Here is a 57671-nt window from a genome sequence, read left to right as displayed (position 1 = left end):
AGGAAGACCGCACCCGTCCGCGTGTGGACGTACTGGCCGTCACGAAATGCCGCCGAACTGACGCCGTTCTGTCTGAAGAAGTAGTCCGTCTCGCCGTAGTACCACATCGAGAGTTCGGGTCGCGTTGAGGCGATGGCGTCGTCCTCGTCGGCGTGCTCTCTCACCCACTCGCTGGCTTTCTCCCAGTCGGAACGCTCGGGATGAGCGGGGGGATCGTACAGCGAAGCGGTCACGCCGTAGGCGGCGATGGGCGAGGCCACCACGAGGACGACGAGTATCGGTGCGAGGTAACACAGCCCTGATTCGAACAGTGACAGCGACCCGTCGGCAGTCACCGACCGCCACGCCCGCCGCAGGACGAGCGTTATCGAGTAGAGGCCAAAGAACGCCAACAGGGGAAAGAGATGGTAGATGTATCGCGGAGCCTTCTTCGGGACCAACGTGGCGACGGCCAGCGGCAGGAGAAACGCCAGGACGAGCAGTCGCCCGGTCTCGTGTTTTCGCCAGACGTACGCCATCCCCGGCCACGAGAGCGCGCCGAGTATCGGGTAGTGGACGACGACGACCTTGCCGTAATACAGCGGTCCTCTGTCCGGCCACGTCTCGCTGATGGTGTGGAGCAGAACGCCCGGAACGCCCCGAAGCGCGATGAACACGCCTGCGGTGAGCGTCGCCCCCGCCGCGAGGACCAACAGGCGCGCTGTCTTCGCGTCCATCGCGTCGAGCGTGTACTCGTCGATCGCGCGCAGTCGCGGGACGAGTTGAATGACGAAAAAGGTCAGAACGCTCGCACCCAGCGCGAGGTAGCTCTGGTGTGTGTAATAGCCAAGTACCACGAACACCGCGAGAAGGTAGGGATAGACGCTGGTGAGTCGCAACTCGGCTTCGCCGTACCACCGCACTAAGATGTACACCGAACAGAGGTAGACGAACAGAAGCGGGGCGTACATTCGCGCCTCGCGCGACCAGACGAGGATGACAGGGTCGAATGCGAGAAATGCGGCGAGCAGAAAGCCGAGTAATCGGTCGTACCGGCGGCCGAGCAGATAGCCGACACCGATGGAGAGCGTCCCGTAGACGACGCTCGGGAGCCGCGCGGCGAACTCCGTTCGGCCCAGCCAGTCGAACGCCACTGACATCGGCAGTGACGTGGTCAGCCACGCCCGGCGATACGGCGAGGACGGACCGATAGGGTCCGAGAAGCCGTTTCCATTGAGGTAGTTCCACGCCGCCCAGCTGTTGTACGCCTCGTCGATCCAGAGCGGGGCAACGCCGAGACGACGGAGTCGGAAGGAGACACCCAGCAGAACGATCGCCGCGAGAACGAGCGCGTAAAAGAGCGTCTGCCTGTTCCAGTCGCGCCCGAACTCGTCGAGACGCGACCGAGTTCTCCCGGAGAGCCGGGCGAGTGTCGAGCCGTCCATGCTGCTGTTAGTGGGGTGAGGTAGCTACCGGATAAAAAGGGTTTCATGGACTGAGCAGTCGTGGCCGCGCTTCGATAGCTATACGTCTACGTCTCGATGGCCTGCACGCTCCAGTCGAGATACGCCGAGACGGGGGCCGGAAGTCGGTCGATGACGGGTCGAAGCTCTTCGCCAGTGACGACGCCTGTTCGGAGTGCAGTGACGCCGTAGACGAGGCCGCCAAGCGGGGGGACGACTACCAGAGCGAGAATCCCGTCGCCGAGCAGTATCGGGAGTCCGAAGACGACCGGTGCCGTCAGGAGTCCCGCCGCTGCGATACCACCAGCCCGGAGGTCACCGAGCGGGTCGAAGCCGACTCGTCGGGCGCTCAGGACGTGTAAGAGAAGCATCGAGCCGTAGCTCACGCTCGTCGCCGCGGCGGCTCCGTACATGCCGTAGCGCGGGATCAGTAGCAGGTTCAGACAGATGTTCAGCGCGGCCGCGACGGCGGTGGCGACGACGAGTATCCGTAGATCTCCTTTCCCCTGTCCAATGGCGAAGATGGGGCGGGCAACGGCGAAGCCAAACGCGCCGGGGAGCAAGAGGAGAATCGCGTCGCTGGCGACGGCGAACTCCCTGCCGAAGTACAGCGGGACGAACGCGTCGACGAGGCCGGCAATACCGAGCGCCACCAAGAGCGCGAGCGCGGCCGTATAGCGAGTTGCCCGCGAAGCGACCCGAGAGATAGCCTCGTGTTTGTCGTCGGCCCATAGCTCCGCCGTCGACTGTAAGAGGACCATCTGCAAGGCGAAGGGGACGAACCAGACGAACTCCGCGATGAGTAACGCCGCCCGGTAGTAGCCGGTCGCCTGATTCCCGCTGAAGGGCTGGAGCAACAGGATGTCGACGTGGTACAGCGATGTCATCAGCAGCGTCAGCACGACGCTCAGTACGTTGAACGAGAGCAGTTCGTTACGAGGCACCGGTTCGGCGGCTCGTCGCCACAATGCGGCGACATCGAGTTCCCGAGCGACCAGGAGGAACGCCACCGTCGCTACGGTGAACGTCGCCGCGATATGGCCAGCCAGTACCCCAGCGACGCCCAACCCGCTCGCGGCCAGCGCGACGCCGACGACGCCGAACAGTGCCTTCTGGACGACGAACAGCGGTTCGCTGTAGTGTTCGAGACCGAGTCCCATCAGCGTACTCCGCGCCGTCAGGAACAGTTGTCTGCCGACGAGCAACAGCGCCAAGAGGTAGATGTACGGTTCGAACTGCGTTCCGAGCGTTTTGGCGACGACACCGACCTCGACGGCGAGGACGAGACTACCCGCGACGACGAACGCGGTGGCGAGCGAGAGTCGCGTGTAGAAGCCGAAGACGGACGCGGGCCACTTCTCCGAGCGCTTCTCGGCGATGAACTTCCGGACACCGTCACTGATACCAGCGTTGCTCACGACGACGAGAATACCCAGTAAGGAGAGGACGACCGAATACGCGCCGTAGCCTCCGCTCCCGAGAAGTCGAACGACGACGGGCGTAATGAGCAATCCCAACAGCAACGCGCCCACCTCGCCGGAGAGAATCGAGAGGAAGCCACGGGCGATACGCCGGTCGTTCTCGGCCATCGACTGCGTGGTTGCGAGGCGACTGGCATATAGCAACCGTCTCGTCGATACATCGGTCTCGTCAGTGACTGCCTTCGAGAAGAAGGAAAGTATGCGACCTAGGATGCTCGACGCGTAGCTGAATCACTGTCTGTTTCTACTGGGCTCTCTGGTGATGCAGGACGCGGCTCGGTGGTCCGAGATAGCGCGTCACTATCCTTACGACTGGCATTACTGAGAACGTCCACCTCGTACTCACTCGCCCGCACTCGAAGTGGGAACCAGCCTTCTTCGTCGATACCGAGCAACCCTTCCGAATAGCCGTCTTCGTCGTTGCCTGCCTTCGCCGAGCGGACCCAGTTCACCTCGCGCTCGCTCAACCCGAACCACTTGGCTAACTGCTCGGCCGCTTCGTCGACACGATGGATAAGTCTCATCGAGCAGAGATTCGCGATCGTCCGGGCCTCGGGCGTGAGCGAGAATTCGCCGCCCGTCTGCGTGATGAACTGCAAAGAGAGGTCGTAGTGTCGGCTGTGTCGCACGGCGGTCTCCAGAAAGCCCAGTGAAGTCGAATCGCTCATCAGGTAGTGGGCTTCATCGATGACGAAGACGACGCGCTTGTCGGTCTGTTTGGCGCGTTCGTACACCGCGTTGAACAACACCTGCATCATCAGACTCGTCTCGGTCCGACCGCGGGTTCCCTCCTCTTGATGGAGATCGAGGTAGATGACGTCGTTGTCGAGGTCGAACTCCGTGGGACGTGCGAGGTTCGCCAAGTCGCCACCCTCACGGAACGACGGCCGAAGGTCGATGAGCAGGGACTGGACGTCCTCTCGGACTCGCTCTCGTTCGCCGTCGGTGACGTAGCCGAATGCACTGGGGTCCTCCAACAGATCTTCGAGGACGACGATAACGTCGCGAACCGTCGGCGAGGGATTCCCGTGGGTCTGTGGGTCCTGTGTGATTCCCTGTCGCTCGTAGGCTTCCTGCACTGCTCTCCGAAGCGTCTGTTTGCGGTCGTCGAGCGGGCTGCTGGCGACGTGGGTAAAGAACGTCTCGAAGAAGGTGAGCACCCACGCGATCTGCTCGGACCACGGGTCGATATCTGGAACGGCATCCAGAACTTCGCGTGGCGTCGGCTGCAACTCTAGTGGATTGAAGCCGCGAGAGCCGCCGACAGTGACGCGCTCGCCGCCCAGCGCCTCGTTGACGGTGGCGAAGCCTTCCAGTGGGTCAAGCATCACCAGCATGGTATCCTCGTCGTACATCGCGCGGCGAACCAGCTGCAGTTTCGTCGAGAACGACTTCCCGGCACCGAGCTTCCCGATGACCATCATGCAGTAGCCCGTTTCCCGGGAGAACCGGTCGAGGATGAGCGGGCTCTCGTTCAGCGCGTAGGTCCCATACTCGATACCGGGTTCAGCGAGCGCTCCGGCGACGAAGGGAAACATCGCACCCACAGCGGCACTCAGCATCGGCGTCTTCGTATCGAGTTGCTGGTTCAGTTGATCGACGCCGACCGGACTGGTAGCAGTCAGCGCATCCATCTGTGCCCAGCGTGGCGTCACGGGCGTCAGATTCGCTGGAGCGCGGCGTGCCGTACTCACCACGCCGTCGACATCGGGCACGTCCTCATTCTCATCGCGGACGGTCAGGTACATCGAAACGTCGAACGCTTTCATCGGTGTGTTCCTGAGTACGTCGTAGAGCTCTTGGTGGTCCGCGAGATCCTTTTGTATCCCTCTGGCTCCGGCTCGGCGTTTCTCGCTCAGATACTCGGCGTCCGCCTCCAAGTCTTCGATCCGGTTCTCCAGCGAATTGAGCGTCGATGCCGTATCCCGCGGGTCGATGTGGAGCGAGATATCTGTCTCTCTCGTCTCCGCCGTCGAGTACAGCGTCTCGAAGATACCGTCTCGCGGCGCGTCCGGGAATTCTGCGACCCAGAGGGTGCGAGCCCAGTTGTCGCCCGTTCGAACTGCGGTGGCCGTTCGCTCGATCGCGTCCGGCCCGAGGATCGACTGGTGGATGTCTGCGGGGTCGTTCAGCGGCTGGTCGGTGGGCCGATACGCAACGGCTAGCTCTGAACTCTGCTCGGACTCCTCCGCTGTCTCCTCAGTCGACGAGTTCTTGCCGACGAATGGCAGGAATTCGAAGTTCATCGCGTCCCTCCGACGAGTGGTCGTGTCCGAAGCGCCTCGCCTATCTCGCCGTATTCGACTGCTTCTCCCGTCCAGAACTCGCTCACGAGTCGCGCGGCCGCACCAGCGTCGATACGGCTCGCTTGACAGCCATCGATATCACGAATCCCAGATTCGACACGGCGTGCCCGCTCTTCGAGTGCCTCAAACATTGTTTCTCGTTGCACTTCGAGTGGTGGTGCGTTCCACGCCTGGACGAAGAGGCCGAGTATGGGTATTCCAGCGAGCGTATCGAGGATGCTTTCGCGTTCGAAGCGGACCTCCGAAGGCGTGACCGAGACGACGACGTAGTGATCACGGATCGTCATCTGTCGAGCGTCGAGGTCGCGTACGTACCACTCGACGTAGTTGTCGATGAGCGCGGCGAGTCGCGGGTTCGCTTTCACGTCCGGATCACGTCGACGCTCGCGGTAGTGGTTCAGATAGGTATCGACGGGAAACGCCTGCGTCGTCGAGAAGATTTGGAGGGGAAACGTCACGGCAGTGTTCAGGAAGTCCTGAAAAGCCGTTGCCTTCGCTGCCCACTCCTTGTCGGTTGCCAGCGCCATCGGAGGGGGCAGGACCTGCACGAACGCCAGGAGTGCGCCGTCTCGTCGTTCGAGAACGTCACGCTCCGGATACACTCGCTCGATTTGTGTGTATGCTTTCGCGCTCTCGTGGCCTTCCTGTCGGTCCTGCCCTCGAAAGCTAAGCATCAGCATGACCCAGTCGAGACTCGTCGTATACTCCGGTGTGAGGTAAACGAACAGGACACCGACGCCGATGGCAAGTGCGGCCAGTGGAAGCGTCAGCCCCTGAATCGGATACCCCCCGAGAGTGAGCGAGGAGGGGAGCAGTATCTGTGTGAGCAAGATAACGACGACGCCTGGAAAGAGCGCGACCGCTGCATCCGTGAGGGTGTACGAACCGATTAGTTTCGCGTCTGTACCGAGTGACTTGGGGATTCGCTTTGCGGGTTGATGACTACTCATATCTTCAGTTGATGTACCGTGGACGCTCGTCGTCGGAACCCTCCGACGTGGACGAGTCGTCTATGTTCGAATCGCTATCCCTACTACCGGCTTCTCGTCTCGAAGACCCACCGCGCTCTCGAAGAGTGTCGAACTGGTCGTTCCGCGACTCAGAGCGTTTGGAGTGTCTTGATGACGTTCGTGTCTCGGTCCGATTCGTGCTAGATGTCGAGAGCGCTGACCGGAACGACGTACTGGAACTGTGCAACCGTGAGCCGACGGCGTGCGCTCTAGAGTCACCCGAGCCAAGCAGTAGCTGTCCATCCGGTCGGACGGCAGGTTGGCCTCGAACCCCGCGAGCGAAGTTCTGTCCACCACTCGCTGTTGTCGCACCGGCTGTCCGAACCGTCTGGACCCTCGCTCGTGCGCGACCACGAGACGCGTGTCGGGCAGCGCTATCGGCCATGAAGAACAGCGCTCCTGCCTGCCAGAAGAGGATAAACGGCGAGATTATAGCGACGAGCGGCGTCAGGATGGCAAGGAGCCACTGGCCAATACCACCAATAGTAAACGTCACCGAGGAGCCCAATAACTGGCCGAGACGTAGTAGGAGGGCAACCGGTATCGTCATGAACAAGAACGGAACGTAGAATCCGGCGAGTCGCTTCATGAACTGCGATGCAAGAGCGAACGGGCCAACTCCGGGCACCCAGAAGACGATGAGGAGTGGCATCAACAGGACGAACAGGTACAGCACGACGTGGCGTATCAAGTAGAGCAGCGCGAGAATCAAGAACAAGACGATGTCTACGGTGAGCGAAATCAGGAGTCCAAGTAACCCAATCACGCTGATCGAGAGCGTATCGAAGAGTGTGATTTCCGCTAATGACGGGAGTAGAAACTTGCCTAAGCTATCGATGAATCGAAGCGAGAGTGCAGCGACCCACCACCACGATAGGATACCTAGTAACCCAGAGAACGCTCGCTTCTTGAGTTTGGTACGGTGGTAACTGCTAAACAGATAGCTCGCCGACTCAAGGAGTATCACTAAGCCGATCATGAGACCCCAGAGCAACAGCGACAAGGGGATGATCGTTTCCCAGTAGAAGTCATAGATTACTGGCCATCCATCGTTCGATGGTCTGCCGAACACAGAGTTCGGGTTCGGTGTCTCGACAACGATTTTCAACAAATCTCCAGCATGGTCCCTGATGAAGCCAGATATTGGACCGACAAATCTTCGCGCTGCTTCTTCTAACGACTCAACAATCACGTCTCCTAGCGAATTCATCTCTCCTCCTCGTCTCGCGACTCCCAGCTCAACGATACGTTTGAACACACCGTATCGTCTGCGAAACCGACCGTGCTGGGATTGCCGTTGAACTGAGGCGATAAGTCGGCGGTTAAGATACTACCGTCTGCAGCTCCCAGCCGAGCAGTAAAAGGATATTCAGTACCTTCACATCTGGGTGCTGTCTCCGGTAACGCTAACGGCCACGAATGCGCGATATACTGCTGGCTTGCGCCTGGTGCTATAGTTAGTTCGTCCCCCGTCATCGGGAATTCTAGGTCTGGATACGCAGACTGATCCGATATCGTCCCGTCAGCCGCGAAATTTGGTGCGCCTTCAAACGCGATATCGTAGATCCACGTCGCCGCTGTTCCCGTGTTTTCAATCGTGAAGACAAGCTTCGAGAGGTCGGACACTGTCTCCCCATCACGGTACTGGGAGATGTCGGTGATCCGAAGCTCCGGGACTAACGACACCGAGCGCGTGACCTCGGTTTCATCAACGACGAGGACGACTTCGTGAGTACCCGGTGTGTAATGCTTGACGTCGCCCCACGGTGGATCGAACCGTAGAATCGGGAACTTCACTGTCCTGACTCCGGGTTCGATTTGCTTGCTCTGGGCTGCGGTTCCATCGGGTGCGATGAGAGACGCGTGCGTGACGTTCTCGTCAGCTAGTTCGAGAACGATGTCGTACGTCCCGACCGTCATTGATTCGACAGCCGAGTCGAACGAGGGACTCGCCACGGCATCGACAGCGCCTCTCGTCGAACAGCCAGCGCCGACGGCCGACCCGGCAGCGAGCGCCGAGAGGAAGGCCCGACGGGAGAGACGTCTCGGCATCACAGCCCCCTCCACGGCGGCCAGAAGCCCCAGTTCGTGAACCGGTCGAGGATATAGCCAGCGAGCAACAGCGCGCCGATCGGGACGAACCCACCGAAGAGCGCGTCCAGATAGCGAAACGTCGTCCCGCCAGTGGAGACGATAGCCGTATCGCCAGTGTAGCTAGGGATGTCCCACCACCAGAACGACGGTTCGTATCGCGCCGAGACGGCATCACGGTCACTGGAGACAGTCACGTCGACGGTCCCGTTCTCCGAGGTGTTCACGCGCTGCCCGGCGACGACGAGATAGCCGTCGCGGTCACTCGTCTGGATTGGCGCACTCGTCTCGTTGTCGCGGAGCTGTGCGCGGACAGTGACCGTCTCCTCGCTTCGGTTCATGACCTTCAGCGTGAGATTGCTCTCGGTCAGCGGGACGGCAGCGAACTCCGAGACGGAGAGTGTCGCGTTCGTCCCGCGGACGAGGCCGATAGCGGTGACAGTGTCCGTCTCGTCGTGAGTCGTCTCGACGTGTGTTGCGATGCCGAAACTGCCCGTGTACGGTCCTTCGACGGCGTCCAGTACGACCGCTTCAGGAAGTGACGGTGCGTCGTACTCCGTGCCGTACACTGTAAGGAGTTCGACCGTCGCTCGTGGCCATGGCGTCGGGCCAGTCTCGATCGGGAAGGCGTGAACCTGTAACGGATGGACCGGCGAGTGTGCTGTAGTCACGTTGGTCCCGTCGTACGTGGTGAGATTATCCCAGGTCTGGTCACGCGCAACGTAGAAGCGCCAGACACCACGCACCGCTCCCTCGGGTAGGTCGAGACCGTACCACGGGTAGTTCTTGTAGGCGACTAATCCGAGGTCGCCATCGGGGTACTGTGTCTGATATCCAGAGACGATCAGGTCGTAGACGGTGACCGTCGCGTTGTCTCTGACTGTGATGGATTCCTGGCGAGTTCCAAGTGAGTGAAGGCCAGTCTGACAGAGCCCATACGTCGTCGTCTCAGCGCAGCCCACGCCTTGACTGATGTCCGTTCGCCGCAGCTGTACCGTGACCGTCGCTTCGAGCGTGAGCGTTGCGGTTTCGTTGAGTCCGGGTTCCAGATCACTGTAGGTGAGCGTCGGTGTCTTCGTGTGGTTCGCCGTATCGAGGACATCTCCATCGAGCAGGAGACGAACCGACTCGACATCGTGTGACTCGACGTGCCAACTATTCCCTGACGAGTCGTCAGCCGAAGGCATGACGACCCGGTAGTCGACGGTTCCGAGCACCTCACCATCGGGGGCGATGTACAGCGGCTGGTCGGTCTCTGAGAGGTGAACGCGCGTCGATGGTTGAATCGCACCGATGGTCACGCCCACATCTCGAAGATACGAGCCGTTCGAACGCGTCGTATTGCGTGGGTGGCTGGCGACAGTAGCGTCGGTTTCGGGCATCTCCGCGATGTCACGCCGATTCCACATCTCGACGGCACGGGGTGGCCGATCGATTGGAACGTCCGTTCCTGCACTGAGGGTTTCGAGCGGCGTTTGCGTACCGTTGCCTGTCACGTTCACGCTATCCTCGTCGCCGGCCCAGAGCACCCAGAACTCGCTCTCGTTGACACCGTGAGTCGGTTCCGCCGGTGGGTGGGCGACGCTCTCCACGCTGATGGTGACGACCATCGAAACGGCGGCGACCAGGATGAAGACAGGGCGAGCACCTGCTCTCAGAACGCGCAACTGCTCCCTCCGGCGACGACCGTGTTCAACAGGAACTGGACGATAGCCGTCGCCAGCGGCGCGACGATGATCCCCCAGATGACGCCCTGATTGCGGACTTCTTTGAGTTCCAGCTTCGTGTCGGTCCGTCGGACCATGGGCGTCACGACCGCCGCTCCCAGTGCGAGCGTGCCGCCGATGAGTGGCCCGCCGAACTGGATGATGGTGAAGACGTTCTTGATTGTCTCGGCCATGCTCGTCGTACAGAAGTCCTCGCCGATGGTTTGTGCCAGAGCGGGCTCGGCGGCGACCAACGAGAGGACGCCGATAGTCAGTCCCACCCGGCCGAGGGTCCGTTTGAAACGAGCGATGCGGCTATCCACTTTTTCTGTCGGCACGGAGGCCGACGGCGCTTGCGTAGACATTTCTCTTCTGACGCGCCGATCCGGTCAGCCACCGCAGCCGAGTCAAAGACCGCTGGAACGACGGCGTCTAAGTGGCAGAAACCAGTACGAGATATTAAATCTATTTCTGAGTTTAGGTGAGTTTACTGCGTCAGGTCTGTTTTCAGATACTGTTGTAGAATAGATAGGACCCCCATTTACGGGGTTTCGAGAACATTCAGAGATAGTCGATTTTCGACTACGTCGACGAGCTCCCACACAGGGATGGCTTAAACATATCGGCGAATTGCTGTCCTCGCAGTTCGTCGGGGTACTTAGGTCACGAACGCGCCTTCAGTCCGGTGTGTCCCTGAAAATCGGTTCCTCACTAACTGATGGATTCAATCGAGTCGCAAATAGAAACGGGGTGGTGCTCACTCTCGCATATGTAGTTCTCGGAATTATCTGGCAGGTAGCGTTTTACAGTGCCTTCCTCACGTTGCTGCAGAGTTCGAGTGACCTGCCCGCAGATGCGACGCAGGCGCTTCCCGCTCTTGACCTCCCGCTTGCGGTCTCTGCGAGCGTGTCGGTTATCTCGTTGTTACTCCTCCAAGTGATGTCGATCGTGGCTATCCGAACGTTCGTCGGTGGCCATTCGAGTTCTATCCCGAGCGAATACTACACCCGAAACATGGTCTTAGCGATCGTGAACACGATTCTCGGGGGCCTCATATACAGTCTACTCGTGTTCATCGGGACTATCCTGTTCATCATCCCCGGCATCATCGCGTATGTCGCGTTCCTGTTCATGATGTATTATATCGCTGTCGAGGACGACAATTTCGTCGCTGCCCTCCGCAATAGCTGGGCTCTCACTCGCGGGAACTGGATTCCCTTGGTCGTCATCCTCTTCATTATCTTCGTCGTGCTCGCCATCGTCCCCGGTATCTTGTCGGTTATCGCCTCGGCAGTCGTGAGTGCGGTCGCCGGCCCGGCGATAGGCACGCTGATGGCCGGTATCATCACGCTCCCGTTCTCGCTGATCGTCCTCGGTATCCTCAGCGAAGCGTTCGTGCAACTTCGAGAAAGCGAAGAAACAGCGGACGTGTAGGATAGGTATCTCTTCTGTAGTCCGTTTCGAAAGAGCGTCTCTCGTAAAACCCCTTGACAGCGAACGAAAGCCTGCGTTCGGTAGTATCCCGGGCGTATATCGACCCTTTCCAGCGCTCGCTCTGTTGTACGGATGAAACACCAGTTGAGCAGAATACGAAAAGTTCCGCGTTGGTCGCCTGCAAACCGTCGTCCAAACACTCAAGAATCATGTACGCCTACACCACATATGGCGACGATAGAGATTGATGACGACGTCTACGAGGCGTTACAGCTTCCGGAGGGGGAGCGCTCACCCGCGATGAAGCGGGAGTTGGCGGTCTCGCTATACGCCCAGGATGTCCTCTCGTTCGGGAAAGCGCGTGCGCTAGCAGGACTATCGAAACAGGAGTTCCAGAAACTCCTCGGGGAACGGGAGATTCCCCGCCACTACGGTGAACAGGAACTCAAAGAAGACCTCGACTATGCCAGATAGTGGACTGATAGTCTCGGATACCTCTCCCCTTCTGAACCTCGCTCTTATCGACCGATTGGTCCTCCTCAAAGCACAGTTCTCAGACGTTACGGTCCCACGTCAAGTCTGGGACGAACTCACCGATGGGGAAGAGGGCTTGGAGCCGCTCCAAGAGTGCGCGACGAGGGGTTCCTGTGCGTCGTCGAGGTGGCACGCTCGGACTTGTTCGTCGAAGTATTTCACGAACTCGATATCGGCGAGACCGCAGCAATCTGTTATGCGGTCGAACACAACGCCGACCTCGTTTTACTCGACGAGCAAGACGGACGGCGAGTCGCCCGCAGACACGACCTGGATGTCACGGGCGTTATCGGCGTTCTGCTCCGCGGAGCGAAGACCGACAGACTAGATTTGGAACAGGAACTTGATTCCCTCTGCGAGGCTGGCTTCTGGATTTCCGACGACCTCTACGCACGAGTTCTCTCAGAGGCAAACGAGTAGTCGCTTTGTCCGTAGCGACGGCCAACAGGGCCCAGTTACACTTTCGTGAGCCTACTAGTAGATTCTCGATCACACGTTTGGACGTGTTTCTCTCGCATTCTCGGTCCGACTGTGGAACTCCGCCGTCGTTGACCACTGGTGGAGTCCCTGATTCCCCACGGTAATGGGGGTTGCCCTAGCTCAGAACCCGAATATCGGGACGAACCGGAACGTGAGATACGCACCGGCCGTCGCGATGGCCGGGACGACGTTCTGCATCAGGACGACCCGGGCGGTCGTCACGGGGTTGAACAGCGCCCCCGGACTGGGAATGTCGTCGGCGTCCTCCGTCCCGATGGGAGGAAGCTCTTCGCCTTCCTCGTCAGCCGCCAGCGCGTTGACCGTGACCGGTGGTCCCCCGTCACTGGCGACGACCTCGGGGGCGGTCATCGGTCGGGTCGCCCGGCCCCAGCCCAGTCCGACGATGGACATCGTCGCGATGATGACGAAGCTCGCGGGGATACCCAGCGCCGAGAGGAAGACGACCAGCGTCGAGGAGACCGACGCGACGACAATGGCCGCAGTCAGGGGCAGCTCCGTGATGTCGCTGCCCATCGTCTCCAGCGTCCGTCGAGCGATGGTAAAGGCCCCGATGGTAACGGCGATTCCACCGAAGATGATAGCCGGGTTCATCGACAGTTCGCCGCTGCCGACCAGCGGTGCGACGGCGTTCGCGATGTTCGAGGTGCCCGAGGCGAAGGCCATCAGACAGCCGATCGCGACGACGGTCATCGTTCCGACCAACTCCCGGCGGTTGGTCGTCCGGTGGACCCGCGGGATGGGAATGAGCCCGGATCGGTCGACGTCGAACAGCGGCCCCGTACTGCGCTCCATCGCGACCTTCGTGTTCAGTCGCGCGTAGAAGTATCGGCCGATGATCAGCGAGACCCAGAAGCCGATGATGGGCGAGACGACCCACCAGATGACGATCTGCCCCATCACGGCGAGATCCAGTACGCCACCGGCCAGTCCGAGGCCAGCGATGGCACCCACAGCAGTCATCGAGGTCGAGGCCGGCACGCCGAAGACGTTCCCGACCAGCAGTGCGACCCCGATGAAAAACAGCACCGCGATGGACGATTCGAGCGTGAAGATCCCGGTGTCGACGACCAGTTCACTGCCGAGTTTCGTCACGACGTTCCGGCCGAGCGTCCAAGCGCCGATGAAGAAGAACACGCCCATCAGCGCCGCGGCGACCGGCTTAGAGATAGCGTCGGCACCGACGGCTGGCCCGAATGCCGGTCCCGTAGTCGACCCGCCAATGTTGTAGGCGACGAACATCGCGACGAGGACGCCAGCGATGAGGAGGACGCTGCTCATCGGGCCTCGGTCTCGGCGTCCTCGGTAGCTTCGTCTGCCTCACCATCTGCGTCCTCTGCCGTCATCTGCTCTTCTAGGGTCTGCTCGACTGTCTCTCCGACCTTCTCTTCGACCGTCTCCTCTACTGCCGCCTCTACCGTCTCTTCGACTGTCTCACCGACCGTCTCATCAACCGTCTTTTCGACGGTCTCGCCGACTTTTTCCTCCACTGTCTCCTCGACCGTCTCACCGACCGTCTCATCAACCGTCTTTTCGACGGTCTCGCCGACTTTTTCCTCCACTGTCTCCTCGACCGTCTCACCGACCGTCTCCTCCACTGTCTCCTCGACGGTTTCTCCAACTTTCTCTTCGACCGTCTCACCGACCGTCTCCTCGACCGTCTCACCGACCGTCTTCTCAACGGTCTCTCCAACTTTCTCCTCGACGGTCTCGTCGACTGTCTTTTCGACGGTTTCACCAACCGTCTTCTCCACCGTCTCACTAACGGTTTCGTCGACCGTCTTCTCGACGGTTTCTCCAACTTTCTCTTCGACTGTCTCGCCGACCGTCTCGTCGACTGTCTCCTCGACAGTCTCCTTGACTGCTGTCGTCATCCAGTTCGGGTCGAAACGAGCCATCTTCCAGACAACGTGGAGGACGTAGGAGAGTAGCACCCCGAATCCAAATGCCAGTCCGATGGCGTTTCCGGCGATAACGATTAGCCCGACCGAGACTGCGATCATCAGCCCATAGGTCAGGTCGACGATAGAGTCGACGCGGTTCGGGTTCACGACCCACCTGAGCCGAAGGTTATCTGCCCGGGGAAGACGAGTCGGGACTCAATAGCTGTGAAAAAACACATAGAAATTCTACACTCCGCTCACGCAAGTAGCTTGGCAAAGTCACTTCCGCCAGGGAGGAGTGGCGTCCCGCTGTTCGACGGAGTAAGCTCACTCGAAATCGGCATGGCCCCTTTTGTAACATTCCCAGCACGGAAACGCTGGACGACAGTCGTCGCACTCCTTGGCCGTCTCATCCGCTGTCGTGTTCTCTACACCCGAGTCTACCGTCTCATCGCTCGATATCTCGCTGGTCACTCCCGAGTGAGGATGTCCGCCGTCGCTGACCACTAGTGGCTCCCCTACTCGCTGACACGCTATTGCGTCGAGCAGTGGCCGCCGAATCGCGACGGCTACCCGGTGTTTACAGGCCCCGTCGAAGCGAGTATCCGCTGGACAGGTACAGGCCACCGGCACGCCATCCTCGACGGTAACGGTGTATTCGTGATCCTCGGGATCGGCGTGGCTCTCGTTTCGGACGAGAACCTCATCACCACATAGGGAGATATCGAGCGCTTCGTATTGGGCGCGCTTTGCGACTCGCTTACTGAACTGAAGTTTGGCTAACGGATGCATTGGTCTCGGGCACCCACAGATGAGCGCCCGCACCCGTCAGGGCGCGAGAAAAATCGGATGCGAAGCGGAGGTGAGAACGAGCAAGCGATAGACCAACCATAATTGCAACAATCATCCTGAGCTGCAACGGTACCAGTTTCTAGGGCCGCTATTTGCATTTAGGAGCACTAGATTCATCTATAGCGGGCGAGTAGAATGGGTACGTGCATGAGGAACGTCGAAATCGACGATACTGCCCCCGGCGAACTCATCTCCTACGGGAGAGAGTCGTACTACAGACCAGAACCACTACCGCCCTCTCGAGATCTTGCATTGGATACGGACTTTTTCGAGTTGCTCGCCGACGCCGTGTTCTGGCTCGGAAAGCTCAGCGGCGTCAGCCTTAAGCTCGATTTCTCACCGGTTCTCTACACCTCGCTCCTCCGGAAGGAAGCGATGGAGTCGGCAGAGATTGAAGGCGCGAATATCGATTATAACGCGCTCTACAGCCTCGAGACACGCACTCTCGATGAGAGTGGGGAGAACGACTCACTCGAATCCTCGATTCGTGACACAGGTACGAAGGATAACAGGAAGTTCTGAACTACGAGCAGGCTATCGAAGACGGTATTGCCACACTCGATAGTGGTGGAGAACTCTCTGTTGCCCTCTTCACGAACTTCATACGACGCTACTTACAGACGTTCCAGACGACCGCATCGATACCGAGACGATTGGTGCCTACAAGACGACTCCGAATCACCTCGGCGATTTCTTGCCACCAGTGCCTAGCGAGATAGACGGACTGATGGACGCGCTGGTGACGTACTATCGAACCGGGGGCAGCTATCACACACTCATAGACATCGCTCTGTTTCACTATCAGTTCGAAACGATACATCCATACGGTGACGGAAACGGACGGCTTGGCCGCCTTCTTATCACGCTCCAATTGTACGATACCGGGCTTCTCGAACGGCCGAATCTCTATCTGAGCGAGTACTTCAATCGGAACAAAGCTATGTATGTAGACCGAATGGAGGCGGTTCGGACGCACGGCAACTGGGAAGGCTGGTTGTCGTTTTTCGTTAAAGGAATCGCCCAGCAGGCCGAGGAGTCCGTTGACCGCACGCTGGAATTAGATATGTTGCGGCGTCGTTACGAGAACGAGTACGGTGGCGTCCAGTACGCGAAAAACCGCTTAGCGTGTACTCTTTTCGAGCAGCCTTACATGTCGACGAAAACGGTCGCGGACAGGCTCGATATTGAGCGATCAACAGCGTACCGTGCGATTGCTGCGCTGGAAGATGAAGGGATTTTGGAGGAAGTTACCGGAAAACAACGTAATAAAGAGTACCGTGCGAAGGAGATATTCGATATTCTTGAGCGGCCGCCCCAAACGTACTGAGCCTTTGTCTGTCTTTCTGCAAGGAGAGAATCCCGCCCGTCGGGTGAGAGTGAATCCGACACTTCCTTACAATTTCCCCGTCGACAGGCCGAAGACGAACTAATATTGCGAACAGGCGAGGAGACTCACCGGCTGGTCACCGAGACGATGTGCTGTCGCTACCGACGTAGCACGCGAAAAAGGCGAACGCAGGGACGGGCAGTTCCTGTTAGTCGTCGCGGCCACACTTCGAATAGTGCTACGGCCATAGGGCAGCCGTGGTTCACGATGCCGATACTCAAGACCGGGTACCGAGCGGTCGAACAGTCAGATACAGAGTCTGACTACGCGGCCCATTCAGTATCCTCCACTAGCGCCGCAACGGCTTCCCGGTTGTTCCGCACCGTCAGCGCGCTCACACCGGCCGCGTCTGCGAGGGAACGTTGTGTTACGGAGTGTCCGTATTCGTCAGCAACAACCCCGAGACAGGTCGCTGCGAAGCCAGCAGGATGTCTCCCCGCGCTCGTTCCGGAGGTATGGGCGCGTTCTGCGAGCGTCGTTGCTTCGTGGACGATCTCCTGCGGGAGGTCGAGTTCACTCGCCAGTTTCCGAACGAACGCGCTTGGCGACTGCGGGGGAGCGGGTAACGCGAGGGCTTCGTTGAGCGTTCGATACCCATTGAGAACTCGGGATTGATCGACCTGTGCGCTCTCGGCGACCTCCTCGATAGTTCGTGTGATACCATTTACCCGACAGACAGCGTAGACACAGCCTGCGGCGATCGCCTCGATGGAGCGCCCGACGAGCAGCTCCTCTGATTGGGCCGTTCTGAACAGCGACGAGGCCTGTTCTCGTAGCGAATACGACAGGTCCAGTGTGCCACTTAGTCTGGCGATCGAACCGAGTCCGTCCGCGAGGTTTCGCTCGGCTTTCGACCGCCAGCGCCCTCTGGTGTGTTCGCGTCGGAGTCGGCGGAGCTGTCGTTGTTTCTGCACTGAGAGCCTGTTACCCTTCGCATCGGTATCCCAGCCAATCTCAGTCGAGAGGCCGCGGTCGTGACGCGTCGCGGTCAGCGGCGCGCCAGTGCGTTCGGTCGACGTCTCGTCTTCCGAGAAGCTCCGCGGCTCGGCGGCGTGGTCGAAATAATAACAATCGACGATGAGCCCACACACCACACAGCTCGTCTCGCCGCCGTCCGTTTCGAGGCTGCCGTCGCATTCAGGACACGCCCATTGAGTGTTCGACCGCTCTCTTCGTCGAATCCGCTCTCGTAGATGTCTCTCGTGTGCATTCGAACTCATGCGAGGCCGCTCGGCCCCGCACCCGTTAGGGGGCAATACAATCAGTGTGGTTCGCGTCAAGAGCGCCAACCAGTAGAGCGGATTCTGCCTGGGATACTTTCCTCTCCTCACTCTTGCGCACTGGCAAAGCGCTCTCTGAGTGTCGCCTCTCGCGTCTCGAACTGGGTGGCTTTCTCGCGGACGTCACGACCGACGCGTTCAATCTGGGCGAGTGCAACCTGACTCTCCAGTCCGGTCTGTTCGTCTCGGTCAGTATCTGCGTTAGCTCGTTGCTCGTAGTTTCGCTCGACTGCCCGGATCGTTGCCTCGGGGTTGAACAAGATATCGTTGGCCGTCCGAACGTACCCATCGAGCGCCGTCCCCTCTTTCCCCGTGAAGAAGTGCGTTAGTGCGTACGTCGCTCCGGAGTGAAGCGTCCACATATCGATATCGAAGGGGTCCGGTGCTTCCGCACGGACGTCGCTCGCCGCCCGGTCAGCGAGATAGGAGGGAAACCCGAGCAGTTCGTAGAACTCCGAGATGTCAAAGGGCACCTCGGTGAAGTTGACAGTGATGTCGCCCGCGTCTTCGATGAACGCAAGCAGGTCGTCTGCAACCAATCCGAGTTGCCCGAGAATCCCTTCCCACCAGCCCTGGAAGTCACCCACGTCACCGACGTGTTTGACCGTCTCGCGGTCGGTCAGCTGTCGGATCGAGTTCGCACAGTAGCTATCGCGGGCGAAGCCTTCGACGTAGACGGCGTGGCCGCCGAAGAAGTCATAGCCCGACGTGACACCCATCGTTATCGGTTCGCTTCGCCCGGGGAGCGTCACCGAGAGGCCGTCGAAGAGGACGTCCATGTGGACCTCGCCACCGCCGCGGTACTGTCGAATCTCGCCGAAGACGACGTCACCGAGTGGATGTCCATCGAGTGATTCCTCTCGAAGGACGTCTTCGAGCGGGCCGTACACCTCGATCGGATTGATGATGGCGTAGCTGTCCGTCGGGACGTGAAAGAGCGGGTCGGTCTCCTCACCGCGTGCCTGTCGGTCGAGTCGTTCCGGATCGACGACGGCGTTGAATCGGTTAGTCGGTATCCACTCGCCGGTGTAGGGATTGGTGTAAGCCACCGTTGTCTCCACTGCCCGAGGCACGGTTCGAATCGCCTCGGCGAACGAAACCGGTGAGTCGACTGTCTTTCTCTGTGCATACCACGTCGGGAGGTCCGCATCTGTTCGGTCGTCGACGCCCGCAAATACGGTCGTTGTCTCTGGAGTCTTCATGTGTTTCTACGAACACTCATTTTCGAGCGCCCGCACCCGTCAGGGCGCTACAAAACGCGGTTGCGTCGGTTCGTCTGGGAGAGACGGTGTCTCACTCCCTCTAAACGAAAGTCCCTGCTCCATCCGCCCGCGATCGATTCGTAGTACATCGACTCCTCGGCAGATGTTTTCCTGTTGAGCGCCTAATCTGGCTGGTGCTGGTTGTACGTACAGCAGTGGCGCTCTCGTCGCACACCGAGTCTGGCTCCTGCGCCATTAGTGTATTCGGATATAAATGAACTGCACAGAGAAGTCACAAGACCGTTCGCAAGTATACAATTCACGCGGAATTTTACATGGACGGCCTCTCACACTTTCTCCGTATACTGAATATAAAAACAGCTATACTAACAGAGAGAGAAGAGACTACCACCGAAATGTCCGACAAGGAGCTTCCGGATAGTGCACCGGGAACATACGTCCCCTCTCATCCAAATCCGTACTATTCACCGGAGTCGCTGCCCATTGAGCCGAAGCTCGAAATTCCCGAGCGAGTGCATGAGCTGGTCGCCGAAGCTTCGTATCAGATCGGCCGTATCGACGGGATCAGTTCGACCGTCGATTTCGCTGCGGTCCTCTACACTTCTCTTATCCGTATCGAAGCAGTCGAATCGGCACGTATCGAGGGAGCCGACGTCGAGTATCAAGATGTCGAAGCATATCATACCCAGAACCCAACCGGGGAAGAAGACCTAACAATTGAGAAGGACCTGAAAGAGGCCCTCAACTACGAGCACGCACTGACGTATGGGCTTGACCGAGTCGAGAAGGGAGACCAAATAACGCTCTCACTCATCAAAGAACTCCATTCGATGCTTCTCGAAGACGTCCGAAATGATGGTGATGTGGTCGGTGATTTCCGCGATCACATGGTTCACCTGACGAGCCCACGGCCTGGCAAGCGTCCGTTCGTCCCGCCGATGCCTGACGGACTCACTGGCCTCATGCAATCCCTTGAGTCATATCTCCAGATGGGTGGCCAGTATCATCCACTAATAGACGCCGCTATCATCCACTATTACTTCGAGACGGTCCACCCATTTTCAGATGGGAATGGACGGCTTGGCCGACTCCTGATTATCCTCTACTTAGTGAGCAACGGGTATCTCGAAAGCCCATACATCTACCCCAGCGCGTATTTCAACCGGCACAAAGTGGAGTATGTCGAACGGATGCGTGCCGTGAGTGAGGACGGTGCGTGGGACGAATGGCTTACGTTCTTCCTCGAAGGACTCAGGAGTCAAGCCGAGACGTCGTATGAGCGGACGCAGCAACTGAGAGAGCTTCAGGAACACTACGAGGAGGAGTATTCGGGCAACACGAATACGGACAAGTTCGCACGGCAGTTGCTCCAGTATCCGTATTTCATGGCCCCGGATCTAGTGGAGTATCTCGATATCTCCCGCCGAACTGCCTACAAGGTCGTCGACGATCTCGAAGCAGATGGTCTTATCGAAGAAGTAACCGGGAAAGAGCGCGGAAAAGAGTACAAAGCGATCGACGTTTTCGAGATTCTTCACTGAACCACGGCCCAGAAGGCTCTATTCGCTGCATGCAGCGGTCGGCGCGTGCGAGGAACGGCCCGTGGGCCGTGACCGCGCGCGAGGGGCGTCCGAGCGCAGCGAGGACGACGGTTGGGGAGGAGACTGGCACGAGAAAAAAGAGTGGGGAGACCGGCCCTACAGCCGCACGCCGCGTTCGGGGAATTCGATGGAACTCCAGCCCGTCAGCGCCACGGAGACGCGCCCCTCGTACCAGCTCGTCGCGACCGACCGCAACCGCGCCTGTTCGCCTTCCCGAACCAGCGTCTGCGCCGACCGCATCCACGATGTGAACTTCGTCGTCCCCGTCTCGTCTTCGATGAGCCCGACCTGCCGGATAGCCGGATGGCTCGGTTCCCAGAGTTTCGTCACTCGCCCCTCGATGCACACCTCGTTGCGCTTCACATCTCCAAGTCTCGCTATCGGCACCATCGTCCCACGGCCGAGCCACTCTTCGTCCGTTACGTCGACCGACGCTTCTACGATATCCGCACCATCTGCCAGCCGTCGCGCCAGTCGCTTCGAGAGTGCCGCCGCCGTTGCCCCCGTCCCGACTCGCTCGCTGATACGCCGCGCCTGCCGATTCACGCTCGCCAGCTCGTCTCTGGAGAGTTCCGACCGCGGGTCCACCCGCTCCGGGTCTGCCCACGTATCCACGCTCGCTGCACGCTCAGCGAACACTCGTCGTCGGTCTCGGTTCCCCGCTTCGACGCTATCTCTCGTCCGGGCCTCTCTATCTGAGTCCTGTCTGTGGTCCCACCGGCTTCGCGTCCGCCCGATCTCCGCCTCGCGTGCTGCCAGCCGTTCTTCTGCTTCTAAGGTTAGCCCTCGTCCGACTGCCTCGTAGTGCTTCGTATCGACGGTTCCCTGTCTCTCCTGTTCGACAGAGGGCCGCAGTTCGGGCGTCTCCTCGACCACCTCGAACCGCGCCGGAATCCGTTCGTTCGCCTGTACAGCCACCGAAACTTCATTACCGATTGTGCGCTTACTAGACATTGGTCTTCACTGACCGAAGGCGTTTCACGACGCCCGACAACCGCGACCCTTACATCGCGGTTTTTCCTCACAACCGACTAGACAGACACGTCTGCACGCGCCGTTCGCGCCTTCGTGAGCGCCCGTGAGGGCGCGAACGGCGCGTGCCATCGATAGGTCATACCAGTCACGCGCGACCGGCCAGCCCGACCGAGCGGCCAGCGCGCAAGCCGCTTTCGGTCCGAGCGCCGCGAGGACCGAACGCGCGCTTGGTGCTGGCGTCCCGAAAGGGCGAGCGAGGAGCACGGCGAACGCCGTTCGCCGTCGCGGTTCGGGCGTCGGGCCGGGCGAGCGGGACGCGCCGTACAAGGCCGACACAGCCGCTCTCCTGGTGGATTGAAAGGGCGAGGTGCGCGTGGCGGCGTAGCCGCCACGTTCGCGCTCGGGAGTCGCTGTGTGGCCCCTATCCGAGCGGAGTGAGGATATGTCACACAGCGGCCGCGAACGCACCGAGGGCTTTCGAGGCTGACCGTGGGTGTATCGATACAGTCCTAAGAAAACTCACAGCCCAGGTATTTGAGCACATCTCAGACACACCACTGTTTCAAGTGAACAATCAAATATAGCAACCGCTGACATTCGGATAGTGGACTGATTCTCCTAAGTAGAGCGATTCTCCGTCGAATATATCAGCTGGTTAGATGAAATAGTGGTGTGTCTCTGTAGTCTTTCTCTCCTATCATCTGGCTCAAACCCGTCAGTATCACCTCCAGTCGAAGAGAAATCGCGATTTCTCTACAAGCTGAACTTGCTGGCGGTCTCGAATATGCCTATTGACGAGCGTCTTGTTCGGGGACAACACCGCTTCCAGACTTTGCCATAGATTTGCACGACCGTCCGACAGGTGCAATAACGACTATCTCGTCTGCGAGCGTCGGAGACCAATCAGTGTAGATGTCAGATACCGTCCAACCGACCGATAGCGACCTCCCGGTCGTAGCCGAGACTACCCAGACATACATCCGGATACAGCCCGCTACCGAGACACTCGACCCACGAGGAATCGAGAGACAACTGCGGCGACTCCATCGGCTCGAAACACCCTCAACTACTCGGCTCAGCGGACTTCTGGGGACGGCCCAGGCTCCGACCGTCGAGTGGTTGCTGGTCGGCGACAGCGAGGGAGTCGCGTATTACGTGAGCGTCGACGAGACGTCGAAACTCGACTCGCTCGAAGGCGTCTTGCGAGGATTGTTTCCCGAGAGCTACGCCTTTGAGCGAATGCGGACGAGCAGAGAAGGACTGCTATCCGAAATCTTCGAGGAGCCAGGCAACGCCACGGAGGCACAGACGGAGCCTGCGGCCGTCGAGTTCGAGCGCCGCTGTGAGCACCCGAAGGACTGGCAGACGCGGCTCACGCCCTTTGAGGCGTTCTACGAGAGCGAGGACGACCGCATCCCGCTATCGGGAGTTGTGGAGACCATCGCGAACAGTCCCCATCCAGTGGTGTTCCAGGTACTCTGTCGGCGAAAGCCCGACTGGTCCGCAGACCTCGAGATGCGCCGGCTCGATATCGAGTCGGGGAGCGATACGCTCGGTGGGGCGCTCACCAATGCGGTGTTCGGCCGGCCGGAGGATCCCGAATCCATCCGCACGAGACCGGACGAGGTGCGACTAACGGAACTCGACGAGCGTGACCCACGGAACTCCTTCGAGGTCAACGTCAGAGCGTTCGTCGGGAGCGGCTCTGGAGATGAACGGATGGGGCGGACGCCGACCGATGTCGCACGAGACCTCGAAACGGCGTTCGGGCCAGTGGGACACACCACCTATACGATAGCGGGCACCGTCACGACTGGAAAGAAGAGCGCTATCGTTCGACAGGCTATAGCGGAGCGGACGTTCCGGACGAGAGCGAACAGACTGGCCAACCGACTGCCGTGGGGCGTCTCCCGAAGTCCAGTGCTCGTCGCTGACGCCAGCGAGGTCGGCGGCTTTTGCCTCCTCGACGGCGCGAAACTCACCGCGGCCGGCCGTCGTCTCGCCGACGCCACCCCTGTCGACCGACAACCGCTTGCCCACCCACCGCAACGCCACCTCGACCGATATTACGGGCCGGGGCTCCCGCTTGGCCATCCGCTGACACAGGACAGCGCACCTGACCCGGTGCTCGTCTCTCTGCCGCCGACGCTGCAGTCACTCCACCTGGCATGGTTCGGCAAGACCGGGTCGGGGAAGTCGACGAGTCTCGTGACGGCGATGCTCGATAACCACGAGGCCACGGACGGTGCAGATATCCTCATCGACCCGAAGGGCGATGGAATGCCTATCGAGTACATGCAGGCACATTACGAGCGCTACGGCACGCTCGAGAACGTCCTCTATTTCGACTGTGCCGAGCTGTTGCCCGCCTTCTCGTTTTTCGATATCCGGGATGAACTCGATCGGGGCATCGCTCGAACCACGGCCGTCGAGGACAGGGTCGAACACTACATCGAGATACTGATCCAGTTGATGGGTCGAGACCGCTTCGAGCAGGCGGTTCGCTCGCCTGATATCATCCGCTACATGGTCAAAGCGATGTTCGACCCCGTAAGCGGTGCGGACGCGTTCAGTCATCGCGATTTCCACGGCGCGATTCAGGAGATGCACGACCGGAACACGGCCCCGCCAGTCTCTGATGGTGACCTCGAACGGATGCTCGCAGGCGTCGTCGCCAACCGAGCGCGAACGTTCGACGAGATCATGCAAGGGGTGGCTAATCGCATCGAGAAGGTGCCCGTCGACCCGCGATTGGCTCGGCTGTTCAATCACGTTCCCGAGAGAGGAACTGACAGCACCGACCCGCACTTCGACCTCGTGGACTATCTCGACGAAGACGTCGTCATCATCTTCGATACGGGGCAACTGCGGAGCGAGGCACAGCGTGCGCTTGCCCTCCTGGTTCTTTCGAACCTCTGGTCGGCGCTCAAACGGCGTGCTCGTGGGTCGATGGATGCTGAAGGTCTGAGCGCATCGGCGAGCGAAGACGCGACGACGGGCACCGAAGGCGGCACTCGTCCACTGGTCAACGTCTACATCGAGGAAGCCGCGAGCATCGCCGTCTCGTCGCTGCTCTCTGAGCTCCTCTCCCAATCTCGGAGCTTTGACTGTGCGCTGACCCTGGCGATGCAGTTTCCCGCCCAACTCCGCGAGTCGAGCGAGCGGGCCTATCAGGAGGTCCTGAACAACGTCTCGACCATCGTCACGGGTAACGTCGCGGTCGACGAGAAACTCACGAGACGATTGGCCACCGACGAGATGGATGCCCGAGAGGTAGGGAACCGACTCCGGGCGCTCCGTCGCGGCCAATGGTTCGTCTCCCTGCCCGCCGAATTCGATACGGACGAACCCACTCCGTTCACGGCTCGGTCGCTTACCCCGCCCCGTGGCCATCCGGCGTCGACGATGGCTCCGCAGCGTCATGGCTTCAAGGAGGCACTAACGATGACTCACGAGAACGTCGTAACCACGGCTGGCCTTCGACTGGTCGAGCCGAGTCCGGTCGAGGGTGCGGTCGGTGAAGACGAGGAGGTGCCGACTCGCGTCGACAGCGCGCTTCCCTATACGAACCGATTGCCGTCGATGGTAATCTACGACGCTTCGAGACACGGCCTCGTCTGTGATGGCTGTGAGAGCCGATACGATCCGGATAGTGCGGGAATGCTTCGAGCCATCGAGTGCTGTGCCTCACTAGACAGGGTCGATCCCGACGACATCCCCATCTGTGAGGTGAATCTCAAGCTCTCGACGGGAGAGCGCGATGTCTCGGTGTTCTCCGACCGACAGCTCATGTTCCTCCAAGCGGTCTACAACGCCCAGCAACTGCGCTATGACCCGCCGGAATATGACCTCCTCTACGATAGTATGCTCCGACTGCAGGAGTACCTCGGAATCGAGAGCGAGGCGATTCAAGACCTCGTCGACGAGGGCTTGCTTACGCACGATACGGATCGTCCCCATCGACTGTATACGGTGACGCCTGCGGGCAGGTCACTCATCGGCGAGCACTACCGCAAGGGCGTCGACTACGGCCACGGCAAAGGCGATTTAGAGGAGACGAGTCAGCACGTCCTCGCGGTCGAAGTCGGCCGCCGATATCTAATAGAATGCTACGAAAACGACCCTGACTCCTCGGTCGTGAGGGTCATCCCGTACTTCGAGCTCGACGAACGCGATCAGACGGTGGTCCCCGCATCGAGTGCGATGGGTGACAACGCCACCGAACTCGTCGAAACGGCCGACGAGTACGACCGTCACCGCATCGATGCCGTCGGTCTCGACGGGGAGGGCCGCGTCGTCGTCACGCTCGAAGCCGAGCGAATCAACCACGACCTTCGCCGAGCGGTCCCAGAAGACTACGACAAAATGGCCGCCTGTGACCCCGACGAAGCAGTCTGGATCACGATGTCTCATTCGGAGGCCCATCGCGTGTTACGCGCGCTGAACGACCCGCTGGAGGGCGACCCGCGTGTCGAGAAAACGTACGCCGAGAGCACGCCAGCAAGCGAGTTCCGCATCGACTCGCCGGGCTGTACGGCGATGTTCACGCTCGAACAGGTCCGAGAGATGGTGGCCGAACAGACTACGTCGGGTACCCACAAGTGAACTACCCCGCCCTACTCGTTTGGCTTCGCCTCACTCGTGGAGGACGGGGGCTTAGCGCCCTCTCTTTCAGCTAAAGTCGTGGGCTTCCATCTTGCATCTGTGTGACTTTCTCTGACGCTACTCACCCATCCGCAGACACGGTTCGCTTCGCGGAAATGGCGCATTCGTTCCCCGTCTTGGCATACGCTGCCGATACGGCACAGTCCGGTGAAATCCGTGTAGAAACACTCTGTTGCGCTCTCGGCTGGTCCAACCTTGGAATTCGTTGCCGCCTATGATACTGAACAGCCACGATGACAGCCTTAGAGTGGGAGAATCGGGGTGAGCACTTTCACTGAACAGCAGGGACCATGCCCGCTCAGTGCAGCGCTCGTGCTATCGCTCGGCGTTTCAGCAGAATCCGACCGTTCGACCATCGCGAGCAGAATAGTCAAAATCCAGACCGATATCCTGAAACGACCGTCCAAGGTTGGCACCGTCTCCGGGTTTGACTAACCTTGGAAACTGTCTGCGTAGATCTCTATTCGGCTTTTTCTGTGGGAGCCGTCCGCCGAGTCTGCGACTGCACGGCCGCTCGGCGACTCACCATCCCAACCCCGTGGGACTGTCTCGATGTAGCCTCTTCTAGGGCTGTTATTTCGTGTTCACAGTCTGATTAGCGGTGGATAATCCAAGGTTGGAGAAACTATCTATCCGACTCCCTACATCCTAATCTCTATAATCAAGAAGGACAGCGAACATATAGAAGAAGATGGTGGAAATAAGAGAGTTATTTCGAAGCTATAGTATTAAATGGGTCAATTACGGCCATAAAATAGAAGATATAACTCTATATCCGCTCACTTGGGCCGAAAGAAGAAGTGTATGAGAAAACTGAATACGAGAGAAGCCGCGGATTCGAGGTAGGTGAGTAGAGAGAACGCTCAACCGTGATGTCAGCACGAGTCGATAGAAACAGAATCGACCAGTCGGGAGACTCAAGACCCAGCGCGGACCCAGTCGGAGTGGTGGGCCATTGATGCTTCGCCCGTTAGACGACACCCGAACAGCAGGGGAGTGACTCCCTCGCTGCCGTGGCGACGTCACAGCCGCCGAAGTGGTGGACCACTGTCGGGGACTGGTCTCGTGCACGCAAGGATAATCGAATCGACTCTCGCTCGTATGTCGGCGGTTTCAGGGTCCGAACCGTCACTCTTCTATCGAGGAGCGAGCAAAGAGAAGACCGATACTGCACTCGAGGAAACCGTTCACGTCTCGTGGGGATAGTTTTATAAAATGTGTCGATAGTCCTCTAGACGCGATGTACGAGGTACTCGTACCTGTCGATCAGGACGCAGAGCGTGCTAGCCACCAGGCCGACTACGTAACGTCGCTACCCGGTACTGACGAGGTGAGAGCGACGGTGCTGCATGTAACGCCCCGAGAAGAGTCTTCCAGCGGTGAGCAGCGCTTCGACGACGTCGATACGGCGGTCAGGGTCGCCGAGCAGATAGAGGCGGCGGGCGTCTCTGTCGATCGCGTCGCGGACGCCGGGACCGTCACGAACCGTATCGTCGAGCACGCGGACGACGTCGACGCGGCGGAGATCGTTCTGGGCGGGCGGAAACGCTCAGGCGTCGCGAAGGTCCTCGTCGGGAGCGTTGCGCAGGACGTCATCTACTCGACCGACCGACCCGTCGTCATTACGGGGTGACTCTCTCCGGTGGAGGGCGCTCTGGTCGGTGACCACAGTTCCACCAGTGCTGTCCATCACCAATTTTAAGTAATAATATAGCGAGCTAGCGATATATGGCTCTCGGTGAGAACCAATACCCGTTCGAGACGGGTTCGTTACGTGACCCGTCAGAATTGATGCAACCGGAGCGGCTGGGCGCTCTAAAGCAGACGCGACTCAGCTTCGCGCGCCTCCTAATCGAAAAGATGGCGCGAGAACAGTGGCGAATCGATCTCGTGGAGGTGGACGTAGATGAAGCGGGAAATGGACGCGCGGTGTACAATATCAAGACCCCGTCGCGTCTCTTCTCGTTCGCCGTCCAGTCGCGACAGTCCAGCGACGAGGAGAACACCGATCGGATTATCGCCGAGTCGTGGGACTTGGAGACGTTCCTCTGTGAAGGGCGTGCGACGCCGGAATTCATCGACTCTCAGTTCGAAGAGCTTCCGAAGGTGCGGAAGGGCCGCGCCACCCCGAAGGTACTGATCTGGTCGAGAGCCAACCGGAGCTCGCGGTTCTTCGACCACATCGTCGACTCGCTGGCGTCGGGCCACCAGCCCGACGTCGAGTTCCTCTCCCAGGGCGGGTATCTGACTCGCTCCTCGGGATACTACGGAAACGGACTGAACGGCACCAAGGTGTTCGCGGCGATGGACGACGACCATCCGTTGAAACGGCCGTTCATGGCGCAGATGCTCGCCGTGTATATGCTCCGTGTCTTCGGCTACGACTTGGCTGACGAAATGGCCAAGGCCCGGAGTCCCGACGCAGCCACGCTGTCCGACGATATCAAGCGGTACCTCGGCACCGGGAACTCCTCCGGCGTCGGGATAATCCTCTATATGATCAACCACCCGCAGTTCGTTCACTCCTGGCTCCGCGCCAGAGAAGTCGCGCTGGCGCGTGCCAAGGCCAGAGACCCGACGGACGACGACATCGAGACGTTCACACGTCTCGTCGAGCACACGGAGACGTGGTTCGACGAGGACGAGAGCGACACAGAGCGCTTCTTCCACTCGAAAGATCGCATCGCGCACGGTTTAGAGCAAGCGCTAGAACAGGTCGGTGCGCTGTACGGCGACTCCGGTAGCGACACGCTCTGGACGCAGCTCTGTGAATGGGCCGAAACGAATCTGGAAGCGGAAACGCAAGAGGTCCTTCACGCGCTGTTGATCGACGTCTACCCCGAGGTCTGTGACGGTCTGGAGGACTCGCTGACCACCGCGGAGACCAGCGACGTCAAACCGGAGATGTCGCTCGCCGAGTTGGAGTCGCTCATCACGTCGAGCTACCAGTGGGCGCTCGACATCGAGATGTCCCAGTCCGGCGCTCAGCACTACATCTGGTACCGGTCGATCGAGAACGAAGAGCCCAGAATCGGCGTGCGAGAGGAACACGATTACGAGGAGTACGAGATCGACGCCGCCATCGCTCGACAGGTGCAGCAGCTATACGCGGACCTCCAGCAAGCGCCCGCGGCGGACTCCGTGGCCGAGTTCCTCTTCGAGCACCCGGAGCACCGCGAAATCGTCGAGCGGATACAGACGGTCCACAATCTCCCCTACGCGGAGGTGCGGGCCAATCCCATCGACGAGGAATTCGTCCCGTTGACGTTCATCTCCTGTCTCAAGGCCATCTGGGGGATTCAGAAGGCGCACCCGAAATCTATCGGCTGGGTGCGAGGCACGTTCTTCCAGGGGGCACCGCTACGCGAGGAACTGCCCGACGGCGAGACCTCCTACTGGGCGTATCCGTCGCGACCCGACCGGGCCGACTACTGGAGGGACGACTGATGTTGCTGAGCATTCGAGAAGTCCCGCAACTCGCCGGACAGTGTTTCTCCGCCGCCGGGCTTCCGGACGGTACCGCTCGGGCGAACGCTGACGCCATCCGGTGGACCGAAGCGTATCGCGGCTCGGGACTCACGACGCTCCACCGCCTCTTAGACGACTTATCGGAGTGGGACCGAGCCGCTCTCTCGCTGTCCGACCATGCCTCGATGATTACGATCGTCGACAGTGGGGGACAGCCGAGTCTCGTCTCAAGCGAGGCGGCACTAGACCTCAGTTGCTCACAGGCCCATCGACACGGGATCGGAATCACCTACGCCTCTATCAGTTCTGGCGACGAGAGTCTGCCCACCATCGGTCATACGGCCTATCGGGCGGCCGAACGAGGGTACGTCCCGATAGTCCTCTACGCGGACACGGAGAGGGGCGCGGGGACCATCGTCGGAACGCCCGGGGACCCGAAACCACTACTCGCAGAACGAGAACTCGACGAGCCGTCGGTCGGGTACGTCAAGATACTGGACGCCATCGAGCGCGGTCTCCATCAGTACCGAAACTACCCGCTGATGCAAGCGTTCTTTGACCGAGAGGAGGAGAACCGCTACTCGAACGCTGAGACGAGGTTGCTGGACCGACTGTTACGACGGTCGATGGAGCCGTCTGCCCGCCCGCTTCAGACGGCAGAGTCGGGCTTCCTGACCGTGTGCATCGACCCGCTCCATCCCCGGTATCCGAACGAGGTACAGGGAATCGTCGACCAGTTCGTCGAAGACGAGGCAGCCGATTTCACGACGGTCTTCCGGCCGAGTGACGTGCAGGAACGGGTCGGAAAGATGGTCAACGAGGGCGTCGAGATCAAGCGGGAAATCTGGGAAGAGATATTCGAGTACAGCAGCGGCGTACTCGCACCGCCGTTCGAGGGGTCACGCGAGGACGCGGGCTTCGATTTAGAGTAGGTCTGTCGTCCTCGTCACCGGACTGCCGATCCCGACTGGGCGAGCCGACCACAACCCGCAGTGCAGGGACTCGTCCGGTGTCTCACCCGTGGTCGTCAGGCCGAGGACGACAGTTCAATCATATACTGCGATTATTTCAGACAGCGCTCGCTCCGGCCCTCAGTCCGCGCTGTGAACGGGTAAGAAGCCGCAGTCCGGGCAACCGCTGTGTTTTGTCGTCCGGTAACTGAGCGTCCTTCCACACACCGTGCATTCGTACTGTGCCTGTCGCATGTGTCCACCACTGGCGCACACCAATATAAAAGGATTTCGTCTCACGCTCCCCGATACGCCTCTTCGTCAGCGACTACGGTGGACCCTCTCTCGAGAGTACCGTCACAAAAGCGAGAAGTGCTCTCTCCGAACCGGAGAGTAGTAGAAGCCCGAACCCTGACGCGGACTGCGCCCAGCGCTGAACCCATGGTCGACGGCTCACCTCGACAGAGCCAGCGTACCGAAACGGTTGAATTGTACCGATACCGAACAGTCTCTCTATCGTCGCAAAATCGACTCACCTGGTTCCCTACTCGAGCTGGTGTGAGCCGAGAGACCTGCGGAGTAGACGACACTGAATAACGAGCGTACAGATGTTAGGAGATTCAGGAGTGTCCGGCCGGGCCGAGGGTCAACACGAGTGCTATCCGACTGACTCCCGCGCATGTGGTTTGGGAACGGCATTCAAGGTGCCACAATAGCTGCCATCCCGGCAACGGATACGACCGAAATAACGTATGTACTGGTATTATTCTGGAGCGTGTTTGGACTGTGACCGTATCGTCCCGTCGGGAGAGCACGTCGCGATAGAGAACGACTGTTCGCTCTTGCTTACGAGTAGGTCGCTCTAATACCGATAATGCGAGCGGTCTCCTGGACCATCTCGGGCAGCTCGACCCGGTAGCGGTCTCCACTCATTCTAGTCGTCGGGCCGGAGACGCTTATCGACGCTAGCACCTGTTCGTTCGGACCGAGGACAGGCGCCCCGACCGCTCGCATTCCGGCAAACGATTCCTGATCGTTGAGGGCGTACCCCTGTTGACGAATATCCACGAGTTCGGATTCTAACGCCTCCCGGTCGGTGTGCGTCGATTCTGTTCGCTGTACGAAGTCGAGCTGGTCGAGTAGCTCCTGCTGTCGTTCCTCGGGGAGATGAGCGAGATAGGCTTTGCCGACCGCGGTAGCGTGCAGATCGACCGTCGTCCCGATACGGGAGTCAGTCTGCACGGCTCGTTCGGTCTTCGACTGATAGATGTACACCCCTCGCGCCATCTCTTCGACCATGACGTGGCCGTGTTCGTCGATAGTCGACACCAGTTCGTCCATCTCCTGTTTCGAGACTTCGTAGAGATTTCTCCGGGCCCGCGCTGCATCACCCAGGTCCAGAAATCGCAGTCCCAGGTGGTACGTGCTCCCTTCCTTGACGACGTAACCTAACCGGTTGAGCGTTCTGAGGTGGTTATGAACGGTGCTCTTCGATAACTCGAGTTCGTCTGCTAGCGCTGTAACCCGTTCCCCCTCGCTCTCCCGTAACCGTTCGATGATGGCAAACGAGGTTTCCGTTGCCCCGATCGTTCCAGCCCCGTTCGGTTCGTCCTCGGTCATGCTCTGAAGTATGGAAACCACCGGTATAAAACCTGGCCCGATTATTCGCGAGATAGAAACAATCGTTCTCTATCGGTACACTCACGCGTGTCGCCGAGAGCGACTCGCTGCCACCGAGGAGTACCTGTACACAGGCGCCGCGACACTGTACGAGCGCTGGCCGACTGGGACGCTCAGTTCCCACTCGGTGGTCGCTTCGGCGAATCGATGAGTGTCCCGACTGACTCACTCCCGAAAAGGCGACGAGCGTCGGCGGCGACATCAGCGTCGTAGCCGTGAGTGACCTGCCGGACGAGGTCGGCGAGAAGGAGAGACGACTGATGTGGTTCGGGAAGCGCGGGGCCCGGACTCAGGCCGCCGCGACGACGTCGATTTCGACCTTCATGTCACCCGCCAGGTCGTCCACCTGAACGGCACAGCGCGCCGGGAACGGTTCGCCGACGTACTTCCTGTAGACCTGGTTGACGGCGTCCGCGTCGTCGAAGTCAGTGAGATAGACGGTCGCCTTCACGATATCTTCGCAGCTCGAACCAGCGGCCGAGAGGATGGCCTCGATGTTCTCGAAGACCTGTTCGGCTTGCTCGGCGGGATCCCGACTGACCAGTTCCTCGGTTTCCGGGTCCCGCGGCGACTGTGCGAGATAGATTGAGTCTCCGTGTTTCGTAGCCTGTCCGATCGGAAGCCCGTCGAAGGACGGCGCTGTATCCGTCTGTATGTGCTCCACGTTCCCACGGATTCGGTACCGACAAAAAAGCGTTACTATCCCTCCTGGAGCGACGGTCGAGTACTGTCCGAAGCGGTAGTCCCGCGGGGGTTCAGCATCTAACGCTGAAAGTCACCCTCTTTACCGGCTTCCAGGCGAAACCGCACCAATATCGACGAACTCGAGGGGACTATCCGGTCTCGAAGAGACCGCGGTATCGGTCAGGGCTACGACGTTCACACACGGTTGCCTCCGGGGAGACGTGAGGAAAGAATACGGTCAGAACGAGCCGGGAGCGGGCGAGCAGCGGCAGAAGCCGAAGACGATGCTCTCAGTCGTCCGTAGCGCGAGTGGGTTCCTCCGCGACGACGTCCGTAGACTGGTTCGCGGAATCGGGACTCCGGAACCACGTTCGGTTCCCGTCGAATATCATCGCTCCGTGGTCGGACCCGAGTTCCCGCATGAAGACGAACAGCGAGAGAACGCATACGACCGCGAACGGAGCGCCAGTAACGATCACCGACGACCGCAGCGCGCTCGCGCCGCCGAGCACGACCAGGATCGAGGCGATGAGGCCCTGCAGGACGCCCCAGAAAAGCCGGTTGAGGCTGGAGGGGTTCTCTTTCCCGCCGGTGGTCAACATCGCAACGGCGAGCGTCGAGGAGTCCGCCGACGTCGCGAAGAACGTCACCACCAAGATCAGGAACAGTGGTTGCCACAGTACACCGAGTGGCAGCGCGCCGAACAACGCGTAGCCGGCGACACCGTCGCCGTACTGGGAGACCGCACCGAGAATGTCCACGACGCCGGCCTGCTGGAGGAACATCGACGTGCCGCCGATGACGGTGAACCAGACGATAGAGACGAGCGTCATCGTCACCAGTGCGGTGAACAGCACCTCGCGGATGGTTCGGCCCTTCGAGATGCGTGCGAGGAAGAGGCCGACGAACGGCGCCCACGCGATCCACCACGACCAGTAGAACACCGTCCAGAAGGACGTCCATCCCGTACCACCTTCGAGCCCCACACCGGTGAACAGGCTCATCCTGAAGAAGTTCTGAATGTACGTCCCAACAGCCAGCGCACCGGTGTTCAGCACGGCCAGCTCGGAGATGCTGCTCATAACGATACCGCCGACAAGCGTCGCGAACAGCAGGACAGTCATCAAGACGATATTGAAGTCCGAGAGTCGGCGGATCCCACGGTCCACACCGGCAATCAGCGATATCGTGAAGATGATCGTTATCCCGGTAATGGCCAGTACCGTCTCGACGTTCCCGAACTGAATCCCGGTCCGATAGGTGATACCGGCCAGTATCTGCGTCGCAATGAATCCGAGTCCCGTCGCGATACCGCCGAGCGTGGCGACGACCGCGAGGGTGTCGATCGTACGCCCGATGACGCCATTGAGGTTTTCACGCCCTAGTACAGGCATCAGCACCGTCGACGTTCGGAAGGGCGCATCGCGTCTGTACGCGTAGTATGCGACGGGAATGCCTATCGCGAGGTATCCACCCCACGCCGAGACGCCGTAGTGAAAGATCGAGTACGCGAGCGCCGGCACCATCGCGCTCGTCGTCCCGGCCTCGGCAGTCCCGGCGAACAGGGGTGGGACGGTTCCGTAGTGGGTCAGGGCCTCGACCGGACCGAAGAAAACGATTCCCGCCGAAAGACCCGCCGAAAAGAACATCGCCAGATACGAGAAGTTGCTGTACTCGGGGTCCTCGTCCCCCAGCTTGATTCGTCCGTAGGGGCTCACCATCAGATAGACACAGACGATGAGCATCACTAGCATCGCTACTAGGTACATCCACGCGAGGCCCTCCCCGAACACGCTGAACGCGGTCGTAATCTGACTCGATATCCATTCGGTCCGGAAGGCTGCCAACCCGATAAACACGAAGGTGACGAGCGCCCCGAACGCGAACGGGATGGTATCGATCTCATCTACGAACTGACTGAACACGCTTCTCCCGCTTGACTGAGCCATAGTATCGCTCCGTCATAATTGTTCAGTTCATTCGTGATATAGGTTGTGGTCCATCTATCATGGTGTTTAGAACAAGTAGGGTCTCTCCCCGCCGTCGGAAACGGCGTGATAGCCCCGTCCGATACCCGGAGGAGCACAGACGTCTCCGGCAGATTTGCCCACCCAGCATGAGACCTCGCCGACTGAGACTCACCCTCGAAAAGCGACATACCGTGACCGGTCGCGACTGGACCGACAGCGTCAGGCTCTGGTGTGGGCTCCCAAGATTTAAACCGATATCCCACCAGAGGTACGATATGGCCGACCAACAGCCGGTATTCGATTATACGTCGTCAGCGCCGTGGGAGCAGGTCATCAGGTCGTACGGCGGGAGCGAACAGATCAACGAGGCGATCAGAGAGATGGTCGCGTCGGGAAAGCGAAAAGACGAGTGCTGGGAGGCGATCTGGGACCACGAAGTCCGGGCCTTCGAAACTGACGAGGGGTTTCGGGACGAGGTGAGAGAGATCTACGAAGCCGCGGGCGTCAATCTGCTCAGCGTCACCCCGTGGACGCACGAGTCACACGTCTCTGAGCGGACCGGGCAGCGACGGGACCTCTCGAGATGGCAAGCCAGGTTCGACGCCGCAGACTGGTTACACAAGGTAACTTCCCCGGAAGACGCGCGCCAGGTGGCACGGAGCGACGACGTGGGAATCGTGTTGAACACGCAGAACGTCGGGGCCGCCATCGACGGCTCGCTGGATCGAATCGACGTGCTATACAACGAAGGAGTGCGTATTTTCCAGCTTACGTATAACTACCAAAATATGCTCGGCACCGGCTGTAACGACCCCTCTGAAGGCGGTCTATCCACATTCGGCCGCGCGGCGGTCGACCGGATCAACGAACTGGGTGGGGTCGTCGACGTCTCTCACTGCGGGAAACGGACGACGCTGGATACCATCGAATACTCCGACGAGCCGGTCGCGGTGACACACGCCACCTGTCAGAGCGTTTCGCACCACTATCGCGGCAAGTCAGATGCGGAACTGGAAGCGCTCGCCGACGCAGTCGGGTATGTCGGCATCGTGACGCTACCGTGGTTCATCGCTCCGGGCGAAACCCAGCCGACGCTCGATATCTTCTTCGAGCACCTCGACTACGCGCGTTCGATCGTCGGTGCGGACAACATCGGCATCGGGACTGACTTCTATCCGGCGGACGCGAAGTTCCCCAGCGAACTACTCGAGTATTACAAGCAACACATCATCGAGCTAGGGTTCGACCGCGAGAAGGTCGAGCAGCGAAACATCGCGGCCGGAATCGGCGATTTCAAAACGTATACGGACTGGCCGGTGATCAGAGCGGAACTCGGGGAGCGATTCCCCTCGGCACAGGTCGAGGGGATTCTGGGCGAGAATTTCCTCCGATTCTGGGAACGGGCGGTGTAAACCCTTCAGCGAGCGCGACGTCGTACCGTCGCACCCGAGGACAAGACTCGGACGAATCGGACTGAGCACGGAGTCACCGGTGATTTTATAACGCTCTATCTTGTACGACTGGATAGAACGGACGCAACCAGTCTGACGGTCGCTAGGCGTCGGATCGACCCGAACGCCCGGTCCGCGACTCGGTGAAACCCCGGTTTGTGTCCCGCTCGGAAGTGGTGTGGCGCACCGATTCGGAAGTCCGGTCGACCACCCATCCCGAAGGCTACCCAACTATGACCGACACGCGATACCAGTACATCGACGGCGAGTGGATCGAGGGCGACAGCGACGACGAGATGACAGTACGAAACCCTGCTGTCCCCGACGACCCACTCGCTACGTTCCCCCGGGCCGATCGAGAACAGACACGCAACGCGGTGGACGTCGCTACCGAGGCCAGCGAGGCGTGGGAAGAAACCACGCCGGACGAACGCGATTCGCTGTTATATGACATCGCAGATCTCATCGACGACAACGTCGACGAACTCGCACAGACGCTGACGAAAGAGGAAGGCAAAGCTCTCTCGTCGAGTCGCGGCGAGGTATCTCGAGCCGCGGAAATCTTCCGCTTTTTCGCCAGCTATGCCCGGACAGCGACCGGAGAGACGATTCCCTCCAGCGATCCCGACACGTTCACCTACACCATCCGCGAACCGCTCGGGACCGTCGCGCTCGTTACGCCCTGGAACTTCCCGATTGCGACGCCTTCGTGGAAGCTCGCGACGGCCTTAGTCACGGGGAATACCGTCGTCTTCAAGCCCTCGTCGCAGACCCCGATGATCGCCAAACAACTAGTCGAACTGCTCGAGCGAGCCGGTGTCCCCGACGGCGTCGTGAATCTCGTCGTCGGGTCCGGCTCGACCGTCGGCGACGAACTGACGACGAACGACGGCATCGACGGAATCTCGTTCACCGGGTCCACGGGCGTCGGTCGACAGATCGCCCAGGCTGCCGCCGACCGTGGAATCCCTATCCAGACGGAGATGGGCGGGAAGAACCCACAGGTCGTGCTTCCGGACGCGGATATCGAGGACGCGGCCGACGCCGCCATCGGAGGCGCTTTCGGGCTCACCGGCCAGGCGTGTACCGCTACCAGCCGTCTCATCGTCCACGAAGACGTCATCGACGAACTCACAGACGCCGTCGTCGAACGAGCCGAGTCCCTCTCGGTCGGGCCGGGCATGGACGACCCCGATATGGGCCCAGCCGTCTCCGAAGAGCAGGACGAGACGAACTTCGACTACATCGATATCGCGAAGGAAGCGGGCGCAACACTACTGACTGGTGGGACCCGGCCGGACGGACTGGAATCGGGGTACTACATCGAGCCCACCGTGTTCACCGACGTCACCAGTGATATGCGAATCGCTCAGGAGGAGGTCTTCGGCCCGGTCCTCTCGATTATGGAGGCGTCAGACTTCGATGAGGCGATCGAGATCGCGAACGACGTCGAATTCGGACTCTCGTCGAGTGTCTTCACCGCCGATATGGCCTCCGCGCGCCGGTTCGCTAACGCCATCGAAGCAGGCGTCGTTAAGGTCAACGGTGCGACGACCGGCTCGCAGATACAGATGCCGTTCGGCGGGATGAAAGCCTCCTCGTCCGAGACGCAGAAAGAGATGGGACAGACGGCCTACGAATTCTACACGCACGAGAAAGCAGTCTATCGGACGGACCCCTAACCGACAGCCGACCGATAGCGACACGACGAGACAAGGCAACGAATGCCACAGGGCGGCCAAGCCACGAATGGCACCAGGGCCGCGCTTGGCGGAATCACGGGGTCGCCGGAGGCGTACCGTACGCTCTTCGGTCGTGACGCCGTGGCGTATACGACAGGTAAACGGTTCAGAGAGACCATGGCTACGAAACTATACTCGAAGCGTGACATCGAATCTCACCTCGAACTGAACGCTGTGCTAGAGGTGATGAAAAAGACCTACGTCGAGACCGCCCAGGGGCGCGTTCTGAATCCCTCGAAACTGACGATGCATCTTGGAGACGACGGCGGCTGGCCGGACAGAAACGCGTTTTCCATCGACATGCCGGCGTATGTCGACTGGCTGGAGGTCGCAGGTATGAAGTGGGCCGTCGCGACGTGGGACGCCGATACCGATCAACCGATCAGCTCTCAGATCCTGCTTTTCGACCTTGACAGGGGCGAGTTCACGTCGATAATGGAAGGGATGTACATCACCGGCGTTCGAACCGCGATGCAGTCCGTTATCGGCCTGAAACAGCTCCGGCGAGAGAGCCCTGCTTCGGTCGGTGTCTATGGGGCGGGATTCCAGGCAAAGTTCCAGATACCGACGATTGACCGTCTCACCGATGTGGAGACGTTCAGGCTGTTCGACACCGACACCGAAGCCGCCAATTCGCTCGCGAGCGCCCTCGAGACGGAGACTGATGCGGATATCGTCGTCGAAGAGTCTCCCAGCGCCGTCGTCGAGAGCGATGCGATTATTACGGTCACGAACTCGAAGTCGCCCGTATTGAAAGAAGCGTGGCTTGACGGCGACGAATTCATTATCGCACTCGGTTCGTATCGAGAACTACCGGAAGAGACGATTCTCGACTCGGACCACATCTTCGTCGACCATCCGGAACAGTGTCTCGAACGCGGGGCATTGGCCGGTCTGGCGGAGCGTGACGAACTGACAGCTACTGACCTAAGTGCGACCATCGGTGAAGTACTCGACGGGGGGTACGAACGAGCGATAGATCCGGACGATCGAGTCGTATTCGTACCAATCGGGCTGGGTTCACAAGATATTGCTATCGCAGAGCACCTACACAGATACGGGGAGGGAAACAGTTCGGTCGAGACGTTCGAATTCGCCTGACTGGGGTTCTGTCGGCGAAGTCAATTGCCCCTATAGCGGGACTGCGTTCACGAACCGCAGTTGCCGCGATGGCGCACTCTACGGACACGCCGAATTCAGAGCCCAAATTGGACGAAATGTCGGTAGAAAATGGCACGATCTACACTTTATACTATTTTATAGACCTACTATCAAGAACCCGGAGCGAGTGTGGCAGAAGCGAGGTCATATTCGGAGAAATAAATACTAAATGGAGTAAAATACTTCTATTTTGGAAGAGGTAGAAACAGACGGTGAACTCGAGTATTAGATGAATTGTGAGCAATTCGTTCGGCATTCGACCCACCGCGCTCCTGCTTCCCTCGGCCGGCGGCCCCTGTATGGAGTCCGGCTGCGAGACGGTGATTCGTCGGTTCGGATTCGCCCTAACGAGAGCGACACACCCCGATACGTCTTCTAAACCGACATGTCGATGTCACCGGTACCGAACAGAACATTCGGCTCAAGTAGAACCCACGGATAGTCGTCGGTGTGGTCGTGAGTATAGAACGCGCACTTCTCACCTGAGACGGATGCAAATAATATCCCGTCGGCCATCGGAGACGCGGATGACTGCAGAGGGTACGTTCGGCTGCCCCCTACGCTTCGACCCCGCTATCGGGGCTCGCTCAAGCCCGAATAGGGTCGGAATTTGGACTGATTGCCTCGTGGCATTTCCATCAGCTCCAACAGTTCATCACGTACAAAGCCGAACGCGCTGGCATCCGCGTCGAGACGGTCGATGCCTACCACACCAGCCAGCGGTGTGTGGGTCGATGGGCAATCGTGATGGCGACCACTTTTCGTGTTCGGAGTGCGATCGTGGACGACACGCCGACCTGAGCGCTTCGGAGAATATCGCACAACGGGAGGGAGAACCATGCACGGCCTAACATCCTCGAAAACGCAGAGCGTTTTCGGGCGCACGGAAATCTCCGATTTCCGTAGCCTTCGGGTGAGGCGACCCGTGCTACCTCGCTGGGTGAATAACCAGCCGTCTTCGACGCCTGCTGTATGCGGGGAGGAAGGCCCCATTGACAGGGCTACACGCGCTGGAAAGCACACCGTTGGTCACAACTCGGTGGCGACCTTCGACGTTCCACGCGAAAGCGTACTTGAGAACCGAGGAAACGCGCAATCTGAATCTCCACTTTGTGGATTCCCGCGTCTGTAGGCGCGGGAGGATGTCAATGCGCTGTCGACCCCGGCGGCTGCCGGTCAACGGAACTTCGGCGAAAGGCGAGATAGCCGGCCACGACCGCCGAGAGGAGACCGACGGGGAAGCCGACGAACACTATCGCCGTCGCGAGCCCGATGGCCTGCGTCCAGACGACTCCCATCGCGAGCCCGCCGCCGACGACGAAACCGACGGTCGCCCCAGCGAACGTTCGGAGCCGACGCCGTGTTCGTACGGATGCGTGTCCGGTCGCTCGGCGTTCAGTTCGGTAGGTCAGTCCGAGGTACGTGAGCGGAAGCGCGACCATCCCGGCGACGAAGCCGGCCGGCAGTCCCAGCATCGCGGAGGGCCAGACGTGCGGCGCGAGGGCTTCCGTGACGCCGACGCCGACGATAGCGAAGGCGAGTATCCCTGCGAGCAGACTCACGACCGATTTGCGGAGTGTGTTCATACACGTCCTTCGTCGCCCGAAGAGATAACACCAGATGTCGATTCCCGACTCCCGAGAACCGTAGTGTCGAGAGCGTGTCGATAACTCGTTGACCGACATCTCGCCAACTCGACAGTTGCTTGTCGCTGTTATTCTCCGCAGAGAGCGCAGGCTACCGGCCCTGTACAATCTTCTCCACTCGGTCGATGACACCCTCCCGCTCTAGAAGGCGATTCATCGCTTCGTACATTCGTTGTTGTTTGAAATAGTTGGCGAAGGCGAGGATAGTAGGCGCCCACAGGCCGATAAATATCCCCATCTCTCTGTCCTTGTTGACGAAATACACGAACAGGGCAAGTACGACGGAGACTGCAGATGCCACTGTCCAGGGGTCTCGTCCAGACTGTTCGACCGTTTCTAATGCGCGGCGTTGGCTTTCTGTCGACATTCGCCCTGAGAGACGCCCACTATGCATATTGTTATTGTATCAGTATTCGGTAAAGACGACGAGGTAGCGGGAGATAATCGAGCGTATCCCTGCCTTATCGAACCTGACAAGCGATCTTCCGGGACTGTCGTCCTGGTAACTCTCAACTTTCACTCGACTGAACGGTTGTAGGCGTCTTTTTGCGCCCACTCGCGTTGGATTAGCTCTCTGACACCGTGGTCGAGTATGACTTTCCCGAAGACAGTCGCACGGTAGTAGCGGTGGATTCCGCATTTTCCGGGACGTTCCACATCCGCTTCTCGACCAATCTTACCTTTCACCAGCGAGAGAGTCCCCCGTCGTTCACGGCGGGGAAGATGTCATAACGTGCTCAACCTACGAAAGCCGCCGTGTGGGCGTCTCGAACAGTCGGGCCTCTCTGTAGAGCGCTGAAAAGCGCGGTGTAACCTCCTTACACGAAATCAAGGAGAAAGCCCACAACTTCAGTCGTGGGTGGATGTCAAAACCAATAGCAGTGAGGATGCGGTAGAGCACTACCCTTCTCGCGGCAACGAGACACGGCGAACGCACTTAGCTCCCCGATAATTTTCCATTCGTGGAAGCTATGGCCGACAATGAGACGACGGACGCTCCTCACCCACTCGATGGCGGCCCTCGGTGGGTCAGCGCTTATCGGGACCGGCGGGGCGGCATCGACGACGATGACACAGGCAGGTGAGGGGACGCGCACGACGGAGACGCTTCTTGCGGGGACGAAGTACGCAACAGACGTGGTCACCATCGATGCGCCGAACGACGGTCCCACCGCTGTCGTCGGCGGCGGGATGCACGGTGACGAACCGAGCGGGTATCGGGCGGCGAGCGACGTGGCCTCGTGGAAGTTCGACGCCGGAAAACTGGTCGTCCTTCCGGAGGCGAACCGACCGGCCATCGAGCGAGGGACGCGACACAACGACAGCGGTGACCTGAATCGGAAGTTCCCTACGGGTCGAGAGGCGGAGACGAAACTCGCACGGGCTATCTGGCAACTGATCGAGAATACCAACCCCGATGTCGTCCTCGATTTACACTCCTCGAAGGGCGTGTATCGAACCCACGAATCGGCCGTCGGGCAGGCGATTTTTCCGACAGTAGTCGACCCGGCACCGACGTACGCGCAGACGGCCATCGAGACCGCGAACGATACCGTCGTCCCGTGGTATATGCCGTATCATCGCTACGAGCGCGGGAACCTCCTCGACGGGTCTTCGCCGCTTCTCGTCCACAAAGTCGCGGGTGACCTCGACCTTCCGGGGTACATCGTGGAGTCGACGAAGTTCATTCTCGATCCGCCGACTGCGGCACGCTGGACGTCGCTCGTCGCCGAGACGCTGTTGGCGAAACACGGCATCCCGCGGCGTGACGGGCGGGTCGAAATCACGGCGGGTGACGGGAGCAGATGAGCGACACGACTGCGGGTGGATTCGACTTTCGGCATCTCCGGACGGTGTTCGCCGGCCGCGTCGTCGTGACCGTATTCTCCCTCCTCACGGTCCCACTCGTCGTCGGCAGCTTGGACGGTCGACTACTGACGCCGTTGGCGTATCCGGGCTACCTCGTGATGATGGTCGGCAGTTCCGTCGGGAGCTATCTGTTTCCGAACTACGCCCTCTGGGTGTTCTGGGCACCCTTCCTGCTGGGAAGCTACGCTGTCGCCGTCGTCGCCGGTGTCGGATACCGTACCATTCGCTGACAGCCGTCCGCTGGACAGCTACAGAGCGCTGGCACGCCGTCTTCGACGGTGACGGTGTATTCGCGCCTCGGAGTCGGCGTCGCTCTCAGTATCGAAAGGAGAACAGACGGTAGACAATTTCACACGGAGTAGCTATTATGTGGTGAGTCGAAAGAGTACCATGAGGGTTTCCAGTACCGCTCGGCGGCCGTTCAGCGAACTCACGGACCTCGCAGCCACCAAGCGGCTTCGAAGGCTGCTGGGCGCGATTCGCTACGACCGCAGCCGGTACGAATCTCCCAGCACGCCCGACGACGAACTCGTTTCGGCCGTCACGTCTCCGTACACGTCGGTTGAGGACGCGTACGAAGGCCTCCGCCACCTCGAAGGGCTCCTCGTCGCTCGTGGCGACCGGCGTTCGGTTTTTCTCACCATCTACAGTCGCATGACCCGACAGATCTGGGCGGGTATCGACCGGGGCGACTTCGAGAACCTGGCGTGGATGCGCGCCTACACGGTCACATTCGCGAACTACTATCGACGCGCATTCTTGGCGTTCGAAGCCGGCAATCTTGATGCCGTGCCCACCCCGTGGCGTATCGCCTTCGGAACGGCACGCCATGGTGACGCCCTCGTGATACAGGACGCCTTCCTCGGTATCAATGCACACATCAACTACGACCTCGCGCTGACGCTTCGAGACGTCGGGATCGACCCGAACCGAGCGACGAAATACGCCGATCACTGCGCCGTCAACGAGATACTCGCCCGTCTCGTCGACACCCAGCAGTCGGCACTGGCAGCGATGTATGCTCCAGGAATCGAAGATATCGACGCGATACTCGGACGGCTGGACGAGTGGCTCTCGCTGCTCGGCCTCACAGAGGGGCGCGCGCACGCTTGGCGAGTGGCCGTCGTCTTGTCCACTGCTAGGTGGGCGGCGCTGTGGCCAGTTGCACACTGGATGCTGCGAACGGCCGCTACCGGTGGGGCGGCGTTCCTTTGCAGCCCAGGAGCCGATTCCGAACTCTTAGAGCAACTCGAACGATTCGAACGCGAGGGAATGGATGTCACCAGTTCGGTCGAGACGCTACAGACGCGTCTCGATGACATCGCCTGAGATTGGCGGCGACGGAACCGTTGAGGGGCGCTTCTGCCTGTAACCGGCGTCTCAGGACTGCTCTAGTTTCAGGATGTCAGAGGGCGTGGCGACTTCGAGTTTGTCCTGGCGTTGCCAGTCCTCGATTATGTCCAGCAAGTGGTTGAAGTGCTCCGTATCGACGTCCTGCTCTTTGCCGATGTCGGCGAAGTTGACGACGGTGAGCTGGTTGTACTTCGCCGCGAGGTTGATCATCCGAGCCGCGCCGTTCAGGTCTGCGCCGCTGACCGTCGAGACGGCCTCTTTCCCGACCGGTGGGACGATGTTCGGTCCCGCACCGTAGGCGAAGCCATACTCGTGGAACTCGTCGACGAGGTCGAGCGTCGTCGAGTTGTACTGCCCGTAGGGGAGGGCCACGAACTGCATCCCCTTTCGGAACCCTTTCAGACGGAGGTACTCCTTCGTCTGCTTGATAGTCCGACGCTGTTCGTCCTCGGACATCTCGGGCAACGGCGTGCCGACGTGTGGCGAGGAGACCACGTCCCAGCCGGCGGTTTGCATCTCTCGAAGTTGTCCGGTCGTGAGCGCGCCGTCGCTGTTGATCTGGTCTGGCACTGCGGCGACCATCGCGGGTATGTCGCGTTTCTTGAGTTCCTGAAACGCCACGTCGTACTGAGAGGCGTGACTGTCGCTAAAGGAGAGGACGACGCGGCCCTTATCGGTCTGCTTGGGGTGTTTACGCAGGTCGTCGACGACGAAGTTGATGGGTTCACCGTCCGAGAGGACGACGATGCGGAGCTCTTGGACGTTCTCCAGCATCGGGTCGCCTCGAAGGCCGGTGTAGCCAAGGTCGACGCGCATCCAGCCGTCCATGGCGTCTGGGATGTAGCGCCGGCAGACGAGGTGGTCGCTCCGGGCGGGCGCGATGACTTCCATCGCGAGCTTGCCCGGGCTGGGTTTTTCCATCTTCACCGCAATCGAGAGGTTGTTCTTCGTGAGGTCGAGGCCGTCCGGGTAGGCCTTGTACATCCCCGCGCCACCACCGGCCGGGTTCTGGATGCGGACGGACTGGCTGCCGCGGAAGACGTCTTCGGTCTCCGCGGAGACGTCTCCCTGAATCGTCCCCCAGTACTCGAGGTTCTCGAAGTCGTCGAGGACCTCCCCCCGGTTCGTATAATCGAACTGCTGGGAGGGCGTCCCCGTCTCCTCGGGCGTCCCCGTTCCGGTCTCGGTTTCCGGCGTCGCAGTGGGCGTAGCTGTTTCGTTGCCCGCGGGCGTTTCGGTATTCTGTGGGTCGGTATCACCAAGTGCGCCACAGCCTGCGAACATGGCAGCACTCGATGCGGTCGCAGTGAGGAACATCCGGCGATTGGTGTTTCGCTTCATCTGCCCCGTCATTCGTTATGTCACTTCTTTATATTGTGGTGGCTAAATAGCGCTTAGATAGACAGTAAACCGGCTCAAAGCGGCTTCATCGTCCCGTCTAGTATCCACTGGTTATGTGCGTTTCAACTGTATATCACGACTAGGAGTGCCGCTGGGTATCGAGATTCCCTCTCCGATTTCCGGTGCTGTGGGTCCCCACTGTGTCGGTCGATCGTCTCGCATCCTCTCGCGGTGACTTCCACTTCAACTTCCCGACCTTGTCCCCGTTTTGTTTCTGCTCGGAGAGTCCGTCGAGGTTGTGGTAGAACCGAGCGGCTCTGTTGAAATCCTCAGCAGGTGACCAGTCCTGGCCCGGGTGTGGTCAATACGGGGAAAGCACTTACTGATGAGCAAATGAAATATGGGTGTGCAACGTCGGAGTTTCATTGCCACACTTGGAATACTGATACCAGCCGTCAGTGGTGGATGTGTTTCCTCTATTCGGGAAACCGTGAACCCAACTACTCAGCTCGGATGGTTTGGAGTCCATAATGCGGACACAGATTCGCCACACCGGTTTGATCTTGAAGTAAAACGAGATGGGGAGATTGTTCATTCCTCTTCACATAGGGTTGAAGCAGCACGTGAATTCGAGAATGGTGGGCAATACAACGATGGGGCTGTGGCGGAGTGTGAATGGGGAAGTACTCCGGGCGACTATACAGTCCGTGTCCGAGTAGACCAAACCGATTGGATAGAAAAATCCGTTACGGAGTTCGCAACATCGAGAAATGTGGATTGTGTCGTCGCCGATGTCAGATATCGGTCTACACTCAACATCGATTTCAAAGAGGGTTGTGACCGAGATGATTTTGGCCAGATGTGCTCTTTCACCAACTAGATTTGCAGGCTTTGCGGAGCGAAGTTGGTACCTGCTTCTGGAGGTAGAATCAGACACTATTCATGTTGTAAGCACGCTCTATCTAACGGCTGTTTCATTCCATATTGTGTCTGAAGAATATGATTTCAACAGAGCCAACCGAGCAACAGTTCGCTAGAGTGCTTTCGAGTTGACTTCCGAGAAAACGGGGAACTCGTCTTTCCAGCCGGGAAGTCGTCCGTGGTGTTTGTACGCGGAGCCGATGTCGTTGGCGTCCACGTTCTCGTATTCGTATAGGGTGTAGTTGTACGCTTGACAGTGAATGTCGATGTGACGTCCCAGTCGTTCCGCTACCTCTTGTGTTGGGTATGCAGGATAGCGGTGACTGTACTCCATCGCTGTCTTTTTATTAAATTTTATTTACTTAATATTTGTATTCTAACTATGGATATAACCCTGGGAATTCTTCTAGACCGCTTGTAAAGACGTAAGCTACCACGGCCTGAAGGCCGTGGCATTCAGCGTGGACTCCCACTCAAGCCAATTCAGGCACGGATGTGACTCCGTTCGTGTTCAACATCCCACTGTTCAAGCGCACGCCTACGGGTGCGCCTCCCTCACCGCCAGTTTGGTTGCGAAGGAGTTTCAGACCGATGTTCTTCGAGGCGTTGTAGTCAGCGTGGTTCTCGTACCCGCATTGCTGACACTCAAACGACTCTCCGTGGCGATTCTCCTCGTGGGTGAACCCGCACGTCGAACATTGCTGTGACGTGTACGCTGGATTCACCTGCTCAACCGAGATACCGTATTCCTCGGCTTTGTACTCCACGTTCTCAAACAGGCGTCGGAACGTCCATTCATGGAACTTCCGGGCGTTTGGCATTCGAGAACGAATGCCTGTCAGGTTCTCGAACGCGATATGCGAACAGTCGTTCTCCAAAGCCTCCTTGACAAGCTCGTTCGCAATGCGATGTAGTTCCTGTGTGAACCGCCCTGTCTCCGTATCACCGACCGACTGGACGTTTTCGTGTGCCCACCGCGTCCCACACTCCTGAAGCGACCGACGGCGCTCGACGTACTCAGTACGCCAATGGGCGAGTTCGGCGGCAGACCAGAACGCCCCTGTCGAGGTAACAGCGATGTTCTCGACCCCGAGGTCTACCCCGAGAACCGTTCCGTTCTCAGAATGTTCGGGGGCGTCCATATCCGCCTTTGTTCGGATATGGAGGTAGAGTCCGTCCTCGCGCTCGTGGAGTGTCGCACCTGTCCGCTCGTAGTCCTCATTGAACAGGTACTTCGTGTGAGGAGTGTCGCGGTCCTCATCAGGGAGTATGTAGTCGACGGTAACACGCCCGTCGATGGTGGACAGCGTGGCGTGGTCGTCGTAAAACGTCGCGTTGCGCTGGTTGTACTCACAGAACGGCGTCGTGAACGTCGGTAGAGAGGCGTACTCGCCTTTCTTCCATTTCGAGACGACGCTTTTGAGCGCGTCTACAGCGCGGTCGCGTGCAGACTGAACGTGGTTGCTGTGCAAGTCAGTTCGGTCGCGCACGTCGCTGTAGGTTTCCTCGTGAAGTACGGACTTGCGTGTCTCGACAGACTCTCCTTCAGAGGCAACGTCTACAACATAATTGGCAGAGTCGAGGAACTGCTGGATTGTTTCTCGAAGAAGATCCGCGTCGCTGTCGTCCACATCGAGTTTGACGGGAACGGTTCGACGGACCTCCACGTACTTCACAACACAGCAAGCATTTTTAAATCTTAATCTACTGGTGGGGGAGTCGGTCTGCCGATGCACGTAGATTGTGTAGCGGGGTGTCGGCTTCCTCCCGCGCCTAAAGGCGCGGGTTTCCGCCTCGCATTCATTATGACCCTATCGAACTCCTCGAATTACCACCCGTTCAAATCCGAGTGAGGAATGCAGACTCTCGCTCGTCGGTTAGAAAATCTCGGATTCGATCGGGGGAGGCCGACACGGCCACTCCTCCCGACTACGAATCAAACTCGAAGAGACGGCGAAGTTCGGCCTCGATGTTGTCGGTATAGGCGGTAAGCACGGTGTCGAACGTTTCCTCGTCGCCGGGCAGCGACTCGGCCCGCTCTGGCGTATCATCCGGCAGTACGACGCGGAACTCGCCGTTTCCCTCGTATACGGGTTCGCTCTCACTGAGGACCTGCCGGTCGATCCCACGAAGCACCTCGGAATCGTACCGGCCGTGGAGTTTCTGATAGGCATTCGAATATGCCGTTTCCAGCTCCTCGAAGTAGTGACGGTACTTATCCTCGAACTTTTCCGGGTCGAACTCGGTCATCACCGGAGAGAGACCACGCAGACGAAAAGATGCTGTGACTGTCCCATCTTCGATGGGTGAACCCAGGGTGAGCGACTCGCCGAGAGCCGTAGCAGTCCCAGCGACCGCGACGATCCTACCGACGGTCGAGATTCCGCTGCGTTCGCACAGAAGTGGACATCACTCGACTGAACAGTTGTAGGCGTCTTTTTACTCTCACTCGCGTTGGATTAGCTCTATGACTTTCTCGAAGACGGTCGCATGGTAGTCGCAGTGGATTCCGCCTTCTTCGGAACGGTTTCAGCGCTCGACCACGACTTTCTTCGTTTGTTTGGCGTCGATACCGAACAACAATCCAGCGAGGAACAATAGCTCGTTACCAGTGTAGTACTGCTGAATAACGTAATTGACGAGACCGATGTCTGGTGCTGCTATTCCGAGTATCACTAACAGGAGGGCAATGATCGCGGCGAGACCGGCGACCCATCTAACGATGACTCCGGAGACGAACCCCACTATGAGGACAACCACTGCTGCCAAGAAACTCATAGAGTGCCTCGTCGAATCTGCATCGTCTTCTGGTTGCGCGTGAGCATCTGATACGCCATCGTGACCAGTGTACGCCTGGACTCCCTGTATGTCTCTCGGATACGACCGCCCGAACGTCACAGTGAGTCGGCGGGTTTGTACCGAGCGCTGCGGCGAATCCCGACCGTCATGCGGTCGGGTGTGCATCGATTTTCAACGGCTACTATAGGGTCGGCCCATCGAGTCGGGGTCGCGTACGTACGCAAGCACTGCCGAGTCGACGATACTCAGTCCTCGCCGACTGGGTCGGGACCAGACGACGCGACGTCCGACCGGCCATCCGGCAGCCGGGCCGGCCACGATGGGAGTGGATATCCGACCCGGGCCCAGGTGCGCCCGAGGGAAGGGGTGAGCGAGAGGACGCCTGCAACGAGAAGCAGGAGGTTCGCCGCAGGGTTGCGGGCGACGACGAGCGACAGCGTGTACTCCGTCCCGACGAACGGCGCGAACGGTCGAATCCCCATCGGCGTCAGTACGTCACCGAGTAGGTGTGAGCCGACACTCACCATGCCGAGCAGGAAAGCGAACCCGGCAGCACCGTTCCGACCGGAATCGTCGGTGTGAATCCGCCAACCAAGGAACGCGAGCAGCGCGCCGACCAGAAGCGCCGCCCACACGGTGTGGGTGATACCCCGGTGCGCGATGCCCGGAATGTACGTATCGACGTCGGGAGACGACGCCAAGAGGAGTACCGTAGCCATCCCAATGCAGGCCAGTCGGCCGCGACCGGTCCGACAGAGGCGATGGGCCAGCGGCGCGAACGCGAGCATTCCAACTCCGAGATGGCCGAGCAGATACATCCTACTACTGAGAGACGAACACACCCACAAAAATTCGCGCTGAGCGTAGAGAAACTTGAGGTGCCTACCGTCTGGTAAGCCGACTATCGGTGCGCGGACTATGGAGCAGGCGACAGGTCATCTCTATAGGTATATTACTCGACAGTTCGTCTGCCAACACCCCACACATACTTATAAACAACTTGCAGAAGTAGCGCATATATTGATACTCCAGCAAAGCCGTGAAAGAGCAAGTATACAACATGAGTGGCGATCAAGACGACGCTCCGGGTGGGGACCAGATTACGCTTAACGACGGCAAAACACCGGTACCGTGTTTCGATCCGTACTGCTGTGAGAACGCGACTGTGCCGTGTTTCGACACGAACGTGCGCCGCGAAGTGGCGTTCTGTAGCGCACACGTCGATAAATGGACAGCGAACGAACACATCGTTCGGTCCAGCGACCGGTGACTGCTGACTACGCAGCTCACGTCTTCGCCCTCTCCGAGCCGCTATTCAGTGTCGTCCACAACGGAATCACGACTGCCAGTACGACGGCGTTAGCAACACCAACACCGGGATGGTCTCGATACGACCGATTCACATGAGGAAGGTCATGACCAGTTTCTTCGACCGCGAAAACGGGTCGTAACTTTCGAGTGGGCCAGCGATACCGAAGGCCGGGACGACGTTGAAAAAGGTCACTGTGGCCGCCCCCATCGCCTCGAACGCGGTGACTGTCAACCGCACTCGGGACGCGTCGACGACGAAGATGGTGGCGACGATGAAGAAGATCCTGCTCACGAGCGTGTAGGCGTAGATGTCTCGAATCGTCTCCGCTTCGACGACGGTTCCGCTCAGACGGACTGGCCGGGTCGCACTCGGATTCGCGGTCGTAAACAGGTCTCGTCGTCGGTGCTGGCGATGAGCATGTCCGCTTTGCCGATCCCGGCGTCTCCGAGGACCGACAGCGATGTTCCATCGCATTCTATCGCCAACACGTCATTCAAAGAGGTGAGTTCCTCGGCCGTCTTGGAATCGACGTCAACGGCGACGACATCGTGACTATCGGCCAGACTGGCTGCGATATTGGAGCCGACTTCACCAGCCCCGACGATGATCACTCGCATCAGTGGTCTCTCGCTGTCTCTTGTGTCTAGGGAGCGTGCGATACAAAAAATCGTTCTCGATGACTGAATCTGTACACACTCACAGGACTGCGTGCCGTCGTTCTATTCAGATGATAGACAGCGTGAACGACCCCGCCCTCAGCGAGTGTGTCAGCGCGAGCAGGGCAGGGTCGTTCACGTCCGTGTTCCGTAGAGAGGTCGCACGGTTTTTCGTGTTCTCGCAGGTGGGACGATGCCGAGATAGTGTCATTTGGCAAAGAAATATATAGCATAATTAAAAATTGTAGTACAGAACGATCCATGACTAACGATACCACCGACAGCGACCGGACGACACGGGCGTACAGACGGCGATTGACCGCGAGCGACATCGACCGACGAGCCATCCTCAAGTCTGGGGCGGCGCTCCTCGGAACAGCGGGATTGGCCGGGTGTCTCACCGACGACGGCGATGGGGGCGGAGACGGCGGTGGCGGCGACGGTGGCGACGGTACCGCCGGTGACGGCACGGGAACGGGCGACGGAACCACGACCGGCGATGGTGGCGGTGGCGGCGGCACGACCAACATCGCTATCGTCTCCAGTCCTGCAGGGTTCGGGGACCGGGCGTTCAACGACCTCGCGTTAGAGGGGTTACAGAACGCCGCCGAGGAGTACGACATCGAACTCCAGCAGGTCGAGGAGACTGACCAGTCCCAGTACGGCACCGTCCAGTCGCGGCTCGCCGAGAGCCAGAACCCGAACTACGACCTTATCGTGCTAGTCAGTTACAATCATACGCAGGCGCTCCAGACCAACGCCGAGGAGTACCCCGATCAGCGGTGGATGCTTATCAACGCCCACGTCGAGCAACCGAACGTCGCCGGCTACACGTGGGCGAACCACGAGATGTCTTTCCAGGCCGGCGTGCTCGCCGGAACGATGACTACCCGAGAACTATCTCACGAAGGAAATACACTGAATCCGGACAACGCGACCATCGGGTTCGTCGGCGGCGTCGACGGCGCACTCATCAACGCCTTCGAGCGGTCGTACGTCGCCGGGGCCGAGTGGGTGAACGAGAACGTCGACGTCCGCGTCGGCTACATCGGCAACTACACCGACACGCAGACGGCGAACAACATCGCCAGTTCGCAGTACGATGCGGGCGCGGACATCGTCTATCACGCTGCCGCTGCCGCCGGACAGGGCGTCTTCCAGGCTGCACAGGACGCCCAGCGGTTCGCCGTCGGCGTCGACGCCGACCAGTCCGTGACGCTACCGGACTACCAGCACGTCATCATGGGCTCTGCGGTGAAGTACATCAACCGCGGCACCGCCGAGGTTGCACAGGCCGTCGTCGAGGACAACTGGGGGAGCGTACAGGGCCCGAACGTCCTCGGCCTCGAAGAGGACGCCGTCGAGGTGGTCCTCGGGCAGGCCGTCGGGCCGAAACTCCCCGACGTCGTCACACAGAACTTAGAGGAATCGAAGCAGGCCATCGTCAGCGGGGACATCACGGTTCCGTGTACCGCTGGTGGCTGTCAGGACTGAAGCGGTCACCTCGCTCGGTTTATCGCCCTTACTACTACTATGACAACGAGACACGCAGGCCAGTTCGCGGTGCGACTCGACGGCATCACCAAACGGTTCGGCGACGTCGTCGCCAACGATAGCGTCGACCTCACCGTCGAGTCCGGGTCGGTCCACGCCCTCGTCGGCGAGAACGGCGCGGGGAAGACCACGCTGATGAGCGTCCTCTACGGACTCTACCGTCCGGATTCGGGAACCATCTCGGTCCACGGCGAGGAGCGACGGTTCGTCTCGCCGCGGGACGCCATCGACGCCGGGGTCGGGATGATACACCAACATTTCCAGTTGGTCGATACGATGACTGTCCTCCAGAACATCGTACTCGGACAGGAACCGACCAGCGGCGGCCTGGTCGATCAGTCGAGCGCGCGCGCGGACATCGAAGCAATCTGTGACACCTACGGCTTCGACGTCGACCAATACCTCGATACGCGCGTCGAGCAACTCGGCGTGGGCGTCCAACAGCGCGTCGAGATCGTCAAGAGCCTCTACCGGGGCGCGGAGACACTCGTCCTCGACGAGCCGACGGCGGTGTTGACCCCACAGGAGGTCGACGCGTTGTTCGACGTGATGGCCGAACTCACCGACCGCGGGCGCTCGCTCATCTTCATCACACACAAACTCGACGAGGCGATGACGGCGGCCGACCGCATCACGGTACTGCGAGACGGTACGGCAGTCGGCACCGTCGACGCGGCGACCACTTCCCGCGAGGAACTCGCCCGGATGATGGTCGGCCGGGACGTGCTGTTCGAGGTGGAACGGCGCGAGACGACGCCCGGCGACGTGTTGGTCGAGGTAGACGACCTCCGCGTACGAGACGACCGCAACCTCGAACAGGTCGGCGGCGTCGACGCCGAGATACGCGAGGGCGAAGTGTTGGGTATCGCTGGCGTCGAAGGGAACGGCCAGTCCGAACTCGTCGAGGCACTCGTCGGTCTCAGAACGGTCGATGACGGCACGATTTCTTTCGAGGGAACTAACGTCACCGACACGAACCGCCGCCGCCGCATCGAGTCCGGCATCGCCTACGTCCCCGAGGACAGACAGGAGGAAGGGCTCGTTCAGGACTACGACCTCGTGCGCAACGCTTTGCTCGGCAACCAGACGCTCGATCCATTCGAGAGCGGCGGTTTCCTCGACTGGAACGCCGTTCGCGATCATGCCGACGACATCATCAACGACTACGACGTACAGCCGGGCGACCGAGAGGCCGAGGCCGCGTCGCTCTCGGGTGGGAACCAGCAGAAGTTCATCGTCGGGCGAGAGCTGGAACGCGACCCCGCCTTCGTCGTGGCCTCGCACCCGACTCGCGGGGTCGACATCGGCTCTATCGAGTTCATCCACAACCGGCTGCTAGAGATGCGTGACCGGGGGATGGCGGTCCTGCTCGTCTCCTCGAAACTCGACGAGGTCCAGAAGCTCTCGGACCGCATCGCCGTCATGTACGAGGGGCAGTTCGTCGATATAGTGGACCCCGACGAGGTGACCGAACAGGACCTCGGCCTGTTGATGACCGGCGACTCGCCGACGGACGACCGACCGAGCGATGGCGACCGGGAGGTCGAACTGTGAGCGGGCTCGATAGCGGAACCGTTCGAGCGACGCTCGACCGGGCGGCAGACCGAATGGTCCGCGCCTCCGTCCTGGAGCGGTTCGCCATCGCGGTGGCCTCGACGCTGTTGGCGCTGCTGTTAGGAGCCGTAATCGTCGCCGCCTCGGGATACGACGCCGTCGAGTTCGTCACGGCGCTCACCTACGGCGCATTCGGGACCATCTCCAACGTCGCCTTCACGCTCCGGCAGACGACGATGCTCGTCCTGACTGGCGTCGCCGTCGCCATCGCGTTCCGGGCGGGCGTGTTCAACATCGGCGTGCAGGGACAGTTCGTCGTCGGTGGGTTCGCCACCGTCGTTACTGTCCTGTCTCTCGCACCGTTCCTGCCCACTGGCGTCGTCGGTGGCGTCCTCCTGATGATACTGGGCACCGCGGCGGCCATGCTCGTCGGTGGCGCGTACGCCGCGATTCCGGGCATCATGAAGGCCTACGCCGACGCGAACGAAGTCATCACGACCATCATGCTGAACTTCATCGCCTCGGGCGTCGTCTTCTACCTCGTCGATAGCCACCTCCGGCCAGCGGGGGCGTCGGCCCCGAACACCGAGCAACTCCCGTCGTACGTCGACCTCCCCGGGTTCGCCTTCGGCAGTAGCTCCTTTTCGGTCATCGGGCTGGGCGTCGCTCTCTTGGCCGCGATCGCCGTCGCGTTCGTGCTCGGTCGCACCCGCTACGGCTACGACCTCGTCACCAGCGGCCACCAGTCGGCAGCCGCGGCCTACGCCGGCGTGGACCCGAAACGAACCGTCGTCCTCACGATGACCTTCTCGGGGATGGTCGCGGGTCTCGCGGGCGCGATGTTCGCCATCATGATTCTGGGTTACTACAGCGACCCGAGCACGTTCCCCCGCTTCGGCTTCGACGCGATCGCGGTGAGCCTGCTGGCCGCGAACAACCCGCTAGGCGTCGTCCCGGCCGCCCTGCTGTTCGGCGGGTTGGACGCCGGCGGACAGTACATCGGCTTCACGCTGGACGTGCCACGGCAGTTGGTCGACGGCGTCGTCGGCCTCGTCGTCCTGTTCGTCGCCACGCCGGAGCTGTTCCGGATGGCCGGCCGGCGAACCGGTCTCGGAGGTGACGAGGAATGAGCGTCGCGGAGTACGCGAATCCGGTCCGCATCACCGTCGGCGTCGGTCTGCTGGTCCTCTTCGTGGTCGGCGGGGTGGCGACGCTGCTGGATCTCCCCGGGGCTGAACTGCTCACCGTCGGGGCCGCACAGCGAGCGCTACAGGCGGCTATCCCCATCGCACTGGCGGCTATCGGTGGTCTCTACGCCGAGAAGAGCGGCGTGTTCAACATCGGGTTGGAGGGGTTCATGATATTCGGCGCGCTGGCGGCCGCCGCCACCGCCTCCATCGTCTCCGGCGAGGGCGCGGTCACGCAGACTCACCTCTGGCTCGGGATCCTCGTCGCGGTCCTCGTCTGCGCACTACTGACGGTGATTTACGCGTTGCTGACCATCCGCTATCGGGCCGATCAGATCGTCGCCGGACTCGCCGTCTGGTTCGTCGCGCTCGGGTTCGGTCCCTTTACTGCAACGGTCATCTGGGGCGGCGTCTCCAGCCCGTCACTGCCGAATATCGACACCATCACAGTCCCGGTCCTCGCGGAGATTCCGGTGCTCGGTCGACTGGTCTTCGACTCCTCACCGCTGCTGTGGCTCACTCTGTTCCTCACCGCCGCGGCGTGGGTCGTCCTCTATCGCACTCGCTACGGCTACTGGATACAGGCCGCTGGCGAGAACCCGCAGGCGCTCGACACCGCGGGCGTCGACGTCAACCGCGTCCGCTACGCTACCGTCATCTTCTCCGGCGCGATGGCGGGACTCGGCGGTGCCGTCCTCTCTATCGGTATCGGTAGCGGCTTCACGGGAACGGGCGTGACGATGGTCGACGGACGGGGCTGGATCGCCATCGTCGCGTACCTCTTCGGCAACTACAACCCGGTCGGCGCGTTCGGTGCGGCGCTGCTGTTCGGCGCGATGGAGATGCTCCAGATACAGCTCCAGACGATCGGTATCGCGCTCCCGGGCAGCATCACCGAACTGTTCCCCTACGTTGCCGTGCTGGTGGTGCTGGCCGCCGTCGGCTACACGCGGATGCCCGCCGCCGTGGGCGAACCCTACGAGACGGAGAAGTGACGACGGGCTGCCTGTGCTGCCGACCGCCCGTCGGTCAGCGCATCGCCCGACGCACCCGTGCAACGACGCCGACGAGGACGAACGCGACGAACGCCAGCGCCGCCAGTCCGAGGTCGAAACCGGGGCCGTCACCGTCCGTCAGTCCGGTACCGGGGTTTCGGTCCCAGTCATCGTTTTCGCCGACGCGGAGCTGGCCCGCCTCGACGCCCTCGACGGCGACGGTCCCCTCCCTCGCCGGGAACTGAAGCGTCACGTCCTTCCGCTGGCCCGGCGCGAGCGAGACGTTTCGAGTGGCGACCGCTTCGCCGTCGACGGTGACGGTCAGCGTCCGATTGGCCGGACGGTCACCGGGGTTCTCGACGGTCGCGACAATGCTCGTCTCGTAGCCCGCGCTGGCCCAATCGGGCGGGCTGGTCGTCTCGACAACCGTTACCTCGCCCGGCGCGAGCGAGACGACCGCAAGCGAGGAGAGGTCCCCGGCAGTGGCGCGGTACTGTCCCGCGTCGGCGTCGTAGGTCGTCTCCAGCGGCCGCCACGACCCATTCGTGTATCGGAACAGTTCGACGCTATCGCTCGACCGATTGGTCGGGAGTGCCGTCTGATCGACCCGAACTGCGACGTCGACAGTCCCAATTGCCTCGTCGTCAACACCCGTCTCGACTGGGATGTACCCCAGCACGTCGCCGGTGGAGACCGACGGAAGCGAGCCCGAATCAGTCCGCGCCGACCCCACCGTCGCCCGAACGCGCTCTCGTTCCGCCGTGAACGTGACGCGCATACCTGAGACGGCGACCGCGGACTGGCTGTTCGCCGCGAAGTCGGGCGTCACCGTCGTTCCGGCCGCGGCGTTTCGGACGGTGACGCTGACGCCGTCACTCGTCTGTGATTGTGTGACGAGCAGTGTCGACGAATCGCTCTCGTCTGCCGGGTTGCCGTGCCTCGGTCCATCGCCGCCGCTGATCTCGCTACTCGCACCTCCGTCGTCACTCGACACCGATTCGTCGTCTGTA

The 57671-nt window shown here is 60.1% G+C and carries 45 protein-coding genes and 5 pseudogenes (2 of these 50 running past the window's edge); 22 read left to right on the top strand and 28 right to left on the bottom strand.

Features of this window, described 5'->3' with window-relative positions; translation table 11 throughout:
- The 8 genes from E4S61_RS09790 to E4S61_RS09755 all read right to left on the bottom strand — a co-directional run.
- On the bottom strand, nucleotides 1-1424 hold the 5' portion of the coding sequence (locus tag E4S61_RS09790) for a glycosyltransferase family 39 protein (protein ID WP_135303746.1). The gene continues 205 nt to the left of window position 1, outside the view; only the first 1424 of its 1629 coding nucleotides appear in the window; it begins with the start codon at nucleotides 1422-1424; its stop codon lies beyond the left edge, outside the window.
- 86 nt (nucleotides 1425-1510) lie between these two features.
- Nucleotides 1511-3031, bottom strand: a complete 1521-nt coding sequence (locus tag E4S61_RS09785) for an oligosaccharide flippase family protein (RefSeq protein WP_135303745.1) — start codon at nucleotides 3029-3031, stop codon at nucleotides 1511-1513.
- 98 nt (nucleotides 3032-3129) lie between these two features.
- A complete protein-coding gene (locus tag E4S61_RS09780; RefSeq protein ID WP_135303744.1) occupies nucleotides 3130-5169 on the bottom strand; it encodes a VirB4 family type IV secretion system protein in 2040 nt (679 codons plus the stop codon).
- A complete protein-coding gene (locus E4S61_RS09775) occupies nucleotides 5166-6179 on the bottom strand; it encodes a hypothetical protein (RefSeq protein WP_135303743.1) in 1014 nt (337 codons plus the stop codon). Before E4S61_RS09775 ends, E4S61_RS09780 begins: the two co-directional genes overlap by 4 nt.
- Nucleotides 6180-6183: 4 nt before the next feature.
- Nucleotides 6184-7497, bottom strand: a complete 1314-nt coding sequence (locus tag E4S61_RS09770; RefSeq protein WP_135303742.1) for a hypothetical protein — start codon at nucleotides 7495-7497, stop codon at nucleotides 6184-6186.
- On the bottom strand, nucleotides 7446-8159 hold the full coding sequence (locus E4S61_RS09765; RefSeq protein ID WP_135303741.1) for a hypothetical protein: 714 nt from the start codon (nucleotides 8157-8159) through the stop codon (nucleotides 7446-7448). Before E4S61_RS09765 ends, E4S61_RS09770 begins: the two co-directional genes overlap by 52 nt.
- Nucleotides 8160-8290: 131 nt before the next feature.
- Nucleotides 8291-9997 (bottom strand): hypothetical protein, encoded by a 1707-nt coding sequence (locus E4S61_RS09760; protein WP_135303740.1) that lies wholly within the window; start codon nucleotides 9995-9997, stop codon nucleotides 8291-8293.
- Nucleotides 9985-10374, bottom strand: a complete 390-nt coding sequence (locus E4S61_RS09755) for a hypothetical protein (protein ID WP_245180672.1) — start codon at nucleotides 10372-10374, stop codon at nucleotides 9985-9987. The genes E4S61_RS09760 and E4S61_RS09755 overlap by 13 nt, the downstream gene beginning before the upstream one ends.
- Before the next feature lie 415 nt (nucleotides 10375-10789).
- On the opposite strand from E4S61_RS09755, the gene E4S61_RS09750 reads away from it, so the two are divergent.
- The 3 genes from E4S61_RS09750 (at nucleotide 10790) to E4S61_RS09740 (ending at nucleotide 12424) form a co-directional block, all read left to right on the top strand.
- Complete coding sequence (locus E4S61_RS09750) at nucleotides 10790-11470, top strand: hypothetical protein (RefSeq protein ID WP_135303738.1); 681 nt, start codon at nucleotides 10790-10792, stop codon at nucleotides 11468-11470.
- 228 nt (nucleotides 11471-11698) lie between these two features.
- The gene (locus tag E4S61_RS09745) at nucleotides 11699-11944 is read left to right on the top strand and encodes a UPF0175 family protein (protein WP_135303737.1); all 246 of its coding nucleotides are present in this window, start codon (nucleotides 11699-11701) and stop codon (nucleotides 11942-11944) included.
- A gap of 153 nt (nucleotides 11945-12097) precedes the next feature.
- Nucleotides 12098-12424 carry a DUF3368 domain-containing protein gene (locus tag E4S61_RS09740; RefSeq protein ID WP_245180669.1) on the top strand — a complete coding sequence of 109 codons (327 nt, stop codon included), beginning with the start codon at nucleotides 12098-12100 and terminating at the stop codon, nucleotides 12422-12424.
- Between the two features lie 180 nt (nucleotides 12425-12604).
- Here E4S61_RS09740 and E4S61_RS09735 read toward each other — a convergent pair whose 3' ends face one another.
- From E4S61_RS09735 to E4S61_RS09725, 3 genes are all read right to left on the bottom strand, one after another.
- On the bottom strand, nucleotides 12605-13783 hold the full coding sequence (locus E4S61_RS09735) for an inorganic phosphate transporter (protein WP_135303736.1): 1179 nt from the start codon (nucleotides 13781-13783) through the stop codon (nucleotides 12605-12607).
- Complete coding sequence (locus E4S61_RS09730; protein ID WP_135303735.1) at nucleotides 13780-14553, bottom strand: hypothetical protein; 774 nt, start codon at nucleotides 14551-14553, stop codon at nucleotides 13780-13782. The genes E4S61_RS09735 and E4S61_RS09730 overlap by 4 nt, the downstream gene beginning before the upstream one ends.
- Nucleotides 14554-14712: 159 nt before the next feature.
- Nucleotides 14713-15177 (bottom strand): SWIM zinc finger family protein, encoded by a 465-nt coding sequence (locus E4S61_RS09725; RefSeq protein ID WP_135303734.1) that lies wholly within the window; start codon nucleotides 15175-15177, stop codon nucleotides 14713-14715.
- A 207-nt stretch (nucleotides 15178-15384) separates the two neighbouring features.
- Here E4S61_RS09725 and E4S61_RS26645 point away from each other — a divergent pair.
- Nucleotides 15385-16564, top strand: a pseudogene (locus E4S61_RS26645) (Fic family protein).
- Between the two features lie 323 nt (nucleotides 16565-16887).
- On the opposite strand, the pseudogene E4S61_RS09715 reads toward E4S61_RS26645, so the two are convergent.
- Together E4S61_RS09715 and E4S61_RS09710 are read right to left on the bottom strand one after the other, a co-directional pair.
- Nucleotides 16888-17834: pseudogene (locus E4S61_RS09715) on the bottom strand (transcription initiation factor IIB).
- A gap of 117 nt (nucleotides 17835-17951) precedes the next feature.
- On the bottom strand, nucleotides 17952-19106 hold the full coding sequence (locus E4S61_RS09710) for a hypothetical protein (protein ID WP_135303733.1): 1155 nt from the start codon (nucleotides 19104-19106) through the stop codon (nucleotides 17952-17954).
- A gap of 416 nt (nucleotides 19107-19522) precedes the next feature.
- On the opposite strand from E4S61_RS09710, the gene E4S61_RS09705 reads away from it, so the two are divergent.
- A complete protein-coding gene (locus E4S61_RS09705; RefSeq protein WP_135304684.1) occupies nucleotides 19523-20668 on the top strand; it encodes a Fic family protein in 1146 nt (381 codons plus the stop codon).
- A 156-nt stretch (nucleotides 20669-20824) separates the two neighbouring features.
- Here the strand turns inward: E4S61_RS09705 and E4S61_RS09700 are convergent, their stop codons facing one another.
- A complete protein-coding gene (locus tag E4S61_RS09700; RefSeq protein WP_245180661.1) occupies nucleotides 20825-21646 on the bottom strand; it encodes a DNA-binding protein in 822 nt (273 codons plus the stop codon).
- Between the two features lie 160 nt (nucleotides 21647-21806).
- Here E4S61_RS09700 and E4S61_RS09695 point away from each other — a divergent pair, with 160 nt between their 5' ends.
- The 5 genes from E4S61_RS09695 to E4S61_RS09675 all read left to right on the top strand — a co-directional run bounded on the left by E4S61_RS09695 (nucleotide 21807) and on the right by E4S61_RS09675 (nucleotide 30768).
- The gene (locus E4S61_RS09695; protein WP_135303731.1) at nucleotides 21807-22061 is read left to right on the top strand and encodes a hypothetical protein; all 255 of its coding nucleotides are present in this window, start codon (nucleotides 21807-21809) and stop codon (nucleotides 22059-22061) included.
- Between the two features lie 554 nt (nucleotides 22062-22615).
- The gene (locus tag E4S61_RS26140; protein WP_135303730.1) at nucleotides 22616-26308 is read left to right on the top strand and encodes a type IV secretory system conjugative DNA transfer family protein; all 3693 of its coding nucleotides are present in this window, start codon (nucleotides 22616-22618) and stop codon (nucleotides 26306-26308) included.
- Nucleotides 26309-27608: 1300 nt separating this feature from the next.
- A complete protein-coding gene (locus E4S61_RS09685; RefSeq protein WP_135303729.1) occupies nucleotides 27609-28001 on the top strand; it encodes a universal stress protein in 393 nt (130 codons plus the stop codon).
- 95 nt (nucleotides 28002-28096) lie between these two features.
- Complete coding sequence (locus E4S61_RS09680) at nucleotides 28097-29815, top strand: hypothetical protein (RefSeq protein WP_135303728.1); 1719 nt, start codon at nucleotides 28097-28099, stop codon at nucleotides 29813-29815.
- On the top strand, nucleotides 29815-30768 hold the full coding sequence (locus E4S61_RS09675) for a hypothetical protein (protein ID WP_135303727.1): 954 nt from the start codon (nucleotides 29815-29817) through the stop codon (nucleotides 30766-30768). The genes E4S61_RS09680 and E4S61_RS09675 overlap by 1 nt, the downstream gene beginning before the upstream one ends.
- An 864-nt stretch (nucleotides 30769-31632) precedes the next feature.
- Here E4S61_RS09675 and E4S61_RS09670 read toward each other — a convergent pair.
- The 3 genes from E4S61_RS09670 to E4S61_RS09660 form a co-directional block, all read right to left on the bottom strand.
- Complete coding sequence (locus E4S61_RS09670; protein ID WP_135303726.1) at nucleotides 31633-32406, bottom strand: IclR family transcriptional regulator; 774 nt, start codon at nucleotides 32404-32406, stop codon at nucleotides 31633-31635.
- Nucleotides 32407-32755: 349 nt separating this feature from the next.
- On the bottom strand, nucleotides 32756-33130 hold the full coding sequence (locus E4S61_RS09665; RefSeq protein ID WP_135303725.1) for a RidA family protein: 375 nt from the start codon (nucleotides 33128-33130) through the stop codon (nucleotides 32756-32758).
- 310 nt (nucleotides 33131-33440) lie between these two features.
- Complete coding sequence (locus E4S61_RS09660; RefSeq protein ID WP_135303724.1) at nucleotides 33441-35099, bottom strand: BCCT family transporter; 1659 nt, start codon at nucleotides 35097-35099, stop codon at nucleotides 33441-33443.
- 296 nt (nucleotides 35100-35395) lie between these two features.
- Here E4S61_RS09660 and E4S61_RS09655 point away from each other — a divergent pair, with 296 nt between their 5' ends.
- From E4S61_RS09655 to E4S61_RS09640, 4 genes and pseudogenes are all read left to right on the top strand, one after another.
- Nucleotides 35396-36532: a dipeptidase gene (locus tag E4S61_RS09655; protein WP_135303723.1), complete on the top strand. Its 1137-nt coding sequence runs from the start codon at nucleotides 35396-35398 to the stop codon at nucleotides 36530-36532.
- A gap of 272 nt (nucleotides 36533-36804) precedes the next feature.
- Nucleotides 36805-38253 (top strand): aldehyde dehydrogenase family protein, encoded by a 1449-nt coding sequence (locus tag E4S61_RS09650; protein WP_135303722.1) that lies wholly within the window; start codon nucleotides 36805-36807, stop codon nucleotides 38251-38253.
- A 177-nt stretch (nucleotides 38254-38430) separates the two neighbouring features.
- The gene (locus E4S61_RS09645) at nucleotides 38431-39414 is read left to right on the top strand and encodes an ornithine cyclodeaminase family protein (protein ID WP_135303721.1); all 984 of its coding nucleotides are present in this window, start codon (nucleotides 38431-38433) and stop codon (nucleotides 39412-39414) included.
- A 678-nt stretch (nucleotides 39415-40092) separates the two neighbouring features.
- Nucleotides 40093-40325: pseudogene (locus E4S61_RS09640) on the top strand (zinc ribbon domain-containing protein); the annotation flags it as partial.
- A 294-nt stretch (nucleotides 40326-40619) separates the two neighbouring features.
- Here E4S61_RS09640 and E4S61_RS09635 read toward each other — a convergent pair.
- Together E4S61_RS09635 and E4S61_RS09630 are read right to left on the bottom strand one after the other, a co-directional pair.
- Nucleotides 40620-41060 (bottom strand): hypothetical protein, encoded by a 441-nt coding sequence (locus tag E4S61_RS09635; RefSeq protein WP_135303720.1) that lies wholly within the window; start codon nucleotides 41058-41060, stop codon nucleotides 40620-40622.
- Between the two features lie 151 nt (nucleotides 41061-41211).
- On the bottom strand, nucleotides 41212-41421 hold the full coding sequence (locus tag E4S61_RS09630; RefSeq protein ID WP_135304683.1) for a hypothetical protein: 210 nt from the start codon (nucleotides 41419-41421) through the stop codon (nucleotides 41212-41214).
- Between the two features lie 680 nt (nucleotides 41422-42101).
- Between E4S61_RS09630 and E4S61_RS09625 the strand changes: the two genes are divergently transcribed.
- The 3 genes from E4S61_RS09625 to E4S61_RS09615 all read left to right on the top strand — a co-directional run bounded on the left by E4S61_RS09625 (nucleotide 42102) and on the right by E4S61_RS09615 (nucleotide 44318).
- Nucleotides 42102-42929, top strand: coding sequence for a succinylglutamate desuccinylase/aspartoacylase family protein (locus E4S61_RS09625; protein ID WP_135303719.1), 828 nt, complete (start codon nucleotides 42102-42104; stop codon nucleotides 42927-42929).
- Nucleotides 42926-43219: a hypothetical protein gene (locus tag E4S61_RS09620; protein ID WP_245180659.1), complete on the top strand. Its 294-nt coding sequence runs from the start codon at nucleotides 42926-42928 to the stop codon at nucleotides 43217-43219. The genes E4S61_RS09625 and E4S61_RS09620 overlap by 4 nt, the downstream gene beginning before the upstream one ends.
- 160 nt (nucleotides 43220-43379) lie before the next feature.
- A complete protein-coding gene (locus E4S61_RS09615) occupies nucleotides 43380-44318 on the top strand; it encodes a DUF5995 family protein (RefSeq protein WP_135303718.1) in 939 nt (312 codons plus the stop codon).
- Between the two features lie 51 nt (nucleotides 44319-44369).
- Here E4S61_RS09615 and E4S61_RS09610 read toward each other — a convergent pair whose 3' ends face one another.
- The 6 genes and pseudogenes from E4S61_RS09610 to E4S61_RS09585 all read right to left on the bottom strand — a co-directional run bounded on the left by E4S61_RS09610 (nucleotide 44370) and on the right by E4S61_RS09585 (nucleotide 50221).
- A complete protein-coding gene (locus E4S61_RS09610; protein ID WP_167768460.1) occupies nucleotides 44370-45683 on the bottom strand; it encodes a polysaccharide deacetylase family protein in 1314 nt (437 codons plus the stop codon).
- Between the two features lie 1036 nt (nucleotides 45684-46719).
- Nucleotides 46720-46938, bottom strand: a pseudogene (locus tag E4S61_RS09605) (RNA-guided endonuclease TnpB family protein); the annotation flags it as partial.
- Nucleotides 46939-47077: 139 nt separating this feature from the next.
- Nucleotides 47078-48271 (bottom strand): RNA-guided endonuclease InsQ/TnpB family protein, encoded by a 1194-nt coding sequence (locus E4S61_RS09600; RefSeq protein WP_135303716.1) that lies wholly within the window; start codon nucleotides 48269-48271, stop codon nucleotides 47078-47080.
- A 262-nt stretch (nucleotides 48272-48533) separates the two neighbouring features.
- Entirely contained in the window at nucleotides 48534-48854 is a 321-nt protein-coding gene (locus E4S61_RS09595; protein WP_135303715.1) for a DUF5783 family protein, read from the bottom strand.
- A gap of 279 nt (nucleotides 48855-49133) precedes the next feature.
- Nucleotides 49134-49382: a hypothetical protein gene (locus E4S61_RS09590; protein WP_135303714.1), complete on the bottom strand. Its 249-nt coding sequence runs from the start codon at nucleotides 49380-49382 to the stop codon at nucleotides 49134-49136.
- 266 nt (nucleotides 49383-49648) lie between these two features.
- Nucleotides 49649-50221, bottom strand: a complete 573-nt coding sequence (locus tag E4S61_RS09585) for a metal-dependent hydrolase (protein WP_135303713.1) — start codon at nucleotides 50219-50221, stop codon at nucleotides 49649-49651.
- A gap of 242 nt (nucleotides 50222-50463) precedes the next feature.
- Between E4S61_RS09585 and E4S61_RS09580 the strand changes: the two genes are divergently transcribed.
- Nucleotides 50464-50673, top strand: coding sequence for a hypothetical protein (locus tag E4S61_RS09580; protein ID WP_135303712.1), 210 nt, complete (start codon nucleotides 50464-50466; stop codon nucleotides 50671-50673).
- A 129-nt stretch (nucleotides 50674-50802) separates the two neighbouring features.
- Here E4S61_RS09580 and E4S61_RS25840 read toward each other — a convergent pair whose 3' ends face one another.
- Both E4S61_RS25840 and E4S61_RS09570 read right to left on the bottom strand, forming a co-directional pair.
- Nucleotides 50803-51006 carry a hypothetical protein gene (locus tag E4S61_RS25840; protein WP_209309473.1) on the bottom strand — a complete coding sequence of 68 codons (204 nt, stop codon included), beginning with the start codon at nucleotides 51004-51006 and terminating at the stop codon, nucleotides 50803-50805.
- Nucleotides 51007-51107: 101 nt separating this feature from the next.
- Nucleotides 51108-51332 (bottom strand): annotated as a pseudogene (locus E4S61_RS09570) (NAD-binding protein); the annotation flags it as partial.
- 300 nt (nucleotides 51333-51632) lie between these two features.
- Here E4S61_RS09570 and E4S61_RS09565 point away from each other — a divergent pair.
- The 4 genes from E4S61_RS09565 to E4S61_RS09550 are packed head-to-tail and all read left to right on the top strand — an operon-like array spanning nucleotide 51633 to nucleotide 56661.
- Entirely contained in the window at nucleotides 51633-52865 is a 1233-nt protein-coding gene (locus E4S61_RS09565) for a BMP family lipoprotein (protein WP_135303710.1), read from the top strand.
- Between the two features lie 39 nt (nucleotides 52866-52904).
- Entirely contained in the window at nucleotides 52905-54479 is a 1575-nt protein-coding gene (locus tag E4S61_RS09560) for an ABC transporter ATP-binding protein (protein ID WP_135303709.1), read from the top strand.
- Nucleotides 54480-54532: 53 nt separating this feature from the next.
- Nucleotides 54533-55609, top strand: a complete 1077-nt coding sequence (locus E4S61_RS09555; RefSeq protein WP_135304681.1) for an ABC transporter permease — start codon at nucleotides 54533-54535, stop codon at nucleotides 55607-55609.
- Nucleotides 55606-56661: an ABC transporter permease gene (locus E4S61_RS09550; RefSeq protein ID WP_135303708.1), complete on the top strand. Its 1056-nt coding sequence runs from the start codon at nucleotides 55606-55608 to the stop codon at nucleotides 56659-56661. Before E4S61_RS09555 ends, E4S61_RS09550 begins: the two co-directional genes overlap by 4 nt.
- A 34-nt stretch (nucleotides 56662-56695) precedes the next feature.
- Here the strand turns inward: E4S61_RS09550 and E4S61_RS25835 are convergent, their stop codons facing one another.
- Nucleotides 56696-57671: the 3' portion of a hypothetical protein gene (locus tag E4S61_RS25835; RefSeq protein ID WP_209309472.1), read on the bottom strand. 1034 nt of this gene lie beyond the right edge of the window; 976 of the gene's 2010 nt are visible here — the last part of the coding sequence; its start codon lies off the right edge, out of view; the stop codon is at nucleotides 56696-56698.

Origin of the sequence: Haloarcula amylovorans (assembly GCF_004681185.1) — an archaeon.
GTDB classification, from domain to species: domain Archaea; phylum Halobacteriota; class Halobacteria; order Halobacteriales; family Haloarculaceae; genus Haloarcula; species Haloarcula amylovorans.
The sequence above is the reverse complement of the archived record's forward strand: the minus strand, read 5'-3'. Positions and strand labels throughout refer to the sequence as shown.

Coding starts and splice junctions, on each gene's coding strand:
- E4S61_RS09785 (WP_135303745.1), bottom strand. CDS start 3,031: ATGGCCGAGAACGACCGGCGTATCGCCCGTGGCTTCCTCTCGATTCTC.
- E4S61_RS09780 (WP_135303744.1), bottom strand. CDS start 5,169: ATGAACTTCGAATTCCTGCCATTCGTCGGCAAGAACTCGTCGACTGAG.
- E4S61_RS09775 (WP_135303743.1), bottom strand. CDS start 6,179: ATGAGTAGTCATCAACCCGCAAAGCGAATCCCCAAGTCACTCGGTACA.
- E4S61_RS09765 (WP_135303741.1), bottom strand. CDS start 8,159: ATGACGGTCGGGACGTACGACATCGTTCTCGAACTAGCTGACGAGAAC.
- E4S61_RS09745 (WP_135303737.1), top strand. CDS start 11,699: ATGGCGACGATAGAGATTGATGACGACGTCTACGAGGCGTTACAGCTT.
- E4S61_RS09735 (WP_135303736.1), bottom strand. CDS start 13,783: ATGAGCAGCGTCCTCCTCATCGCTGGCGTCCTCGTCGCGATGTTCGTC.
- E4S61_RS09725 (WP_135303734.1), bottom strand. CDS start 15,177: ATGCATCCGTTAGCCAAACTTCAGTTCAGTAAGCGAGTCGCAAAGCGC.
- E4S61_RS09710 (WP_135303733.1), bottom strand. CDS start 19,106: ATGAAGACTCCAGAGACAACGACCGTATTTGCGGGCGTCGACGACCGA.
- E4S61_RS09705 (WP_135304684.1), top strand. CDS start 19,523: ATGTCCGACAAGGAGCTTCCGGATAGTGCACCGGGAACATACGTCCCC.
- E4S61_RS26140 (WP_135303730.1), top strand. CDS start 22,616: ATGTCAGATACCGTCCAACCGACCGATAGCGACCTCCCGGTCGTAGCC.
- E4S61_RS09685 (WP_135303729.1), top strand. CDS start 27,609: ATGTACGAGGTACTCGTACCTGTCGATCAGGACGCAGAGCGTGCTAGC.
- E4S61_RS09680 (WP_135303728.1), top strand. CDS start 28,097: ATGGCTCTCGGTGAGAACCAATACCCGTTCGAGACGGGTTCGTTACGT.
- E4S61_RS09675 (WP_135303727.1), top strand. CDS start 29,815: ATGTTGCTGAGCATTCGAGAAGTCCCGCAACTCGCCGGACAGTGTTTC.
- E4S61_RS09670 (WP_135303726.1), bottom strand. CDS start 32,406: ATGACCGAGGACGAACCGAACGGGGCTGGAACGATCGGGGCAACGGAA.
- E4S61_RS09660 (WP_135303724.1), bottom strand. CDS start 35,099: ATGGCTCAGTCAAGCGGGAGAAGCGTGTTCAGTCAGTTCGTAGATGAG.
- E4S61_RS09655 (WP_135303723.1), top strand. CDS start 35,396: ATGGCCGACCAACAGCCGGTATTCGATTATACGTCGTCAGCGCCGTGG.
- E4S61_RS09650 (WP_135303722.1), top strand. CDS start 36,805: ATGACCGACACGCGATACCAGTACATCGACGGCGAGTGGATCGAGGGC.
- E4S61_RS09645 (WP_135303721.1), top strand. CDS start 38,431: ATGGCTACGAAACTATACTCGAAGCGTGACATCGAATCTCACCTCGAA.
- E4S61_RS09635 (WP_135303720.1), bottom strand. CDS start 41,060: ATGAACACACTCCGCAAATCGGTCGTGAGTCTGCTCGCAGGGATACTC.
- E4S61_RS09625 (WP_135303719.1), top strand. CDS start 42,102: ATGAGACGACGGACGCTCCTCACCCACTCGATGGCGGCCCTCGGTGGG.
- E4S61_RS09620 (WP_245180659.1), top strand. CDS start 42,926: ATGAGCGACACGACTGCGGGTGGATTCGACTTTCGGCATCTCCGGACG.
- E4S61_RS09615 (WP_135303718.1), top strand. CDS start 43,380: ATGAGGGTTTCCAGTACCGCTCGGCGGCCGTTCAGCGAACTCACGGAC.
- E4S61_RS09610 (WP_167768460.1), bottom strand. CDS start 45,683: ATGAAGCGAAACACCAATCGCCGGATGTTCCTCACTGCGACCGCATCG.
- E4S61_RS09595 (WP_135303715.1), bottom strand. CDS start 48,854: ATGACCGAGTTCGACCCGGAAAAGTTCGAGGATAAGTACCGTCACTAC.
- E4S61_RS09590 (WP_135303714.1), bottom strand. CDS start 49,382: ATGAGTTTCTTGGCAGCAGTGGTTGTCCTCATAGTGGGGTTCGTCTCC.
- E4S61_RS09585 (WP_135303713.1), bottom strand. CDS start 50,221: ATGTATCTGCTCGGCCATCTCGGAGTTGGAATGCTCGCGTTCGCGCCG.
- E4S61_RS09580 (WP_135303712.1), top strand. CDS start 50,464: ATGAGTGGCGATCAAGACGACGCTCCGGGTGGGGACCAGATTACGCTT.
- E4S61_RS09565 (WP_135303710.1), top strand. CDS start 51,633: ATGACTAACGATACCACCGACAGCGACCGGACGACACGGGCGTACAGA.
- E4S61_RS09560 (WP_135303709.1), top strand. CDS start 52,905: ATGACAACGAGACACGCAGGCCAGTTCGCGGTGCGACTCGACGGCATC.
- E4S61_RS09555 (WP_135304681.1), top strand. CDS start 54,533: ATGGTCCGCGCCTCCGTCCTGGAGCGGTTCGCCATCGCGGTGGCCTCG.
- E4S61_RS09550 (WP_135303708.1), top strand. CDS start 55,606: ATGAGCGTCGCGGAGTACGCGAATCCGGTCCGCATCACCGTCGGCGTC.